The following is a 57,671-nucleotide window of genomic DNA, read 5'->3' as shown; positions in this document are numbered from 1 at the left end:
TGATGTGCGTGGCCTTCCAGGCCTCATGGGCCTGTCGGCCCAGGGCGCGGAGCTCGGCGGCCTCGGCCTTCTTCTTCTCCTTCCAGGCCGTCTTCTCCTTCTCGGAGGCGCCGGAGAAGTCCAGGTCCGCCACGGCGAGGCCGCGCGAGACGAGCTGGCCCTGGGCCCACGCGTCGGCGCCGCCCGCTTCGGTGATGGCCTTCCAGCGGATGAGCAGGGCTTCGTGCGCGGCGCGGCGGGCCTCACGCTGGGCGACCGCGTTGGCGGCGGGGGCCTGGGGCGCGGGCGTGGCAATGACTTGCGGCGCTGCTGCGGGGACGAACGACTCCAGCCTGGCGGTCATTTCAAGAACCTCGAGGGGGCGCGTCGGCGTCGGACGAGGCGGGCAGTCATCGCGAGCAGTCGAGGGAGGCCAGGAAAGCACCACCATCTTACCTGGTGCACGGTAGCCTCACCGGCTCTCCCCTCCTAGTCACTACGGCCGGGGTGGGCAAACGGCGGTCGCGTCGTTGGTTCCGCTGCCCACCCCGGCCGTAGTGACTAGGAGGGAGAGAGCCAAGAACAGGCTACCTTGCGGAGAGTGTCCTGCATTTCAACCGGAGCGGCGCAACGCCGCTCCCGCGCTCGAGGCGCTCAGGCTGATGAATTCCAGACCTCTCTCGGCTGCTCGCGCGTGAAGCGCGTCTCATCGTGTCTTCCGTCGCACCTGCCCTTTCGGCCGCTGCGTGAGCGGCCGAGCCGTGAGTGGGGGTTTACACCAACGCCGATGCCGCGTCGATGTAGCCTTCAGCCGAAAGCTTCTCCAAGCGCGTGAAATATGCAGTCCGCGCCTCCGTGTCCGTGTCGAACCAGAGCCGCTGATGACGCGCCTCGCCAGTGCGAGGGCCCCATTCCACGGCGACGACCTGGCCGTCCAATGACACGCGATACACCATCTCCTGTCCGCTCTCCGCGTCGCGCCGCACATACGAGCGAGTCTCCGCGCGGATGAGCTTGCGACCCTCGGGCGTCTTGCGCAGCGCCTCTTCCTCGGCGCGGCGGCGCGCATAGGCCAGACGCAGCGCGAGCTGATGCTCGCAAGGCCCCTCGCGCATGCCGGAGCGGCGGAAGTGCGGACACCCGCAGGACGCGTCCTTCACGCGGCCTTCCAAATCCAACGTGAAGCTCGGGAAGAAGCTGCGCACCGCCTCTCGGTCCACCACTTCGCCGTGGATGCGGGTGCCCTCTCCGACGAGCTCGTGCACCTTCGTCAGCTTCACCTCGCCCGCGCCCGGGCCGCCGTCACCCAGCAGGCGGTGGGCCCGCGCCTCGCGCTCGCTGCCGAAGCGGATGACGGACTCGTCCACTGGCTTCGCCATCAGCTCGCGGGGACGGTACTGGCCCTTGGCGACGTCGAAGAGGATGCGGCCTCGCAGGCACTCCAGCTGGAGCGCGGCGCGCACGTGCTCCTTCGATGCGCCGTCCGCTCCCGCGACGAGCGTGTCGAAGGGCAGGGGCCCGTCCGCGCGCAGCTTGTTGCGCAGCTTCTCCGCGAGCCCGTCCGGCACCGCGCGGGGCATGAGGACATCGAAGGCCGCCGCGGAGGACCAGCCGCTCTCCGTCCAGCCCGTGAGGCCCAACGTCAGCGTGGCCGCGCCCATGTCGATGACCCAGAACACCGGCAGGCCAGGGCCCATCAACTGGAGACGCACCGACTTCGCGTGCGGCAACAGCCGGGCGAGCGCGACCAGACGCTGACGGCCGAACGTGCGCACCACGGCGGGCGCGGTGCCGTTGTACGTGCCGCCATGGCACTCCAGCACCAGCTCCCACGGCTCCAGCACCAGACGCGGCGCGGCGCCGGGGACCAGCTCGAAGCGCAGCGCGCGCGGGGCCTTCTTCGCCTTGCGGGTGCGCAGCGCGAAGAGGAGGTTGTAGAGGTCGATGGGCGCCAGCACGCAGGAGCTGGCCGGCAGCGTGGCGGCGGACTGCACCTGGAGGAAGCCGCGCAGCCAGGCGTGCGGCACGTCGACATTGCGAGGCTCGCGGGCCGCCTTCGCGGGCAGGGCGACGTGGGCCTCCAGCGACACGGGCAGGTAGGTGCGCAGCCGGTCCATCCTCGTGGAGAGGTTCGCCGGGACGTCCAGGAAGGTGGAGCCGTGCGCGGCCTCGCGGCCCTCGAAGAGGCTGTTGTCGAAGGACAGGCGCGCGTAGGCGCTCTCGTCGCGGGAGAAGACCTCCAGTGAGACGCTGTCCGGGTCCACGGTGAGGACGGGGTCGAGCACCTCGTCCTGCTTCTCCTCACCGTCGAGCGCGTTGTCGAGGAACGCCTTCTGCGCCTCCCAGATTTGCGCGCTCGCCCGCTTCCCCTTGGACATGAGGTAGGCGAGGTACGCGGTGCGGTCCTTGCCCCGGTAGCGCAAGTCGCTGGAGAGGATGCCGAAGGCGGCGGTGAGCGCGTCGCGGAAGAGGGCGGCGTCCTTCAGTCTTCCGCGCACGCCCACGGTGCCGCGCGAGCCCTCCAGGGCCAGCAGCACGCGGGACGCGTCGGACGTGGACTCCACGTCGCTCGCGGTGGCGTAGCGAAGCTCGACGGGGTGCCGGGTGGCGGTCGTCACGACGGGGTTCCTTCCTTCCGGTTCCGCGCACGCTCGACGGCGCGACGTGCACGTTTGTGGGCGCGCCACGCGGCCTTGCGCAGCTCCACGGACTGAGACTTGTCGAAGGCGGCCTCGTGCAGCAGCTTCGCCGCCTCGTCACTCCCGAGCCGACCCAGGCCGGCCCACGCTTCCTGCTTCAACTCCGGCTTCGCATTCTGCGCCAACGCCTTCAGCGGGGCGATGTTTCCGTGGCCCAGCAGCGCGGGCTCGGCGAGGCGACGGCCCTCGGAGGTGACGAGTGCCTCGGCGGGCACCTGCGCGCCCGTGGGGCCCAGGGCCACCGGGTCGAAGGGCTTCACCTCCAGCGCCCACGTCGCGGCCTTCTCCGGCGCCAGTCGCGCCAGCGCATCCGCCGCCGCCGAGCGCACCCGGGCATCCGGGTCCACCAGCGCGCCCTTGAGCGCCTCGGCCGACGCCGCGAGTTCCTTGGTGTTGGTCAGCACGGCGCCTGAGTCCTGGCCCACGAGCTTGAGCGTCGCGCCCGCCGTGCCCAGTCGAGACAGCACTCGCGCCGCCTCCTGACGCACGGTGGCCGGAGACGCCGTCTCGCCGCCCTGGAGGAGGGCTCGCGCGGAGTCCGCCAGGCTGGCCGCGCCCAGTCGTGAGCCCGCCCACAACAGTCGCTCCCACGCGGTGGCCAGCGCCTCGCGCTTCTTGCCCGGAGGTGAAGCCGTCCAGTCGGCCGCCGTCTTCCGCTCGGCCGTCACCAGCGCGCGGGACAGCGCGGCGACGTCCACCTGACCGGCCTGACGCGCCTCACCGGTCCACGTGCCCACCAGCAGCGCGGCTTCCTGCCGTGCCTCCGGCTTGTCGTTGGCGAGCAGGGCCACCGTCTCCGGCACGGGCAGCGCGCCACGGCGGGCGAGTCCCCGGCGCAGTCGCAGCCGCAGCTCCTCGTTGGTCAGCGTGGCCAGACGGGGCACGAGCAGCGCCGGGTCACCCTCGCGCGACAGGTACGCCGCGGCGGGCTCGGAGATGTCCTCGTTGATGCTGGCCACGGCGAGGAACTCGACGCGGGTGCGCTCCTTCGGGAAGAGCGCGTCCAGCGCCTTGCGCGCTTCCTGACGCAGGTCCTCGTCGCCGTCGTCGAGGATGGTGGCCAGCGTGGCCTCCGCCTCCACGTCCTTCAGCTTGCCCAGCTCCTGGGCGATGGTGATGCGCACCTCGTCGCGGGTGCTCGTGTCGAGCAGCAGCGCCTCCAGCTTCACGCGGGCACGCTCTCCGCCGATGGCGCGAAGGCCCTTCACGCCGGCTTCCTGCAGCTCGGAGGTGGAGCCCTCCACCGCGGCGGCCTCCACCTTCTCCTCGACGCGACGGCGCTCCTCGCCCTCGGGCAGGCGGCCCGCGAGGCGACCCAGGCCCTCCAACGCCGCCCACACCATGGACGGCTCGGTGGGAGCCTCGGGCGTACCGCCAGCGGCCACCGTCTCCAGCTCGCTCAGCGCGCGCGGGTCACCCAGCGTGCCCAGGGCGAGCAGGGCGCGCTCGCGCTGCCCATCCTCACCGGCGCGGGAGTACAGCAGCAGGGGCCGCAGCGCGCTGACTCCGCGCAGGTGCGCCACGCCCTCGGCGGCCGGGAGCATCAGCTCGCGCGTCCCGCCGCGCAGCACGTCCTCCAGCGGAGCCACGGGGATGCCGTGCTCGATGACGCGCTTGGAGTACAGCTCCACCGCCGCCGCGCGCACCGCCACGTCCCGGTCCGAGAACAGGCCCACGAGCAGCTCGGCCTGACCGGCCTCCGTGCCGTGCTCCAGCTCCTTCAGGGCCGCCAGCCGCACCGCCACATCGTTGGACTTCACCGGCGAGCGGAGGAAGCGCACCGCGAGCGCCGCGTCCCGCTTCTTCACGTCCGGGGGGCCCGCGATGTTCATCGCGGCGGCCACACACGCGACGCGCACCGAGCTCGTGTCGTCCTCCAGGCTCCGTCGCGCGAGCACATCCAGTGCCTCCGCGCGCTTCGTCTGTCCCAGCGCGGCCACCAGACGCAGCCGCTCGTTCACGTCCGTGGCGACGGCCACGCGCGCGGCCAGGGCGCTCACGGCGGAGGGCGTGCCCAGCCGTGCCAGCGCCTCCGATGCGCGCTTCGCCACGGCCGACGTCTCCGAGCGCAGGAAGGAGGCCAGCACCTCCACCGCGCGGTCATCTCCGCGCCACGCCAACAGCTCCGAGGCGCGCAGGCGCAGGTCCTCGTGCTCGCTGGCCATGGCCCGACCCAGCGCCTCGGTGACACGCGAGTCGTTGGCGCCGGCCAGCCGCTCAATCACCCCGACACGCAGGTCCGCGTGCTCACTGCCCAGCGCGGCCAGCAGCGGCTCCAGGCTTCCGGCCGGGCTGAGCTTCTCCAGCAGCTCGAAGGCGTAGCGACGCACGTCCGGCAGCGGCGAGTTGAGCGCGGCGGTGATGCGCGGCTTCGCGGCGTCACCGCGCTCGGCCAGTTCGTCCAGCGCCGCGCGCGCCACGTCCGGCGCCAGCGAGGCGAGGGCGAGCGACAACGGCTCATCGCTGCCCGCGGGGAACAGCTCCTTGAGCCCCGTGAGCGCCGCCTTGCGCACCAACTGGTGCGGGTCCTCCAGCGCGCGCAGCAGCGCGGCGACGGCGGCGGGAGTCCCGGCGAAGCCCTCCAGCGTGAGCTTCACCACGCGGTCCACGGCGTCGCGGCGGACGCGGTGGCTCTCGTCGTCACCCGCGGACACCTGCCGCAGCAGACCCACGTACGCGCCGAAGGCGAGCCGACGCAGGTGCTGTCGCTCCGCGCTGGCGGCGGCCTCCGGCGAGGCGCCCGGCGTCCCCGGCTTCACCGCCGAGAAGAGCCGACGCAGCCAGCTCTTGCCCTGGGCCTGCACGGGCGAGGTACCAGGGGCCGTCTCCGGCTTCCACGGGGCCTCCAGCGTGCGCGGACGGGCGACCTTCTGGGCCTCGCGGAAGTAGTCGAGCGGCTTGTTGCGCAGCAGCAGCACCTGGGCCGCCGCGTAGCGCTGCTCGGGCTGCTCGCTGGACAGGGCCTCGGCGAGCCCCACCATGCGCTTCGCGCGCTCCTCCTCGGCGGGCCACTCCTTCATGTCGCCGGCCTTCTCCGGGCGCGGCGGCAGCAGTCCCTCGACGAGGTTGGCGCGGTACGCGTCCGTCTCCGTGCGCAGCTCCAGCGCGCGGGCCGCGGCGTAGCGCACCTCCGGCCTGCCGCTGGACAGGGCGCTGGCGAGCAGGTCGGGCGGCTCGCCTCGACGGCTGGCGCGCAAGTCACGGGCGAGGACGATGGCGAACACCATCTCCTGCACCTCGCGGGCGCGGTCCTCCAGGCCATGCAGGAGACCACCGTCGCCCTCGGGGCCCAGGGCCGCGAAGGAGAGGATGGCGCCCAGGCGGATGGGCAGGTGCTCATGGCGCAGGTTGCCGGTGAGCACGGGCAGCGCGCGCGCGTCACCCAGGCGCGACAGGCCATCCGCGCCCCACGAGCGCACCGCCACGTTGGCGTGGCCCAGCGTGTCCAGCAGGAAGCCCTCGTCGCCGCGACGGCCGGCGGTGGCGAGGCCGCGCGCGCCCTGCTCCTGGAGGTCGCCCAGCTCGCTGGGCACCAGCACGGTGGCGAAGAACGTCAGCAGCCGACGCGAGCCCAGCGACGCCAGCGCGCGCGCGGCGCGGATGCGCAGCGGGATGAGGTACGCCGGAGTGTAGAGCCGCTCCAGGTCCTTGTCGGTGATGAGCCCGCGCATCGGCTCGATGATGTCCTCGGCGCCGCGCGGGGCGAGCAGCTCCGCGGCCCGCACGCGCACCTGCAACTCACCGGCGGCGATGCCCGCGAGCAGCGGCCCGTTCTCCCCGGGCACCAGCTTGTCCAGCGCCTCCAGCGCGGCGACGGCGACGACCACCTCTTCGTCCTGCACGCGCTTGAGCAGCGGCGAGCGCAGCGTCTCCACCGGGGCGTGCACGGAGCCCTTGGCACCCAGCACGCGCACCGACGGGTGCGTGGACGCGAGGGCCGCCAGGTGCGGCTCCGGCTTCTCCTTGCCGACCAGCTTCACCCACGCCTCGTACGCGGCGGTGGCCACGCCCGCGTCGCGGTCCTCCACGGTCTTCTTCAGGCGCTCTTGCGCCCAGCCCTCGGTGCCGCGCTGCGAGAGGACTTCCACCGCGCGGCCGCGCAGGTCCGGGAAGCGGCCGGCGAGCGCGCGGTCCAACGCCTTCTCCGGCACCTTCTCGTTCCACGCCCACAGCGTGCGGAAGGCCTCGCCGCGCACCTTGGCGGACTCGTCCTCCAGCGCGTCACCGAGCAGCGGCTCCGCGCCCTGCGTCGCCGCGCCCAGCTTCACCAGTCGGTCCAGGCCGCGCACACGCACGTCCTCGTGGCCGGAGCGCAGCGCCGCCTCGGCGGAGGACAGCGGCGCCTCCACGTCCAGCGTCACCACCGCGTCCAGCGCGGCGGCGCGCACGTCCGCGTCCTCGTCATCCAGCATCCACACCAGCCGCTCGCGAGCGCGGGCGTCCTGGAGCGCCTGGAGGGCGGCGGCGGCCTGACGACGGATGGGGGCTTCCGGCTCACGGGAGAGCTGCAACAGCGCGCCCAGTGCCCGGGCGTCACCCAGCTGCGCGAGGCCGCGAGCACCGCGCACGGCGGTGTCCGGAGTGCGGCAGGCCATGGCGGCGAGCAGCGGCTCCAAATCGCTCTCCGCCAGCGCGCCACCCACAGCGCCCTGCGCGGGCAGGGTGTCGCGAGCGGCCTGCACGTCCGCGTCGGTGATGGTCAGGGCGGCGCCAATCGGGCCGCGCGTGCGAGCGACGAGTCGCCGGGCCACGTCCTTGACGGAGCGGGCGAAGTCCTCGTCGCGGGCTTCCAGCGCGTGGGCCAGGGCCCGGCGCTCCAGCACGCGGATGGTGAAGGCCACGCGGCGCACGTCCGCGTCCGCATCGTCCAGCGCCCGAGCCACCAGCGGCTGCAACTGCGCATGACCCAGGAGGCCCGCTCCCGCGGCGCGGATGAGCACCTCCACGCGAAGCCGCGCGGGCCCGCGCTCGAAGGCGGTGCGCAAAGGCTCGGTGTTGCCGCCCGGCGTCACCTCGGAGAGCGCGTCCAGGGCGGCCAGGCCCACGGCGGCCTCGGTCTCACTCAGCTTGCCGGCGATGAGGCCGGGCACCAGCGGAGACGTGCCTCCCAGCTTCGCGAGCCGATGCAGGCCCGCAACGCGCATGTCCACGAAGCGCGAGTCCAGCGCGGCGCGGGGCGCGGCCAGGGGCGACTCCGTCTCCAGCACGTCGAGCGCCTTGAGGGCCTCTTCACGCACCTGGGGGTGGTCGTCGTTGAGGCGCTCACGCAGCTTGGGGCGCGCGGCGATGCGGCCCCTGGCGCCCAGCTCGCGGGCGGCGAGGCGACGCACCTCCGCCTCCTTGTCCGAGCCGAGCACCTGGAGCACGAACTCCAACGCCTCCGGCTCGTCCAGCGCGGCGGCCTCGCGCACGGCGGCCTCGCGCTTGGGACGGGCCGCCTTCACCGACTCCGTGAGCAGGTCCAGGCCGTGCACCGAGGTGTCCTGGTCATTGCCCGGCTTGCCGTCCGTCTCGATGCCGAAGCGGAGCACGCGCCGGTCGTCGCTCGCGGTGAAGACGGAGCCCAGCGCCGTGCGCGCCGCGCGAGGGTTCGCGGGCGGCATGAAGGCCAGCGCGTTCACAGGCTTGCTGCCGCAGTCGAACGTGCGCGGCTTGCGGCGCTCGTCCACCCGCCACACCTTCACCTTGCCGTCGCTGCCCGCGGACCAGATGCGGTCCGCCGGCTCCTCGTCGTCCTTCGTCGCGGGCGTGGGCGGGAAGAGCAGGGTGAGCACGGAGCCGGCGTGGCCGGAGTCCTTGTCGCCGCGCACCTCGAACTCCACCGCGCCCACCAGGTACCAGAGGCGCAGCTTGCCGTCGTCGCCACCGGAGACGAGCCGACCGTCGCGAGGCGTGAAGGCCAGCGCGCGCACCGCGCCCTCGTGGCCCACCATGTCCCGGCGCTCACCGGAGGCGCGCGTGAAGGAGCGCACCACGCCGTCGTCACCCGAGGTCGCGACATACGTCCCGGACGGGTCCACCGCCACGGCGCGCAGCGGCTGGGGTGACGCCTTCCACTCGTGCAGCTTGCGCGTGGAGTCCCACTCCCAGCCGCGCACGACGCCATCCGCGCCCGCGCTGAAGAGCACCTTGCCGTCCGGGCTGGAGGCGAGCGCGGTGACACCGCCAGGGTGCACGCCCTCGAGCTTCCACTGCACGTTGCCGTCGGCGTGGGTGCCGAAGCGCAGCGTGCCGTCCGCGCAGGCGGCGGCGAAGCGCTCACCCGACAGGGCCAGGGCGTTGACGGCGGAGGGGAGCTCGGTGCTCCACAGCACCTTGTTGGTGCCCGGCTCGAACGCGGTGACGCGACTTGCGGCCGAGGCGCGAGCGCCGCCGAGCAGCAGCACCCGGGGGCTGGCCGCGAGGGCTCGGAGCTTCTCGATGTTGCCGATGGAAAGGACGGACATGGTGTTCTTTCGAAACTCGTTGGAGGCGAGTGACGCGAGGCTCAGAGGCCCCCGAGCTGCGCGCTCGGATGCGCCGTGCGCAACTGGACCAGGGAGGCGAGACAGCTCTGCCACTCACCCTTCGCCATCGAGCCGGTGAACTCCCCCAGCACGGGCGACACGACGCGGGCGAAGTTCTCGTCATCCAGGCCCAGGTCCCTCACCAGCTCAATCACGCGGCGCTTGGCGACGCTGGCCGACAGGCGCTTCTGCACCTCGCCCTCGCGCGCTTCCTTCGCCCGACCCGGGGGCAGGCCGAAGAGCATCTTGCGCAGGAAGTCCCGCAGGGCCGCGACGTCCGCGAAGCGCTCGCCGCCACCCGCCGTCGGAGCCTCCTTCGCGCCCGCCGGCTTCCAGCCCTCCGGCAGGTGCGTGGGACGGTGCTTCTCCCAGAGCAGGCGCACCGCGAACAGGCCCACCTCGCGGTCCGCGCTCTGCATCAGCCACGCGAGCCGCTCCGCGCCACCCAGCCGCGCGTAGTGCCGACGGATGAGCTCCACCGCCACTTCGCGCGTGCTGCGCCTGGTGCTCTCCGTGAGCGAGAAGACCTTCACCGGGTCCAACTCCTCCGGGTGCAGCACGTAGCGGGCATCCGCGCCGTCCTCGCCCGCGCGCAGAAGCGCGTCATAGGCCAGGTTGCGAATCTCCTTCGCCTCGGCCTCGGCCAGTTCGTACACGCGCGTGTGCCAGCCCCAGGCGCGCAGCTCCGCGCGGGTGATGGCCAGGGCGAAGCGGCGCACGTCGTCGCGCGCGTCGAACAGCGCGGGCCACAGCTTCTCCGGCGTGTACGCCTTGCGAGGCGCCTTCGGCTTGAGCTCGTACGACTTCGACTCCGGCTGCTCCGGGCCAATCACGGGGTGGTGGCAGCGCAGGTACGTCTGGGCGAACGTGCGCACGGGCACCGGCTGCTTGGCTCCGAGTGCCAGCTCGAACAGGCGCTCCAGGCCCGCCGCCGCGTCACCCGTGTCGCTGAAGTCCGCCGGCACCACGTACTCCAGCAGGTAGCGGTGGGCGAAGTCGTGCAGCGTCGGGTCCGCCCGGCGCGCGAGCGCCAGCAGCCAGGGCACCGTGAGCTGCCGCGCGGTGAACAGCTTGCGGTTGCCCAGGAGCGCCAGCGCCACTTCCCGGTGCTTCGCGCTGAAGACCAGCCCCTTCACCTTCTCCACGTCCAGCCCGGGCAGGCTGTCCGCGCGCTTCAGCCACGTCGCCATCTGGTCGCCGAACGTCGGGTTCGCCGCCTTGTCCAGCATCCACTCCGGACCGATGACCGCGGGCGTGTAGGCCGACAGCGCCTTCACCACCAGCCCCTCCACCGGGTAGCGCTTCTTCTTCAGGCGCGGGTCCTCGAGCAGCTCCTTCCAGAAGGCCACCGGCATCTCCCCGGCGGCGTACTTGGAGGAGACGAAGCCCTTGACCCAGTTGAGCTGCTCGGAGGTGCCCAGGTACATGTCCCGCAGGAAGCTGGCCGTCAGCTCCGCGCGGTCGAACGACTGCTCCAGCGACCTGGCCGCGAAGGCCGCCGTGGGCTTGTACGACAACAGCCGGCCCAGCAGCTCCAACCCCAGCTCGCGCGGGTTGCGCTTCTCCAGCACCGCCGCGGCGAACGACTTCACGTCGCTCTCGCCCTGGGCCACCAGCTCCGCCAGCCGGTCCGCCGCCAGGTCCTGCGCGTGCGCCCGCGCGTACTCAATCGCGTACGTGCGCGCCTTGCCACTGGGAGACAACAGCAACGCGAGCACCGCTTCGTGCAGGCCGAGCGCGCGCAGCTTGCCCTGGTGGAACTCCGGCGAGCCCTGCAGCGTCTCCACGAGGAAGTCGTGCGCGCTGCCCAGCGGCCTGCGCGCGAGCCTGTCCAGCCACGCGGGCGTCACGTTGCGCAGCGTCTCCGGGAAGTCCTTGCGCAGGCCCTGGATGGCGAAGCGCGCGGCCGGGTCCGACAGACACGTGTCGAGCAGTCGCATCAGCGCGTCCGGCGAGCGCTTCCACGCGTCGGGGAACGCGCGGTGCTTCAGCGTGTCGTTGGGCGGCTGGATGGCGAAGCTGGTGGCGGTGTAGTTGCCAGAGCCGTGGGCCCAGATGTGGTGGGCCACCCAGACGGAGTACCAGGTCGTGTCCTCGTCGTAGTGACGCAGCACCTCGGCGGCGAACTGCGGGTACAGCTCCGGCACCGCGGCGCCCAGGTGACGCAGGTAGCGCCACGCGCGGCGGCGCAGGTACTGGAGCGTGCCACCGGAGACTTCGTGCCGGTACGCCTGCCGACGCTCCACGTCGAAGCGCCACGCGAGCACGCCGAACAGCTCCGCGTCGTGGTTGGCCTCGGCCAGCTTGTAGATGCGCTTGAGGCCGCCCCAGAGGCCGAACCTCAGGTCCGCCTTGCGCGCCAGCTCCAGGATGATGGCGCGGGAGGCGTCGGTGTTCTTCGCGTAGAGCGAGACGAGCAGGTCCGCCAGCGCGAGCCGCGCGGGCTGGGGCATGTCCTTCTGCGCCTGGAAGCGTTGCCACGCTTCGGCGGAGGCCTCGCGGCGGCTCGCGGAGTTGTAGCGGGCCTGCGCCTGGGTGAGCGAGCGCAGCAGCTTCTCGAAGGTGAAGGCATCCTTGGGCAGGGCCTTGCCTTCCTCCGGCTCAGGCTCCGACTGCTCGAGGAGGGCGAGCACGGCATCGGCCAGGTCCGGCGACTCCGCCTGGGCCAACCGCTCGAGGTCTGCTGCGTTCAGCGCATCGCTCGTCGACATGGGCCTGGGGACTTACCACAAGCCGCTTGCCTGGACAGCGCTGGAGCGCGGGGGGCCGGGAGTTCTCGGTTTCGGCTGTTCCGCGAGTCCACCGCGCCTGGCGGGCCCGCCGAGCCCTGCGCCTGACTACGAGCCCACGTCCACGCCCCCGCCGGAGCCGCTCTTCCGGTTGTCGAAGTACGTCAGGTCCACGAGCAGCGCGGCGGCCAGCACCATTTGACGCAGCCTGCCGTCGCTGCACGCGGGCTGGAAGTCCAGGCTGAAGTTGTCCGCGTCGCTGAAGGTCTCCTGCAAGAGCCCGCTCCACCTCTTGCGGATGACGGCGACCTCTTCACCTCGTTGGAGGATGCGGAACGTCCAGGGCTTGAAGAAGGGCCCATGCACGGTGGCCATCACCACACCCGCGGGAGAGAGGATGTCGAACCGGCGGGTGAAGAAGCGGAAGCGCTGGACGATGGTGCCCATGAGCCGGCCGTCCCACGCCGACACCTCCGCGCGCGCGAAGAAGAGGTGCCAGGGCAGCTCCACCGCCAGGGCCAGCGTGCCGCCCACCGTCATGCACTCCAGCCGCGCGCGGTAGAAGGGCCAGAAGTTGCGCAGGAGCTGTGACGCGAAGCCCTCGCCCGTCTCGCCCACGTACACGGTGTCGCGGCCCTCCGCGTCGCAGACCTCGTAGCGGTTCTTCCCCTCCCAGCCGATGAGGATTTCGAGCGCCTCCCGGAACTGACGCATGCGCACCTGGGCCGCCGTCAGCACGGCCTCCAGCGACAGGCGCAGCTCCACGCTCATGTAGCGCGGGTCTCCCGGCGGGCCCTTGCCGGCGAGCATCTCCTCGGGCGGCTCTTCTTGGGGCACTCCTGGCTCATCCGCCCTGGGCCGCGGCGCACGCGCGCCCCAGTCCAGCTCCAGCGTCGTGTCGTCCCCGGCCCATGGCTTGTTGCCCATGTCGCGGAGCCTTAAGCGGCACCCCCGCGGGACGCAAACGGGGCGCTTCGGACCTCAGTCGTCATTCGACAGCGAGACCCAGGCGGGAGGGATGTCCACCGTGATGGTGCCTTGTGCGGGCAGGTCCACCTCGCCTCGGTGGAGGGCCCAGTGCTGGGTCAGGTGATTCCTGCCCATCAGGACGTAGGTGTAGTGGCCCGGGGGCAGTTGGTCGAACTGGGAGTCGGACTCCGAAGAGGGTGCGATTCCCAGCGTCTCCGAGAAGTGTTCCAGCTCCTCCCGGTCCTTCGGCACCGGCACGGTGCCGGCGAACAGGTGGTAGCCCACGACCATCACCGAGGAGGTCGGGTTCATGACGGCGAAGGGCGGCGGGCGCAGCTTCAGCGTGGTGCCTCCGCTCAGCTCCTGGAGGTTGAGCTCCTTGCGCTCGCCAGCGGTCAGCTTCACGCGCTGGGGCATGAAGCGGATGGAGTCTCTTCGGGACGTCGTCGCCGCCTTGGCGACGAGGGTGTACTCCCCGGGCGCCAGGCCCGTCGCGTGGAAGCTGCCGCTGTCCTCCTCCATCGTGATGGACTCCGCGCCGACCGGGGACAGGGGGCGCAGGGAGAGGAAGGTGCTCACGAGCCGCCCCTCGCGGTCCTTCACCGTGCCCTCCAGCCTGGCACCCGTGAGCAGGCGCAGCTCCAGCGTCGTCTCGCCCGGTGCCATCTGCTGGCTCAGCGGCAGGTAGTCCGGATGGGAGAGCTCCAGACGCAAGGCCGCGCCCGATTCCAGGGGAGGCAGCACGAAGGCGCCATCGGCGGTGGTGCGCGCATGCGCCAGCGACTGCGCCTCCGGCTCCTCGTCCCCTGGTGACGCGGGGACGACGAGGTTCGCCTGCACTTCCACTCCGACGACCGGCGTGGACGTCACCGCGTCCAGCACCCGGCCGCGCAGCCGACGCCCGGCCTTGAGGACCACGTCACCCAGGTCCGTGTCCCGCCCCACCTCCACCTCGACCTCCCGCATGACGCGCGTGAGGCCCGGCGCCTCCATCGTCACCCACGTGCGGCCCGGCTCGTCCACGGTGATGTGGAAGACGCCGTCAGGCTCGCGAAAGGACTCCTCGTTGACGTCGAAGCGGGTGATGGGCGTGCGGTCCTCGCGCACCAGCCGGCCCCGGATGCCTCCCTGATAACGCACCACCAGCTTCACGTTCGTCGACCCGGCCGCCACGAGGACCTGGGGGGTTCGTGAGCGGGCCCCCTCTTCTTCCTGAAGCGGCTCCGCCACCAACTCGAAGCCCTCCGCCCTGACGCTGAGCTTGCACGGGCCCGGCGACAGGTGGTCGAACGTGAAGCGCCCCTGCTCATCCGTGGTGACGCTGGAGCCATCATGGAAGGGATATCGCCCGTGGTGGAGGAACCTCGGACGAGGGCTCTCCTCGCTCAAGACGTAGGCGTGCACGTCGGCGTCGGCCACCGGCTTGCCGGCTTCGTCCACGACGAGGCCCGACAGCGACAGCCCCGGCTCCAGTCGCAGCGTCACCGTCTTCGTCTCCGCGCCCTGGAGCACGACGGGGAGCTGCGCTCGAGGCGGGCCGCCCCGGGTGCGGTGGGCTCGCAGGGAGTACCGGCCCGGAGAGAGGCCCCGCAGGATGAAGCGGCCTTCCGCGTCGCTGATGATTTCGGAGGTGGCGGAGTCCTGGCCGTCCTCCCAGAGGGAGACTGAAAGCCCCGCCAGCGGAGCGCCGCTGGTGCTCACCACGGTGCCCTCCACGCTCGCGCCCCGGCGCATGACCAGGCGCACGTCCCGGGAGGGCGCCTGTACCTCCCTCCACTCCGTCTCCAGGAAGCCCGGGGCCCGCGCCTTGAGTCGATGGAGCCCTGGCTCGCTCAGGTTGAGCACGAAGCGCCCCTCCTCTTCGGTCGAGGTGTAGGCCGTCTCCGCGTCGTTGGAGACGTCGTCCAGGTCCTCGTCGGAGGCCGGGGTGCCGTCGGGCCGGAGCCCCGGCTCGCGCCGCCACTTCATGGCGATGACCTCCGCCTCCGTCAGCGGGTTGCCCTCCGTGTCGGTGACGACGCCTGCCAGCACGAACGCGCGCTTCAGGGTGAAGTCCAGCGGCGCCGGCTTCCGCGTCACCACCACGTCGCTCACCGAGAGGTGCTGATAGCCCACGGCGAACACCGAGAAGTCGTTGTGGCCCAGCGTCGCGGAGTGGAACACGAAGCGCCCATCCGCGCCGGTGTCGACGACGGTGCTCATGGACACGTCCCCGTGGGTGTCCAGCGTCACCTTCGCGTCGGCGACAGGCTGCCCCGCCTCATCGCGCACCAGGCCCTCCACCTTGACGACGGTGCCCAGGTGCAGCGTCACCTCCGCCTCGGCCTGCTCCTCCGCGAGCGTGGTCTCCGTCTCTCCCTGGTGGTCGCCTTGCGCCGCCCGCAGCACGTAGTCGCCCGGCGACACGTCCTCCAGGACGAAGCGCCCCTGGGCGTCCGTGACGCCGGTGAAGGGGGCCTCGCCGTCGGTCTCTGGTTCGTACTCGGAATCGTGGGCTCGCACCCGCACCCCCGCGACGGGGCGCTCGTCCAGCAGCACCTGTCCCACGATTCGCCGGGGCCGGTGCAGCACCAGGTCCTCGGCCGAGAGGTCCTCCGCGACGATGTCCGTCAGGTGCGCCGTCAAGAACCCCGGACTGGAGACGACCAGCGCGTAGTCGCCAGGAGGAAGGGGCCCCACGCGGAAGCGGCCCTCCGCGTCGGTGCGGGTCTCGAAGTAGCGCGAGTGCTCGGCGTGGAAGAGCGTCACGCTGGCGTCCGCCACGGGCCGCACGGCCTCGTCCACCACGCGGGTGGTGAACACGTCGCTCGGCTGGAGGATGAGCTCCACGGCCTGTGAGCTCGTCGCCACGTCGAGCTCCAGCGCGGAGCCCTGGGCTCCCACGGCCCACAGCGCGACGCTGCCCTCGGGCAGGCCTTCCAGCATGAAGCTGCCGTCCTCCGCCGTGGTGGCGCGCGTCAGCAGGGGCGCTGTGCCGCGCCCTTCGTCGATGAGGCCGCGCAGCGCGAGCAGGGACTGGGTGTCCAGACAGGACGAGGAGGACATGGGCGTCTCGGCGTCCTGGCCGCAGGGGAGCGCGGACAGCGATTCACCGGGCAGGGCTCGCGACGCGGAGACCTCCACGCCCCGGGCGGGCGCCCCTTTGTCGGTGAGCACGCGGCCCCGGAGGGACAGCGCGCCGCGCGGCGGAGGCGAGGGCTCGCTGGGGCCGGGCAGCTCCTGGGAGGCGGGCCTGGAGGTGGAGGGCGCGGTGTCGCCGTCGGAGGGCTCGCGGAAGGTGATGACGGCGATGACCGAGCTCAGGCCAATCACCCCGAGCATGAGCCCCACCATGGCTGGCCTTCGCATGGACCCCTCCCGTTGGCCCCCCAGGCTAGCAGGGCGCTCGGGACGAAGTCGCCGGGGGGCTCAGGCGCGAGCGGGGAGCGACTCCAGGCGGGCCTTCTCGGCGGCGATGAGGTCCCGGACGTGCTCGCGCAGGACGGTGACGTCGTCGAAGCCGCTGACGTCCACTGGAGGCATGACCTGGACGTGGCAGTGGGCGGAGGTCTGCATCACCAGTCCATGCTTGGGAAGGACTCGCGCCGTGCCGGTGAGGACGACGGGGATGATGGGGCAGCGCATCTTCAGGGCCAGCGCGAAGGCGCCGTCCTTGAAGGGCTTGAGCTGGCCGTCCGCGGAGCGCGTGCCCTCCGGGAACATGAGGATGGGGACGCCGCGCTCGAGCCAGCGCTCACTCAACTGCATCATCTTGATGATGCTCGGCTTGTCGCCGCGCACCAGGGGCACGTAGCGGTTGAGCCTCATGTTCCAGCCGATGAGCGGCAGCCGGAAGTTGGCCTGCTTGGAGACCCACTTGAAGGGGCTGTACAGGCCGAAGAGGACGAGGATATCGCCGAGCGACTCGTGGTTGGCCACGAGCACCGCGGGCCCGTGCCAGGGCAGGTGCTCGCGGCCGTCCACCCGCAGGTGCCACAGCGGGTTGACGTAGAAATACAGCTGCGCCCAGAAGCACGAGTACAGGTGCAGGACCCGGCCGTTGCGGTCGAAGGGCGTGGTGACGGCCCACACCACGATGGCGCCCAGGAAGAGCACCACGCTGGAGAGCGCGAAGAACGCCCAGAAGAAGATGGAGAACAGGAGTCGAATAGGGCGCGCAGTCTGCCACAGGGTTGCGAGTGGAGGGGAAGGGAGTTGTCACGCCCGCGCGTGGAGAAGGTTCGCGGGAGGTCTTGCCCGAGGGAGTGTCAGGTCCACGGCGAGCTGGAGCTCCGGTGACGCCAGCCGAGGCAACACGACGAGCCGCGTGGCCTCCATGGTGACGACGGGGAGCGGACGCTCCACCTCCAGGAGCAGGGCCCCGCGCGCCGTCAGCCGGGGCGAGGCGTGCGCCAGCTCCACCGCGCCCAGCACCATGAACAGATGGGAGCCCGGCTCCAGCAGCAGCTCCTTCCTGGGCGCGAGCACGTGCCCCTGTCCACGCAGCAGCCAGGCGCGCCGCTCCTTGCGGCCCAGGTGGGCATAGCGGTTGCGGCCACGGACCAGGTCGTCGAAGCGCCGCTCCGCGAAGGTGCCCCAGACCTGACGGCTCAGGTCCGCGTCCGACTCCAGCAGCTCGCGCAGCGCGGCGCCCGGAATCCGCACCACGGTGGAGGCCGACGCCGTGCGCACCGAGGCGGAGCGCCGGCCGCCCGCGAGCGTGGACTGCTCTCCGAACACCGTGCCGCTGCCGAGCTGGTTCACCAGGTCCTCGTCGGCGCCGTGCGTCGCGAGCACGTAGGCGGCGCCGCGCGCGAGCAGGTACAGCTCATCGCTCATGTCGCCCTGGCGGAAGACGAAGTGGCCCGCGGGCAGCTCCTGCACCTGGGCGCGCGCGGCGAGTGACTCCAGCGCGCGCGTGTCGACGTGGGCGAACAGCGGGGAGGAGCGCAGCTGGCGGGCCACCGTCGAGCGCAGCAGGCGCGAGCCTCCTGGCAGCCGGTACGCGAGCTTCATGGCCGGCTCCACGGGCTTGCGCAGGACGCGCCCGCTCATGACGCGCAGGACGCTGAGGACGTTGCCCATCGTCACCGGCGCGAGCGTCAGCAGCCCATGGCCCAGCGTGTAGCCCGGGTTGGTTTCGAGGAAGTAGCGCGCGGACCGCTTCTCGCACTGTTGCCAGTAGTCCTGCTCCACCTCGGACTCGCGGGTGCGCCAGCCCACGTGGCGCAGCAGGGGATTGCGCGCGTCGACAGGGGCCAGTCCGAACTCGGTGCCCAGCTCCGCCAGGAAGTCGCGCAGCCCGGGAGGCACGGGCTGCTCGTGACGCGGCCACAACTCGTCGCAGTACTTCGCGAGCAGGGCATAGCTGGACGGGTGCACCAGCGCGCCCAGGTAGTACGCGGGCCGGCCCGGGTGGCGGAGCAGGTATCTGAGGATGAGCGACAATCCGAAGCGGGTGTTGGTGTTGCCACCCCGGTAGGCGCGCAGCGAGCCGGCCTCCGCGCGGAACACGGCCGTCGTCACGCCGTTCAACTGTTTCTCGAAGACATGCAGTGCGAAGTAGCCGACGAGCGCGCCCGCTTCGTTGCGGTGGAGCTGAATCCAGGTGTGCTCGGCGGTGGACTCCACCACGTACTTCGCGAAGCCCTCGCGCTCGACTCCCTCGAAGATTTCCTGATGCACGGCGTAGAGCACGTCCGTCAGGCGTCGCCGCTGCTCGGTGGACAGAGACTGGGGGATGACGACCTCGGTGCTCGCGATACGGGACATGGTGGGGTGGCTCTCCGTTCTTCTGGCGGCGGACCAGTGCGGCTCCGTTGCCAAGTAAGTCCGGACACGCCGAGCGACGGCGCTCCCGAGCCTGGATGCCGAGTCCTCAACGTCGACCGCGTTTCAGGGCCTCCGCGCGCGTTCGAAGATGATGCGAGCCCTTGTACGAAGGTCTGGTTGTACGAAGGTCTCGCTCACTCCCTGTCCCTGTTGAGTGGAACGCGGGGCGGACGAGCGGGGCTCACTGCCTGACGGCCTGCCATTTCGGCGTCACGTCGCGCACCACGGTGCCTGTCTCGGGGATGTCGATGAGCTCGCGATGGCTGCCCCGCCAGTCGTTGGTGATGAGGAAGAGCGTCAGCTTTCCGGCGGGGAGGTTGCGGAAGGTCATCGTTCCCTCCTTGCCGACGTCATGTGGAAGGGAGCGTTCGCGCAGTGACGAGAGGTCGTAGCCCTGTTTGGGCCAGGGGTCTTCACCGGAGACGAGCGCCAGGGTGAAGAGCAGGGGGCTGTTCACGCGCAGCTCCAGGGTGGCGCCTTCGGACCGCGCCTTCACCGTGATGGAGACTCCACCGCTCGCGGGAATCTGGATGCGCTGCGACTGGTAGCTCTCCAGACCCCCTTCGCCAGCGGAGGCATTCACCCGGTAGGTGCCTGGCGCGAGGTCTCGCACGACGAAGGGGCCCTCAGCGGGGACCTCGATGCTGTAGGGGAACGACTCCGCTCCTTCGCGGTCCAGGAAGACGGTCGCGCTCGTGGGCCGACCCTTCGCGTCCAGGACGGAGAGCTCCACCCGCGCGCCCTTCTCCATGCGCACCGTGAGGTCCTCCTGGGAACCTGGAGCCAGGGTCAACTTCTTGGAGAGATAGCCATGGGCCCGGATGTTCAGCGTGGCGGAGTGCTCGTCCACGCGAGCGATGATGAAGCGCCCATCCTTGTTGGTGTACGCCTGCGTCCAGGTTGTGTAGGGGTGGAGCCTCACGCTGTCGGAGTGTTCCAGGTCGGGGACGAGCAGGGCGCTCTCCACGGGGGCAGAGGTCTCCGCGTCCAGCACGCGCCCGGCCACCTTGCGTCCCGCGCTCATCCGAACCTCGCCCAGGTCCACCACCTCCGTGTCGTGAGGCACCTCGACCTGACGGAACACCGGCGCCAGGTCCTCCGCCTGGAAGATGACGGGCCGCGCGCCCGCGGCCACCACGTCCAACGAGAACTCACCTCGGGGATGCTCCACGACCTCCCGCATGACCCGGAAGCGCGTGAGGGGCTTGCCGTCCGGGCCCACCACGCGCCCGTGGATGCGCGCCTGTCGCGACATGACGAAGCGGACAGGGGGGCCGCCTTCATGGGCATGCAGTGAGTCGAGCCCGATTTCGCCGCCGGTGGACAGGTGGGGGGCGAGGCGGAAGGACTGCTTCTTCACGCGCAGCTCCACGTCCCGGCTCGACAGGTTGCGCAGCGTGAAGCGCCCGTCCTCCCGGGTCCGCGTGAGGAGCTCCACGGTGTGGTGGCGATAGCCCACGCGCCACTTGGGAGTGGAGTCCGGCGGAGGCTCGATGAAGATGTCAGCTCCGGAGAGCGGTTGTCCCTGGGTGTCCACCACGATGCCCGACAGCGTCCAGCCCGCTTCGAGGCGCAGGTCCACGTGGGCCTCCTGCCGCTCGCTCAGCTCCAGGTGTCGGGTGGCGAAGCGCTCTACGGCGCCGGAATCGTGGAGGGCCTCGAGCACGTACTGTCCTGGCTTCATGCCCCCGAACGCGTAGTGGCCCTGTGCGTCCGTCCAGGTCTCGCTCAGCACCCCCTGCTCGGGGCTGTTCGTCGTGCCTTCTTCGGGAGGTTCGGTCGACAGGCGCACGCGGAGCCCGGACAGGGGCGTGTCCAGCTCGTCGAAGACCCCGCCGGAGACAGCGGCTCCTCGCTTCAGGACCCAGCGGACCTGTGTGTCGGGGGCCTGGATTTGAAGCTCCTCCATGCGGAAGCGAGGCTCGTCGAGGAGCTTCAGGAGGAAGGGCCCGGGCGTGGGGAAGTTCAGGTGGAACCGACCCTGCTCATCCGACACGGCTTCATAGGGCGCGAGGAGGAGCGTGTCGTCGGTGTCCTCGGAGGGAGGATTGTCGACGGTGATGTGCATGTCCGGGACGGGGCTGCCTGCTTCATCGACGAGGACCCCGTCGACCCAGAGCGGGGTGCGCAGCGTGAAGTCGAGCCGCTTCGTGCCAGGGCTCAGCTCCGCGACGGATTCGCTGGTGGGAAAGTGTCGCGGAGAGGTGAGCTCCAGCTCGTGGGGCGCGAGGGCGAGCGGGCCTAGGCGATAGTGGCCCGTGGCATCCGTGGTGGTCTTCACGTACCGCGGCTTGAGTCCGCGCTCCTGGAGTTGGACGAGTGCGCCCTCGATGGCGGCTCCGGCTTCGTCCTTCACGGTGCCTTCCAGCATGGCCCCGGGGCTCAGGCTCAGGAGGACCTCCTGCTTGGAATCATGGGTCCACATGGGGACCTCGGCCCTGCCGTGATGCTCGCCCTGGGTGGCCTCGAGCCGGAACAGACGCAAGGAGAGCGCCTCGAAGGTGAAGCGCCCCTGGGCGTCCGTGGTCTCCTGCTTCGAGGACAGCAGGGGAGGAGCGATGCCGCGCTCGTTGAAGGTGATGTCTCTCAGTTGGACTGTCGCGTGGGGGACGGGGGTGCCCTGTCGCATCACTCGACCGACGATGCGATGGGGGCGCAGGAGCTTCACGGGCTCGGCGAACACGGAGTCCTTGAGGTCGGGAATCCAGCCGTCCTTGGTGAAGGCGAGGGCGTAGTCTCCGACGGGCAGCGGGCCGATGCGATAGCGCCCGTCCGCGTCCGTCTCCACGTCGAAGAAGCGGGTGAAGCCTTGATGCACGGCCATCACCTGGACCTGGGGCAGGGCCGCGAGGTCCTCGTCGATGACCGTGCCTTCCAGGAACACGCCCTCTTCGAGTCGGAGTTGGAGTCCCTGCGTTCCCGCGACGACTCCCGGTTGCAGCCGCGCGCCTCGCGGGCCGAGGGCCCAGAGGGTGAAGGGTCCTTCGGGGAGCTGTTCGAGGGTGAAGCGGCCGTGCTCGTCCGTGATGGCCTCCGCGTACAGCGGGGCTTCGCCCTGACGGGAGAGGAGCAGCTCCAGCGTGGTGGCGGGTTCCGTGAAGAAGCAATCCGCGAAGTCGTGACGATCTCCCCGGCGGTGGGGCAGCACCTCCTCGCACGTCAGCTCGGAGAGCGTCTGATGTGCTTCGGAGCGGGTGGCGGAGATGCGGACTCCCGCGAGGGGGCCCTGGTCTCCGTGCACGATGCCTTGGATGCGCAGGGAGCCTTCGGCCCGTGGCGCGGGCGGGGGCAGGACGAGGCCCGTGCTTTTTCGAGGCGTGGAGGTTCTGCGCGGGGTGGGCGCATCCTCGGACTTCAGGAAGTAGGGCACCGCCAGCGTGCCCAGCAGTGTGAGCACTCCGAGGATGAGTGCCGACCGTCGCCACTTGTGCATGTCTCGTCCACTCGCCACGTCCGTGAGCGTAGCAGTGGAGGACCCCGGGCGCTGAGCCCTGGGGGCTCGATTCAGACGGCTCGGAGCGTGGCGGCGGAGTCTCTGGACTCCAGTGTTTGCGTCTGTGCGCCCTCTGCCTCGAACAGCTCGCGCAGCCAGGGGTGGCAGGTGAAGGCAATCACCTGTTGGTGTTCGGCGAGCTGGGCCAGGAGTTGGATGGCGCTCCGGGCCCGGCCGGGGTCGAAGTTCACCAGCACGTCGTCCACGATGAGCGGCAGCGCGCTCCGCGTCTCTCCGAAGTCGCGCACCACCGCGAGGCGGAAGGCGAGGTAGAGCTGCTCGCGGGTTCCTCGTGAGAGCTGGGCCGCGCTCCAGTCCCGCTCGCCGTCGCTCACGCGCAGCTCTCGCTCGTCACCGGCGGGGATGAACACGCGGCGGTAGCGCCCTTCTGTCAGCAGGGCGAAGTGCTCCGAGGCGAGCTGCACCACGCGCGGCTGCTGCTCCTCCTCGAAGCGCCGACGCGCGCGTCCCAGCAAGGCCAGCGCCAGCTTGTCCTCCGCGTAGCGCGTGGCGAGCTCCGCCACCTTCGCGCGCAGGGTCTCCTCCTGGATGCGCAGGCGCGCGAGCAGGTCGTCGTTCTCCCACTGCTCGAGCTGGTTCCGCGTGGCGCCCTGCTCGGTGAGCACCTCCTTCGATTTCTCCTGGGCCTCCGCATGGCGCGCGCGCACCTGGCTCAACACCGTGCGCAGACCTTCTTCTCCGCCCAGGGCGCGCAGGGCCTCGCGAGCCTCGGTGTCGGACAGGCCCGTGCGAGCCTCGATGCGGTGGGCCAGTTCGCGCGCTCGGTGGGTGAGCTCCGCGTATCGGTGTGCCTGCACGGCGCGTCGACGGAAGGTCTCCTCGTCACCACCACCGCCCTCGGCGAGCAACGCGGAGAGTGAGGCCTCCTCCGTGCGACACAGCTCGTCGAGGCGGGCCTTCTCCTCGCGCAGCTCGCGACGACGCTCCTCCGCCGCACGTCGCTCTGTCTCCTGCTCGCGTGCTGTTTCCAGCGCCGCGTTCACTCTCATGACCACCAGGTCCATGGATTCCGATGACGCCGTGCTGCTCTCCTTCGATGAGGCGTTCGCGGAGCCACGCTCGTGTTCCATGCGCGGGAGGTTCGAGTCCTCGGACAGGCGCGTTGCTCCTGGCGCCACGTCCGTCGCCAGCGCTCGCAGTCGAGAGACCACGTCCGCGCAGGCCGCTTCATCGGCGGACAACGCCGCTTCGTCCGCGACCAGGTCCTGCCACCGTTGCCGCAGCGCCGAGGCATCGCGCCACAGGGCTAGCGCCGCCTGCGCGGGCAGCCCCACCGGAAAGCATCTCGCCGACAGACACGCGGTCAGCTCCGTGCTCAGTGACGCATGTCGCGCCTCGTGCCCGCGCAGCAGTTCATCCGCCTGTCGTTCATCACGCAGGGCCAGGTCATGCGTGGAGCGCAGTGTGTCCCGCTCGCGTGACAGCGACTCGCGCCGTCCCGCCTGCTCCAGTGCCTCCGCCAGCGCGCTCTCGCGTGCCGCCATGTCCGAGGACGTCGCCGCCGGGGACAGCCCTGCCTCCGTCGCGGAGGCGAGCAGCTCCCGTCGCGCCAGCTCCTCGCGAGCCACGTACCCAGCGAGCTCGACACGCAGCCGTTCCTCTTCCTGCTTCCGCGACTGCTGCTGAGCCTCCCATGCTCCACGCTCCGCATCACGCGCGGACTCCACCTTCCGCCGGGCGAACTCCAGCAGGCCCGTCAGCACCAGCCCACCCACGAGCCCGAGCACGCCCACCACCGTGCCCCCGAGCAACCACGCCGCCACCGCGAGCGTCACCGCCACGGCCGCCGCCACTGGCACCAGCCACACCGGAATCACCGGGCTCGAGGAACTCGGAAGCTCCGTCACCGGCCCTCGCAGGCCGTCAATCCGCCGCCGAGCCTCCATCTTCTGCTCACCCAGCCGCTCCAGGTCCGCGCGAGCGACGCGCATCCGCGCCAGCCCCGCCTGCTGCTGTCGCACCTGCGCCGGCCGGACGTCCGGAAGCTCCGCGAGCTCCAACTCCGTGCGCGCCAGCACGCCCTCCACCCGCTCCCGCTCCGAGCGAGCCCGAGCCAGCGCCCCACCCACCTCGCGCCGCCCCGTCTCCTCCACGTCCAGCCGGGACGACAGCGCCTCCAACCCCGCGCGAGCCCCCGCGCTCAAATCCAGCGCCACCAGCCCCGGCCCATCCACGCCGAGTCCCAGCTCCTCCAGCGCCGACTCCACCTGTCGCCGCTTCATCCCCAGCGCCGCGCGTCGCGCCGGCAGCGCCCGCACCAGCTCCGAGCGCTCCGAGTACGCCGCCACCGCGGCCCGCAGCGCCTCCTCCCGTCCTCGCACCGGCGACGGAGCGGACAGCCGCTCCAGCTCCGCCTCCGTGAAGCTCAACTGCTCCGCGAGCCGAGCCACGTTCCCGCGATGGGTCCTGCTCCGCTGGAGCGCATCCTCCAGGCGCGCCTCACCGCCCTCGGGGAACGTCTTCAACGAAGGAAGGGACTCCAGCTCCGCCCGGGTCGTCGCCAGCGAGGAGACATCCCCCAGCGCCGACTCCAGCCGGGCCAGTCGCTCCAGCTCGAGGCCGTCCTCGCGCAAGCGCGAATCCAATCCCCCCAGCTCCACGCCGAGCGACTCCAGCCGCTCCCGCTTCGAGAAGTAGAGCGCGGGCCGGTTGCCCACCTCGCGAAGCTGCGCCTGCACCTCCTCCAACTCACGCAGCTTCACGTTCAGCTCGGGGTTCGAGCCGTTCGGCTTGTAGAGCTGCTCCGCGTTCTTGCGCAGCGACGACATCGCCTCCGGCAGGCGCCGAGCCCCCCGCATGCTCGCGGCGACCAGGGCCTCGGAGGCGCCGCGCTCCTCGGTGAGCTGCTCGAACCCCGCCAGCTCCTCCAGCCGGAAGGCGAAGACATCGAAGAACAGCTCGCGCGTGACATGGCCTCGCGCATCCTTCAGGCGCTCCTCGGACACGGCATCGCCGTTCGGCCCGAGCACCGTCAGCGTCTCCGACTTCCTTCCCTTGGGCGCCGCCATGCGCCGCACGAGCAGTGGTCCCATGCCCGTGGAGAGTCGAAGCTCTCCGCCGAAGGGAGCATCGTCCTCTGGAGGCGCGTAGCGCTCCGGACTCCCGCGCTTCTCGAAGCCGAACAACACTGCGCGCAGGAAGGCGAGCAGCGTGCTCTTGCCCGCCTCATTGGGTCCGTAGAGCAGATGCAGCCCGGGCCCCAGCTCCAACGTCAGGTCCGAGAAGTGCCCAAAGCGCCGCACTCGCAGCGTGTCGATGCGCAACCCTGGCTTCATGCCCCCTCCTCCTCTTCGTGAAGCGCCTCCACCCCCAGCAGGCTCGCGCGGGAGACCCACTCCATTCGGGGCACCTCCAGCACATCCACCCCCAGGCGCTTCAGCCGCTGGCCCAGACTGCCCAGCGCTTCCTGCTCCCACAGTCGCGCCAGCGCGACCGGGTCTTCCTTCAGCGAACGTGCTTCTTCCAACAACGTGCGCGCGAAGCCGCCCTCCGCCTGGAGCGCTTCCCAGTCCAGCTCCGGACGACTTCCATCCCGCAGCGACTCCAGCAGCACCGGCGGATGTCCCTGTGCCAGCCGAGCGCGCAGGTCCGCCTCCAACTGCACCAGCGCTCCGGGCCGCGCCAGCTCGCGATGCAGCGGCCCGCGTCCCGTCAGCACCAGTCGCACCGCGTGGCCATCCAGCTCCCGCGCGCACGCCACGTCCACCACTTCTCCCACCGCGCCCAGCAGCGCGTCCAGTGTGGCCACGCCCGTCAGCGACACCTCCAGCCGATGCCAGCGCACCGTGTCCACCGGCACGAAGCGCCGCCGCATGCCGCCGTCCTCCACCTCCACCAGCACGCAGCCCCGCTCGCCTGTCTCCAGCGCATGCCTCCCCTGCGGATTGCCCGGGTACACCGCGACGCCGCCACCGGGCAGCATCAGCTCGCTGCGCGTGTGCACGTGCCCCAGCGCCCAGTAGTCCAGCCCGCGCGAGCCCAGGCCCGCGGGTGTGCAGGGCGCGTAGTTCGCGTGGCCCTCCGCGCCGCCCAGGTTCGCGTGCAGCAGGCCCACGCTGAAGCCGTCCCCGGTGCGACGGAAGCGCGCGGACAGGTCGTCGCGCACCTCCACGTCCGGATAGGAGATGCCCTGCACACGGCACAGCCGACGTCCCTCGCGCCGCACCTCCGCCTCCTCCCAATCCGGACCGAACACCTTCACGGAGGACGGCAACCCCAGCGTCCCGGTGTCGCCGCTGAGCGGATCATGATTGCCGTGGACGATGAAGGATTCGATGCCCGCGTCATGCAGCCGGCCCAGCTCGCGCCGCAGCACCAGCCGCGCGCGCACCGAGCGGTCCTTCACCTCGAACAAGTCTCCCGCCAGGAGGAGGAAGGCGACGCGCTCACGCAGGCACAGGTCGACGATGCGCGACAGCGCGCGGAAGGTGGACTCCTGGAAGCGCCCCAACAGAGGGCCTTGAGCGGCCACGCCACGGAAGGGAGTGTCCAGGTGCAGGTCGGCGGCGTGGACGAACTTGAAGTGCATGTCGAGCCCCGCACCGTATCCGAAGCACGGCGAGGAGCCTGCTTTCCACCCCGCAGCTCCCGCGTGCTGTCAGGCAGGCAAGAGGCGCTCACTTCGACGCGACGTCGAGCCTCCTCCAGGACGGCTGTAGGGTGAGTGACATCGTCCCTCCCGCCGGGATGTCCAGCTCCTCGGTGTGGAAGCGACCGGGCATGGCGGACGTGTGGAAGAAGACGGTGACCCTGCCCTCGGGGACATGGGTGAAGGTGACCTCCGGGTCGTCCTCGTTGTACGTCCAGGGGACGCCCTGGAAGATGAGGTGGCGCAGCGCCGGGAGGGTGCTGGGAGGCGGCACGCTGCCGGGCACCAGCCCCAGGCCCACCCCCTCTTGCGAGGGCAGGCGCAGCTTCACCGTGGCACCGCCCGTCGCGGGCAGGAAGGCCACCGACAGCGCTCCGCGCTCGGGCAGGTCCACGCTCATCGGCTGGAAGTCCGGGAGTGGCTCATTGCGCTGCCGCGCCGTCAGCCGGAGCGCGTAGCGGCCGGGCTCCAGGCCGCGCAACTCAGCCATGCCCTTGCCCAGCTCGAACAGGCCTTCAGCGCCGCCGGGCCCCTGATAGCTGATGAACCCGTCCACCGGACGGCCCTGTCGGTTCCGCGCCGTCACCTTCACCCGAGCGCCGGACTCCATCCGCGCCGTCACCTTCTCCTGCGTGGCGGCCACCGGAACGAGCAGCTCGCGGTAGTGGCCTTCGTGGCTCATCCGGAGCGTGTGGGGGCCGGAGGCCACCTTGTCGAGAGAGAACTCGCCATCGTCGTTCGTGCGCGCGCCGGCGAGCTGGCCACGCTGACCGTCCTCGTCAGGCTCGGCGTCGAGGCGGACCGTGACGCCCTTCACCGGCGCGCCTGTCTCCGCGTCGAGCACCAGGCCCTGGACGTAGCGCCCCTCCTCCAGCCGTAGCTCTCCCAGGTCGACATCCGCCACGTCCACGCCGCCCTTCACCGCGCGCGTCACCTTGGGCTGCTCGTGGACGCTGAAGAGGTACTGACGGGTGATGGGCTGCTCGTGGAGGGGGACGGTGAAGGTTCCGTCCTCGCTCTTGATTCGCGTGTCCCCGACGGAGAAGTCGCGCTGGGGCGCGCCGTCCGCTCCGAGCAACCGTCCCCGGATGTGGGGGCGGCGACGGAACACCAGCCGCACCTGCTTCGTGTCTGCAGTGACGTGGACCTCTTCGTCTCCAGGCACGATTCCCGAGCAACGCTCCGGCAGCAGCTCATGGCCTGGCTTGATGGCGCGCAAGGAATGGTCGACGGGGCCCAGGCCGCGAAGGACGAAGCGCCCCTCCTCATCCGTGAGGACACCGAACGGTGTCTCGTTCCTGTCCTCACCCATCTCGATGAACTTGGGACCGTCGTCCCTGACGAGAGAGCGGGCTCGCACGGTGAGGCCCTGGACCGGCCGGCCCGTGGTGTCGACGGCGATGCCCTCCAGTGAGTGCTCCTCCTGGAGCCGCAGCTCCACCTTCGTCACCGTGTCGGCCAGCAGCTCCACGTCGGCCCAGGCCCTCCGGTCCACGCTGGAGGACTTCTGTTTCGCCTCCACGCGATAGCGCCCCGGATGGATGCCCTTGCGGCGGAAGTGGCCCTGGTCATCGGTGCCCTGCGTCTCCAGGAAGCGCTCCTCCTCGTCGTCATGGTCTCTCGGGAGCACGTTCACGATGAACCGCGACAGCGGCAGACCCCGCGCGTCCGTCACCGTGCCCTCCACCGTCGCGCCCGCGCTCAAGGTGAGCGTCACCTCGCGGCCAGGGGCCTTCACCACCACGGTCTCCTCGACGTAGTCCTCGCTTCGCGCCGTGATTTTGTAGGAGCCCGCTCGGGTGGCATCCATCACGAAGAAACCGTCCCGGTCCGAGAAGGCCGACTCCTGCGGCTCGTAGTCCAGGGGGCCCTCGATTCCCACCGGCTCCATCGCCAGGGGCACGCCCGATATCGGCTGGCCCGCGCTGTCCACGACGCGACCGGTGATGGTCTGCGTGCGCTTCAGCGTGAAGTCCCGAGGGCCCATGCCGACGCTCAGCTCGTGCTCCTGGCCCATCGTCAAATCCACATGTCCGCGAGCCTCGACGGTGAACTCCCAGTGGCCCGGCTCCACCGGGCCCAGCCGGTAGTGGCCGTCCGCCTCCGTGACGGTCTCCAGCTCCTCTCGTCCTCCTCGCGAGAAGCGCGCCTTCACGCGCGCCCCCTCCACCCGCCCGCGCGCGTCGTCGAACACCGTGCCTTCGACGTGGAGCGCCTCGCCCAGCTTCAGCACCATCTCGCGCGGAGCGTCCGAGTGCAGCTCCACCCGCGCGAAGGCATACCGTCCATCGTGCGCCACGGTGAGTGCGTACGCGCCCGTGCTCAGGTCGAGCGCGAAGCGTCCCTCCTCGTCCGTCTTCGTTCGGGGAACCGGGGCCCCGTCGTACATGGCGGCGCGCGATGCCCGGACCTCCACGCCCGGCACGGGGGCTCCATCGGACAGCACCCAGCCATGAATCACGCGGGGCCGATACAGCATCACCTCGCGAGGGTCGTCGGCGTACCGGTCCGGCTCGAGCGAAGCCAGCCAGCCCTCCTTCGTCGCGAGCACGTGGTAGCTCTGGCGGGGCAGGGGGCCCACCTTGAAGTGGCCCTGTTCATCCGTGCTCGTGTCGAAGAAGCGGGTGTGGTGCATGCTGACCGCCGTCACCGAGGCGCCCGCCAGCGGCTTGCCGTCCCCGAGGACGCGGCCCGTCAAGAACCACGGCTGCGCCAGGGTCAGCTCCACGTCCTGGCTGCCGGAGGGCACGGCGGGGCGCAGCGCGGCGCCCTTCTCGGAGAGCGCGAGGAGGGTTTGAGGACCCTCGGGAAGTCCCTCCAGCACGAAGACGCCGTCGTCGCCCGACGTGGCCTCCGCGTGGATGGGGGCCTCGCCCTGTCGAGCCACCAGCAGCGCGGTGAGGGTGTCCTCCACCTGCGGCAGACACGAGGGGAGCTTGCGCTGCCGCTCGGGCGCATCGTCCAGGTTCTCCCAATAGGGGAGGAACTCCTCCGGACAAGGGAGCTCCGACAGCGTCTCGCCCGCCTCGGGCCACGACGCGGAGACGCGGGCGCCCGTCACGGGACGACCCAGCGAGTCCACCACGGTGCCGCGAATGGACCGTCCCGCTCCCCGCGTCGCGTGCGTGGCCGCGGACGTGCGCGGAAGCGAGTCCTCCGGTGCACGTCGGGGCGCTGAAGTGACTTCAGGCACAGGGGCCGGACGTTCGGTGCTTCCGAGCAACCACCACCCCAGGAGCGCGAGCATCCCCGCGATGATGCTCCCCCACATCCACCCGCGCATGATGTGCTCCGGCTGTCCGACGTCGAGTCGTCAGGATAACAGCCGGAGCCCACCTGTCGCGGCGAGGGCTACCGCATGGTGCCCGCGTCCGTGCCCTGCATCTGCGGCTGGCCGGAGCCGCCGGTGCCCTGGTGCTGCAGGGCGTCCTTGTTATTGCCGGAGCCGCCCATGGCCCCCGAGTTGTCCTCCCGGCTCCGCTCCCGGCACCCCGTCATCGTCAAGGCCGCCGCCACCGCCACCACCGTCATCCATCGCGTGAAAGTCCTCATCGCGCGTACCTCCCCTTTTGAAGACTCGCCCAAGGCTGAGGACGCGCCGCGTGCATCGCACGTGTCCGGGCGTGCTTGCCTTCTCGTCAGCCCCTGGCCGGAGGACAGGCGCGGTGTCGACTCGCGGCCGTCAGTCCTCGCGACGCAGCACGAGCAGCGCGTACTCCAGTCCGCCATCCATCAACGCCTGCTGGAGTCGCAGGTGCTCGCGGCGGGACTCGCCGCGTGCGAGGACGCGTGACGGAGGCTGGCCAGGGGCCGCGAAGCGCTCGTGCGCGAGCAACTCCAGCGTGAGGGACCAGAAGCCCACCACGCGCGCGGACACGTCGTCGCGGACCTCCAGCTCCAGGCCCGCGGCGTGCGCGGTGGACAGGTACTCGTCCAGGGTTCCGATGCGCGTGCGCCAGTACCGGTCGAAGGGCGCGGCCAGCTCGGGGCGGCCGAGGAAGCAGTCGGCGATGGCCACCACGCCTCCGGGCCGCAAGAGCCCGCGCACCCGGCGGAACCACTCCGCGCGCGGCAGGTAGCTGCTGCTCTCCACCGCGACGACGGCGTCGAAACAGGCGCGGCCCGGCACCGCGAGCGCGTCACAGTGCAGGGCCTTCACGCGCGCGCCCACGCCCTCGATTTCGGCGAACGTCCGCACCAGCTCCACGTGCGTGGCCACGTTCGTCACCGCCGTCACCCACGCCTGGTGCTCGGCGGCCCAGTACAGCGCGCCGCCGCCCAGGCCACAGCCCACGTCCAGCACGTCGCCCCCGTTCGGGAAGCGGCCCACCGCGCGCGCCAGCTCCGCGAGCAGCGCTTCCTGCGAGGCATGGACGCGCTCGCGCACGAGTGGCTCCGGCTCGCCCGGGGGAGGCACGTCGTCCACCAGCCCCGCGTGGAAGTGGATGCGGGGCCCCGGCCCGTAGCGACGGAGGATGCGCTCCGTCTTCTCCTCGTAGTAGGCGGCCACCGCGTCATGACGGGCCTCGCTCCGCGTGGGTTCCGCCCTCATGACTCCACCTCCGGAAGTATCGGTTCGATGCGGCGCAGCGCCGCGTCCAGGCAGCGCAGGTCCTCGGCGCGAAGTGCCTCCGCGGCCTGCCTGCCCCACGCCACCACCGTGAGCCTGTCGGCCGCGGGCATGGAGGTGAAGCGCGTGTCGCGGGAGCGGATGTCCTCCGCCACGTGCGCGGCCATGCCCAGGCTCATGCCCACCGACACCGCGCGCTCCTCCAGCCGCGTCCCCGCCCAGAGCACGCGCAGGTACGCGGCCCACTGCCGCCCGGCGATGCCCTCCGCCACGCGGCGGAACAAGGGCGCGTTCCACTCCCGGGCCCGCACCTCCATCGCCTGCGGTCCCGCCGCCTGGGCCAGCAGGCGCGCGCTCTCCTCCAGCGCGTTCAAGGACACGAGCGCGCGAGGCTCGGCCAGCGTGGCCCAGGCCAGGTTCTGCAGGAGGAACTGCGTGCACGGGGCCACGCGCACGGGCGTGTCGTAGTAGGTGCAGTCGCCGTCGATGAGGTCGTCGGCGAGGTTGCCCGCGCAGAAGCTGAAGAAGAGGCCCACGCCGCGCGCCGTCAGCACGGGGCGCTCCAGTCCTGCCTCCGCGCCGGCCTCGTAGAACAGGGGCAGCGGGCCTGGCTGGGCGGCCTCCAGCGCGGCGAGCGCGTCGTGCTCAGACTCCTCGGGCAGCTCCAGTCGCCGCAGCACCCGCAGGGCCTCTTGATAAAGGGCTCCTCCGCTCATCGGTACTCCCTGGGCAGGAACAGGCGCAGCAGGGCTCCGCCGTCCGGGGCGTTGCGTCGGTACAGCATTCCGCCGCTGGCGCGCAGCAGGCACTCACTGGTGTACAGGCCCAGGCCGGTGCCCTCGGGCTTGGACGTGTAGAGCTCCTCGGCGGGGACGTTGAGCAGCGCGGCGGGGAAGCCCGGGCCGTCGTCCGCGATGACCACCTCCAGCCGGCCACTGAGCGGCTCCACGCGGGCCTGGATGCGCACGCGCGAGGCGCCCTGCTTGCCGTCCCCCTCGCAGGCGTTGAGCACCAGGTTCTCCACCACCCGCCGCAGCGTGGTGGCCCCGCCGCGCATCAAGGCGCGCATCGGCTGCCCCGGCTCCACCGCCACTTCGATATCCACGTCCGGGAAGCGCAGGCCCATGCTGGTGCGCACGCCCTCCAGCAGCGGCGTCAGCTCCACCGGCTCCGGCTCCGAGCCGACGTAGCGCCGGCCCTTCGCGCGAATCTCGGAGACCATGTCGCGAATCTGCGTGAGGCTGTCGTTGAGCGTCTTGACCAGGTCCTCGAAGTCCCCCCGAGCCAGCGCGTTGCGCTGCACGCCCAGCACGGCCAGCATGTCCGCCGCGGTGCCCGCCGACATGAGCGCGCTGTCCAGCTCGTGGTGGTAGCCGAGGATTTCCCCCAGCGCGCGCGACAGCCGCCCCACGTCCTGCTCCTGCTGCTCCAACAACTGTGCCTGCACCGCGGCGCGCAGGCGTGCCGCCTCCGCGCGGGCCTTGTCGTGCTGCACGGCGAAGGTGCCCAGGTACAGCTCCGCGGTGAGCGCCGCGGGGCCGATGACGCCGAACAACACCAGGTGCTCGCTGCTCTCCATGAGGGGCAGCGCCGTCACCAGCGCCAGCGCCGTGCCCAGGGCCACGAAGGGCTGCTTCGGTGTGACCCGGTGCAGCCGGCCGTGGAACGCGGTGGTGAAGAGGAAGAGGGAGGTGATGACGGTGGCGCCCTGCAGCTCCGACATCGCCATCAGCGCGGCGAGGAAGAAGTGCAGCGACGTGACGCCGAGCAGCAGCCACAACCAACCCCACGTCTCGATGTGACGCCGCTTCCGGTGCACCGAGGAGAAGAGCAGCCCGCTGACGAGCATGGGCGATGCGCACAAGAGGCCGTCGAAGAAGGAGATGCCGAAGAGCGTGCTCGCGCCAGGGGCCCACGCGACGGCGGCGAGCACCGCGAGCACCACGGTGGTGAGCGCCCACCAGGCGCCCACGCTCGCGGCGGAGAGCACCTCGGCGCTGTCCTGGGCGCGCGTCCAGTGTCGGAAGGAGGCCGTGATGGCGGCGGCGCCCGCCGCGCGTGGACTCATACGGTGGTGGACAGGGTGCAACCCGCCACTCGCTGGAGCTCGTTCACCTCGCGCGTGGCGTCGTCGACGCGCTGACGCAGCTCCTGGACCAGCCGGGGGTGGCCTCGCCGCGTGACGCGGACCTCCACCTCGCCACCGGCCAGCAGGTGGTGCAGCGCCTCCATCACCGGCTCCAGCGCGGGGTTGAGTCCCACCGCGCCACCCGGGCCCTCCACGGCGCCCAGGTCCTGGATGCGCTGGAGGTAGTCGCTCACCGCGCCGACGAGGGGGACGCTGACGAGTCGTGGTCCCCAGGTGTCGTTGTCGCTGCTCATGTCGTCTCCCCCGGGCGCCGCATGGCGTCCTCTTGGCGATGGTGGCGCGCGGGGCGGGTCGCCCGTGGGGAGCTGCTTCGAAGTGGCCGTCTACGAGACAGGTGTCGAAGCCACATGCTGGTTGCCCCCCGCGAACCAGGCAGGCGCGACTCCTTCGTCGCGCGAGAGGAAGCAAAGCGAGCCGTCAAGGACGGAGTCAAACGGACCTCGGCCCGAGTGTTCTTTAGTGTCCGGCGGCACCTCCCTCCAGGGGGGCGAGGTGGTGGGGAGCCGACGCCAGGCCCGCGCGGAGCCTGCCCTGGGAGCGGGGACTTCCGGGCGGCCGGGCCGCGCGGGGAGGTGTCCACGCCGCCGCGCCGTTCCCACCGTTGCCGGGGGTGCCGGCATGGCCAGGGTGAGACAGGTGAGCGAGCACGGGGCGGAGGGCGGTGTCGAGCGCGTCTACCACGAGCTGCGGCAGACGCTGCGCGTGACGGGCGTGGACGTGTCCTTGCGCACGTGGGCGGCGTACCCGCGCTTCTTCGTGGCGATGTGGGAGGCGATGGGGCCGAACGTGGAGACGCGCGCCTTCGAGGAGGCGGCGCTGGGGTTGTGGCAGGAGGTCCTGGACTCGACGGTGCAGTGGGAGGTGCTGGGCGCGTGGAACGCGGCGAAGCTGGGCAAAAGCCAGCGCTTCCATGCGCGCGGCGCGCTGGAGCTGTGCGAGGCGATGCATCCCCGCGTGCTGCTGATGGTGTCCGCGGTGCGGATGGCGCTGGAGGGGCAATTGGTGGGGCAGGCGGACGCCCTGGGCACGTCGGAGCGACTGGAGCGCGGCATCCCCTCGCGCATGGCGGCGATGGAGTGGGTGGTGGAGAAGCCCGCGGACCCGGCGCTGCGCTCGCTGTTCGCGGACATCGTGAAGACGGTGGGGCCGCCGGGCGTGCCGGGCGAGTACCGCGCGCTGGCGTGCTGGCCCTCGTACCTGGAGACGGCGTGGCGCCGGCTGAAGCCGCGCATGAAGGACGAGGACTTCCAGCAGGCGGCCGACAGGTTGTTGGAGTCCGCGCGGCAACGGGCTCGGGGGCTGCCGTACCCGGTGGCGCTGAGCCGCGAGCGGGTGGCGGCGCTGGGGGAGAACGCGGACGCGGTGCTGAAGGTGACGCAGGCGCTGGAGCGTCGCTCACCGGCGTTGTTGTTGAACCTGTCGCGGATGGTGCAGGACGTGCCGGACATGTTGCGGCAGCCGATGCCGGGCGCGTCGCGGCTGGTGCCGGACTGGGTGGCGGCGGAGGAGCTGCGATGAACTGGCGCGAGTGGCAGGGGCGACAAGAGGTGGCGGAGCTGGGCAACCGGTTCCTGAGCTACGTGGACTGGGGCTCCGGGCCGCCGGTGGTGTTGCTGCATGGCATGCCCACGTGGAGCTATCTGTGGAGTGGGATTGCGCAGGGGCTGGCGGTGTCGAACCGGGTGCTGGCGCCGGACCTCTTGGGCTACGGGTTCTCCGACAAGCGGGACAGGTTCGACCGCTCGATAGCGCGACAGGCGGAGGCGGTGGAGGCGTGGCTGGACCGCCTGGGCGTGGTGGACGCGACGGTGGTGGGGCACGACGTGGGCGGCGGCGTGGCGCTGCAGCTCGCGGTGCGCTTCCCCCGGCGGGTGGCGCGGCTGTGTCTGATGGACAGCGTCTGCTACGACGCGTGGCCCAAGGGGCTGATGGCGCAGCTGGGCACGCCGGGGATGGCGCGCAGGCTGACGCCGGAGCGGCTGACGCGCTTCCTGACGCCGGCGCTCAAGCGCAAGGGCTTCGCGACGCCGCAGACGGCGGAGCTGCTGGAGGGGTTGCTGGCGCCGTATGCGACGGAGGTGGGGATGGTGTCGCTGTCACGCGACGCGGTGTCGCTGAACACCAACCACACGCTGGAGCTGGCGTCGAAGCTGAGTCACCTGGCCGTGCCGACGCTGGTGTTGTGGGGCGAGAAGGACGGCCTCTTGCCCGCGAAGTTCGGCGAGCGCCTGGCGTGGGACATTCCCGGCGCGCGGTGGATGAAGGTGCCGCGAGCGGGGCACTTCGTCATGTGGGACGCGCCGCACGCGGTGGCGATGGAGTTGTTCGGCTTCCTGGAAGGGGCGTCGCCGGTGAGCCATGTGACGCGGCGCTCGGTGGCGGAGGAGGTCTGGGGCTCGGCGGCGCCTGTCTGACGGAGGAAGTTGGCGCTCGCTCCCGGGCCGTCGTCGCGCTAGAGGCGCGGGATGCGTGACCGAATCCAGGCGGTGCTCCGCCAGCTGGCCCAGGCGCCCGAGCTCGAGGCTCGCTGGCTGCACACCCTGTCCCTCATGGAGTTCATCGGAGCGCGGAAGATTTCGCGCACGGTGGCGGACCGTCATCCCTCGCTGGAGGTGCTCGGGCACCTGTCCGACGAGACGCGCCACGCGTTCGCCTTCAAGCGCCTGTCGGCCGAGGTGGCCGGCGGTGAAATCACCACGTTCCTCTGTCCGGAGGCGGCGGGGCGCTACTTCCAGGCGCTGGACCACGAGCTGGCGACGTGGGCCACCGCGCACACCGGCAAGGCCGACGTGTACCTGCACTACCTGCTCACCACGACGACGATTGAGCGCCGCGCCATGGTGCTCTACCCGCTCTACAAGGCGGCCTCGCGCAACGCGAGCGTCCGCGAGGAGCTGGGGCGCGTCGTCACCGAGGAGCAGGGCCACCGCCGCACCATCGAGGACGCGTGCGTGGAGCGCCTCTCCGCGGTGGGGGCCTCGCTGGACGAGGCGCTGGCCCTGGAGGAGCGCCTCTTCGGAGCGTTCATCTCCGAGCTGGAGCCGGTGGTGGCGCGGGAGCTGGCGATGCTCCAGGTCCCCTCGGTCCTCGCGTCTCCCGAGGGCGCGGTGCGGGCGCCTTCCGTCGTGAAGTAGGCTTTCGCGCGGTCGTGAGCTGGAAGGGCCAGACGCTGGTCGAGGAGGAGAAGCGCCTGGAGAAGCGGGACGTGGACTACGACAAGGACTGCGCCGAGGAGTCGCTCGTCACCAGCACGAGCTTCCCCTCGCGCCACTCCGCTCGCAGGTTGCGGGCCTTGCGCGCGCGCTTGCGGCTCAGCTCCACGCCCACCGCGTCCAGGCCCATGGCGTTGGCCACGGCCAGCGCGGTGCCGTGGCCGCAGAAGGGGTCCACCACGGTGCGCGTGGAGGTGTTCTCCAGGATGAAGCGACAGGCGAGCTGACACGCGTCCACGCCCATGCCGCGCGTCCACGTCACCTCGCCCGCGTCCGCGAGGACATCCGCGGTGGACTTCGCCAAATCGGGCCGCACGCCGCGCGAGAAGCACAGGAAGTGGGAGTACGCGGGCCGGCCATACGTCACGGTGCCGGGAGTCCGGCGACAGACGACCTTGTGCCAGAGCAGGCCCAGGCCCGTCTCTTCCGCGGCGCGCGAGACGAGGTAACCCTTGTCGACCCAGAGGCCTTCGTCCTTCACGTCCGTCTGGTAGAAGATGGCCACGCCGTCGTCGGGCACGCGCGTCATCACCAGCGCCGCCGCGCGGATGAACCACGCCTTCCACTCGGGCAGGGACAGCGAGGGGAACTCTGACGCGTCGGGCAGGGACGCCACCGCCGAGCACCCCGCGAGCACCGGCTGGGCCGAAAGCCACGTCAGCGCGTCCTCGCAGTGCACCGTGCGCTGGGCCTCGTGTCGAGTGCCGCCCGTCCCGTCCCGTTCATCCGCCATGAGGCGGCGGACTCTGCCAGAGCGGGGCGCTGTTACGTGAGGGACGCTCCCCGCGCCAACCCCACTCATACCCACCGCGAACTCCTACATGGGCCCCTGGAACTCTCCGGAGTGTCATGGCTTGCTTTCGCTCCTGCACATTTCTTCAATACTGCTTTATCCTTTTCGTCTGAGGAGACGACATGAGCACGACTTCCGCATCTGACGGGACTTCGCTTCACTATCGCGTCGTAGGCGAGGGACCGCGCACGGTGGTGTTGGTGCATGGGTGGATGGTGTCGGGTGCGGTGTGGGACTCGATGGTGGAGCGGCTGGACGTGGCGGGGCTGCGGCTGGTGATTCCGGACGCGCGCGGCACGGGGCAGTCGGGGAAGTCGGCGGACGGGCACTCGGTGGAGGGGTTGGCGAAGGACGTGCTGGCGGTGGTGGAGGCGGTGGGGGCCCAGCGCTTCACGGTGGTGGGGCACAGCATGGGTGGGCAGGTAGCTCAGTGGATTGCGTCGCACGTGCCGGAGCGGGTGGAGGGGTTGCTGCTGCTCAACACGGTGCCCGCATCGGGGCTGCCGTTGCCGCCGGAGGCCGCGGGGCTGTTCCGGACGTCGGCGGGAGACCGCGAGAAGCAGAAGATGATTCTCGGCCTGGCCTGCAAGAAGCTGTCGCCGGAGGCGTTGGAGTCCCTGTTGAAGGACGCGGGGGCGGTGGACGCGGCGTCGATTGAGCAGGCGTTCGACGCGTGGACGGCGGGAGGCTTCGCGGACCGGCTGGCGAAAATCGTGGCGCCGACGTTGGTGGTGTCGACGGACGACAACTTCCTGCCGCCGGCCTTCTTGCGCCAGGCGGTGGTGGCGCCCATCAAGCGCGCGCGCATGGCGCACATTCCGGGCCCTGGACACTATCCACACGTGGAGCACCCCCAGGAGACCGCGGCGGTGTTGTCCGCGTTCCTGGCGGGCTCCGCGCCCGCCTGATTCCGGCTTGGAGGGAGGCAGCACGATGGCCTGGAACATGTCCTTCGAGTACGACGCGGAGAACGACGTCGTGACGGCGTACTTCACCGATTGCATCCTGGTGAATGAGGAGGACGTCCTGCGGTGGCGGCGGGAGGTGGAGGTGCACCTGTCGCGCTATGCGGGGTCGGGCAAGGTGGACCTGCTCATCAACCTGGATGGGTTGGTGGTGAAGTTCACGGCGGGGCGCGTGTTCGGCAAGGAGCGGCGTGAGGTGCTGGAGCGCTTCACGCATCGCTCGTTCCGGTTTGGTGGGGACGACATGACGCAGATGTTCGTGCTCACCAGCGGGGCCATCAACGGCGCGGCGGTGAATCACTACGCCACGCGCGACGCGGCCCTGGCCGCGCTGAAGGCAGAGCGCGAGGCCCTGCGTCAACGCGGGTCGTCTCCGTTCGGCGGAGGCTTCGTCGGCAGCAAGGCGTGAGGGAGGAACGCGTGGCGGCTATACGCCCGCGTACCACTCGTAGCCGCGCTCCTCCCAGTAGCCGCCGGTGGGCTCGGGGAGGAAGTTCACCTCGGTGAGGTACTTCACCATCTTGTAGCCGAGCTTCACCGCCGAGTAGAGGCGCAGCGGCGCGCCGTGCGCCGGTGACAACGGCTGCCCGTTCATCCCGTAGGCGAGAATCGTCTGCGCGTGGAAGGCGCTCGGCCTGTCCCACGAGGACCAGTAGCCCGAGTCGAACGAGCGCAGCTCCACGTAGCCTGCCTTCGGGTCCGCACCCACGTACCTGGCGATGTCACTCACGCGCACGCCGTGCCATGACGCCACCGCGCTCCAGCCCTCCACGCAGTGATGACGGACGCGGAACTCCGTGCGTGGCAGCCGTCGCAGGTCTTCCAGTGACAGCACCGAAGGTCGCTCGACGAGCCCGCCCACCTTGAGCGCCCAGCCTCCTGGCGCGAGCGGCATGGACTCGGAGACGAAGTACTGGGGGAAGTCCCCGGGCGGGGTGGCGTCCTCGGGCGGCAGCTCCGGCGCCAGCTGGTCCTCGTCGAAGAGGGCCTCTTGAAGCCGCTGGTTGACGCGCTCCATGGTGCCGAGGAAGCCCGCGCGAGGACGGGCGCTGTCGCAAGCGGACGCGGTGAGTGCCGCGGCGCCGAGCAGCGCCGAGCGCCGCGTGAGGAGCACCGGACGTCGCGAGGGAACGAAGAGCCTACGCATCTGGCTTCCTCCCGCCCGTCACCATCTCCCCGAGCGTGCGCGGATGCAGCAGCACCATGACCACGTGGCCCACGGTGAAGAGCACGAACGACGCGAGCACGAGCAGATGGATGGCGCGCGCGGTGTCATAGCCGCCGAGCAGCGTGGCCATCGCACCGAGCTGCACGGGCTTGTAGAGCACGAGCCCGGAGAGCACGGCGAGGATTCCCAGCACCAGCGCGCCCGTGTACGCCAGCCGCTGCAGGCCGTTGTACAACTCCTGCGCCGGTGGCTCCTTGCGCAGGCGCAGGTAGAACGCGAGCGTGCTCACTGCATTGCGCGTGTCGCGGCGAGGGAAGAAGAGGCGACGTCGCCACTCGCCGCTGAAGGCCAGATAGAGCAGGTACGCGAAGCCGTTGAGCGCGAGGAACCCGCCGAAGGCGAAGTGCCAGCCTCGTGCACCCGCGAGCCAGTCACCGAGCCGGGCCCACGGGGGAGGAGGGATTCCCTGGAAGGGATACCAGGCATACGGACGGCCCTGCGCGCCGAGCATGGGATACGCCGCGAGAATCTGCAGCCCGCTGCCCGCCATGATGACGAGCAGCGGCACGTTGACCCAGTGGGCCACGCGGATGGGCCAGGGCTGTGGGCGGCGTGACTCGGGGTTTCGCACGATGCGGCAGGAGAACACCGCGCGTCCTCTTCGTACCGACACTCTCGACGCATTGCCCGTTACCCGACCGCGCTGCTCGCACGGTGTCGTCCGCACGACGCGGAGCTGCCTTACGGGGTGGCGCGGTCAGGCGTACAGCCGGGACTGTCTGGCCGGTTGCTTGGGGGCGTGGCGGCTTGCCGCTATCGTGAGACACCTGACATCGCCGAGAGGACGTCACCATGAACCGAGCGAACGCACTGCGTCTGGCCCTGCTCGCCAGTGCCCTGGTGACGGCCACGGGGTGTCACCAGGAAGACCCGCCAGATGCGCAGGAGGAGCCCGCGGGCTCGGTGCGCGTGGTGGCGGTGCTGCCGCGCTCCCTCCCACTCGATGCCGTGGCGCGCGTGGACGTGTCAGCGACACCAACTCGGGCCACGGCCGTCAACGCGTCCCTGGCCAGCTCCGAGTCCCTGCCGTGGCAGGGACTGCTGCGAGGCCTGCTCTCGGGCGCGGGAACCACGGTGGGCGCCCGGGTGCTCGATGCGACGGGAGCGGTGCTGGCGCGGGTGGAAGTCCCGGCCGTGGAGTTGCCGAGACACCATGCCGCGCTCGTCGTGCTGGTGCCGCGCGAGACAGATTCAGCGGCGGCCAGCACGGCACCCATCATCGATGCGGTGGTGGCCTCGCGAGCGTCGGTGTCTCCAGGCGCCGCGCTGAAGCTCCGTGCGCTGGCGCGGTCCGCCGATGCGTCGGAGTCGCTGACCTACGCCTGGCGCGCGAGCTCCGGCACCTTCGCGGATGCGACGGTTGTCGACGCGGAGTGGACGGCACCGCTGCGACGTGGCGCGGTGTACCTCACGCTGGAGGTGACGAACGCGCGAGGAGCGGTGAGCACGCTGCGCTTCTCGGTGGACGTGGAGCTGGCGGGAGGCGGAGACCTGGAGCACGCGGCCTCGCTCAATCACACACCCGTCCTGACGGAGCTGGGCGCGAGCCCCGTGTCCCAGGCGCGCGTGGGAGTCCCGGTGTCGCTCCAGGCGGTGGGCGTGGATGACGACGGAGATGCCCTGACCTTCGCGTGGACCTCGACGTGCGAGGGGACCTTTGAGCGCACGGATGCAGCGGTGACGCGCTTCACCCCGAGCGTCGCGCCTGCCGCCGCGTGTGACAACTGTCGGCTGACGTTGCGAGTGAGCGACGACTTCGGCGCGCAGCGCGAGCGCTCGCTGGATTTGTGCGTGACGAATCCCTTGCCGCCCTCCATCACCGACGCTTCGCAATCAGAGGAGGATGCGACAGCGGGGCGTCCGGTGCGACTGTCCGCGACGGCGACGGACCCACAGGGAGAGCCGCTCACCTTCGCGTGGACGACGAACGCGGGCCTGGTGGGGAACGCGGCGCGCGCGGGGGCCTCGGGCTCGGCGGACTGGGTGGCGTTGTCGTGCCTCCCCGCGGACGCGGCTCCCCTCATCACGTTGACCGTCACCAACGCCTCGGGCCTGCGCGCGACGCGGGAGTTCGCGGTGGCGTGGGGTGACTCACTGTGTGGCGAGCACCCGCCGTGCGCCGCGACGCTGGGCGACTCAGCAGTGGTGACGCTGACGGCCGACTGCACCACGGAGCAGACGGTGTGGATTCCGGACGGGCACACGTTCGACGGCGCGGGGCATGTGCTCACGGCGGTGGACGCGCGTGAACGAGGCTTCCGGGGCGCGGTGCTGAGCAGCCTGGGAACGACGGCGCACGTGCGAGCGGTGACAGTGGAGGCGCGGGGCCTGTCGGAACTGGTGTGTGACGGTGGCTCGGCGCGACTGCGCGGCATCCTGTTCGAGGGGGCGAGCGGCTCCATCGTCGACAGCGAGGTGCTGGACGTGAATCAAAAGGGGGGCGAGGGCGGCTGCCAGGAGGGCGTGGGTATCGAGGTGCGCAACGCACGGAGTGCGGAGTCGGTGACGAAGGTGGAGGTGCTGCGCAACCGCGTGGAGCGCTACCAGAAGGCGGGCATCGTCGGCACGGGGAAGGTGGAGCTGAACGCGGAGGACAACCGGGTGGACGGTGGCGGCCCGGTGCCGTTCATCGCGCGCAATGGCATCCAGCTCAGCGACGGCGCGACGGGGCGGGTGGTGGGGAACCGGGTGACGCGGAATGCATACTCGGGAGTCACCACGACGGGTTCAGGCATCCTCATCGCGGGTGGCGACTACTACGGGATGGCGCTGTGCGAGGACGTCGTCATCTTCGAGAACACGCTGGAGGACAACGACGTGGGCATCAACCTGTCCCAGGCGGAGGCGGACGGTGGACCGCTGCCCGCGTCGACGCGGCTCCAGGTGACGCGCAACACGGTGACGCATGCGGGACCGGTGACGAACGGGTATCCGTATCAGGCGGGCATCTCCGACCTGGGTGGTGCCAACCTCATCAGCCAGAATCACGTGGATGGGCCGGGGTATGCGCGAGAGACGCAGCCTGGGGCGACGTTCGACGTGGACGTGGTGGCGGGGGCGGCGGCGCGGCTGGGCTTCCTGACGCCGGTGCGTGAGGCGCCGGTGGGGCAGTGCTCGGAGGCGGTGGTGGTGCAGAGCCAGGACGCGCTGGGCAACCTGTCCGCGCTGACGGCGCCGTCCGTGGTGCTGGAGGCGACGGGCACGGCGGCGCTGGGGGTGGGGCTGTACGCGGATTCAGCGTGCACCGAAGCGCTGGCCTCCTCGGGCGCGGGCTGGGCCCTGACGCTGACGGGTGCGCAGCAGGAGGCGACGCTGTACTTCCATGCGACGCAGGCGGGAGCGCTGACGCTCACCGCCACGGGCGACGGCGCGAGCGGGACGCAGGCTCACACCGTTCGCTGAAGCTCCGCGTCACGCTCGTGACATGACAGGAGCGCGGCTCAAGCGGGGCGCCGCGGCCCCGACGCCGTCACCTGTCGCATGCCCCATCGCAGGGGGATGGTGCCGTCGGTGCGTCGCAGGGGCTCCACGGCGTGGAGAAAGGCCTGCTGGAGCGTGGCCTTCGCCGACTCCGAGAGCCGGTCCGCGTCATACGTCGTGCTGAGCGACTCCCACGCCTGCTCCGGAGTCCCATCCGCCTGGACCTCCAGCCGGCGAATCTCCACGTCCGTGAAGCCGCCAAACAACTCCGTCAGTCCCTCCAAGGAACGGAACCGCGCATCCCCCAGCGGCGATGGCGGCCGCGCCTCCCGCGCCAGCATCGGCTTGAGCAGGCCCAGATACACCTCGAACGCCTCGCCCTTCACCAGCTCACCTCCAACGACCACGGACACCCGCCCCGTCGGCTTCAGCACCCGACGAAGCTCCGCGAGCACTCGCTCCACGTCATCCATCAACATCAGCGCCAGATGACTCAGCACCACGTCGACGCTCGCGTCCTCGAACGGCAGTGACTGCGCCCGCCCCTGATGCAGCGTCGCCGCGCCCTTCAACCGTGATTGCGCCGCCAGCAGCTCGTGCTCGCTCATGTCGAGCCCCAGCAACGTGAGCCCGCCCTCGCTCCTCCGCGCCAGCAACTCCAGCAGGAACCCATCCCCACAGGCCAGGTCGAGCACCACCCGTGGCGAATCCCCTCGCGGCACCGCCGCCTCCAGGAGCGCATAGGTGGAGGAAAACACCTCCCCGTCGCGCAGCACCGGAGCGCCTCCGAACTCACGCGAGGTCACCCCGGCGAGACGGCGGTGGAAGTCGAGCAGATAGGACTCGGCGGGAGAGGGCGCTGTCATGCCGGAATCAACCCACGTTCAGCGTGCCCGCGCCACCTTCCGCAACTTTCTGGGAGAACTCGTGTTGCTGTCCGCATGCCCCTGAGAGCCCTGTTCCTTTCCCTTGGCTGCGCCGCCGTCCTGGCCTGTGCTCCCCCCGCTCCAGAAGAAGGAGCCGCCGAGGAGACACCCGCTCCTCAATCCGGAGCCACCGAGGAGCCCCCCGCCCCTCAGGTCGAACCCGACGTGGCGCCCCCCGCCCCTCAGGTCGAACCCGACGTGGCGCCCCCCCACGACGTGTTCGCGCCCATCGTCTTCCCCACGACTGACGCGAGCTGGCCCACGGTGAACCCGGCCACCGTGGGCTGGGACGTGGCGAAGCTCAATGTCGCGCTCGACTTCGCGGGCTCCCGCGACACCCGCGCCATCGTCATCCTCCAGGATGGGAAGATCCTGGCCGAGCGCTACTGGACGGTGAACTCGAACTTCATGCGCGACATCGCTTCCGCGCAGAAGAGCGTCGTCTCCGTGCTCATCGGCATCGCGGTGGACAAGCAACTGCTCTCGCTTGACGAGCGCGTCTCCACCATTCTCGGCGCCGGCTGGTCCAACACGACCGCTCTGAACGAGGCCCGCATCACCGTGCGCCACCTGCTGACGATGACGAGCGGACTGAACACGTCGCTCGGACTCCAGACGACCCCTGGGACGACGTGGCTGTACAACAACGACGCCTACCACCGGCTTCGCATGATTCTGGAGCAGCGCTCGGGCCTGGGCATCCAGGCGCTCTCCGATGCCTGGCTGTTCAATCCGCTCGGCGCGACGCGCAGCGAGTGGGTGCAGCGCCCGGAGACGGACAGCAAGGGCATGCCCCTGTGGGGCCTGACGATGAGCGCGCGGGATTTGGCGCGCTTCGGCCTGCTGCTGCACGCGAACGGCATGTGGGCGGGAACCCGCATCGTGTCCGCGGCGTACCTCTCCACCGCGACGCAGTCCTCGCAGACGCTCAACCCCGCCTATGGCCACCTGTTCTGGCTCAACGGCAAGGCCTTCACCCTGATACCGCCCCTGAGCGCGCGCATCGACGGCCCGCTCATCCCCAGCGCGCCGCAGGACGTGTTCGCGGGACTCGGCAAGGACGACCAGAAGGTCTACGTCAGCCGCTCGCTGGGCCTCGTGGTGACGCGACTGGGCCAGCAGGCCGGGACTCGCTCGGCGGAGACGCTGTCCGACTTCGACGAGGAGCTGTGGGCCCGAATCATGGCAGCGCGGCTCTGAGTCGCGAGCCGAGGTGGGCCGCGAGCCGGTCGAAGTTCTGTTCGTTCGCGGCCTCGACGAACCCTCGTACCTTCTCGACTTCGTCCTTCGACTCGAACCGCATGCGCCAGGTGAGCCGCGTCCCTTCACCTTCGTCCGCGAAGTCCAACCGCATCACGAAGTGATGCGTCCGCTGGTGGTGCTGGATGACGACACTCCGCTCCGGCACCACCTCGATGAACTCCTTGTCCATCGCGTAGCGGGCCCCCTCCGCGCTCTGCATCGTGAAGCGCCACTTGCCGCCGGGGCGCAGCTCGAACTGCTCGAACGTATTCGTCGAGCCTTGGGGCCCCCACCACAAGGTCAGTTGCTCCGGGTCGCTGAATGCCTCGTAGACCCGTGCGCGGGGTGCATCGAACGCCCGGGACGAGACGATGTCGTGCGAAGCCTCCAGCACGAGCGCCAGCCGGTCGAAGTGCACGGCCGTCCCCTCCTCGCGAGAGCGGGTGCCATCTTCACCGTCGAGGAACGCGGCCTGCTCGGTGAAGACCATCCGCGTGCCACCCTCCTTCGTGGCGTGCAGCTCCACCGTGGCGAGTGACACGGAGAGGTGCTTGTCACCCACGTGCATGTCGTAGGCGTAGACCATCCGCTCGTTCGGGAGGATGTCGTGATAGCGCGCGGTGAAGACAGTCGAGTGCTTGCCGCCGAACTGCCCGTGCAACTGCTCCTGTCCCCCCACGCGGAAGTCCAGCTCACGCTTCACGAGCGTCCAGCGGTCCGGTGGACCGAGAAACCACTGTGCCTTCGTCTCCAGGTCCGACCACGCGGCGTAGACGCGCGCGGGAGAAGCCTTGTAGGTGCGCTCGATGGTGAACGAGCCATGAACGACGGGAGGTGTCTTCATGTTCTGGCCTTTCTTCGAGAGGGAATGGGTCCGTCGAGCAGCTCGCCGAGCCGGTCGAAGCGGCGCTCCCACAGCCCGCGCCGGTTCGCGAGCCAGTCCTCCGCCACGCGCAGTCCTTCTGGATGGAGCTGACACGAGCGGACGCGCCCGAGTTTCTCGGTGCGCACCAGCCCGCTCTCCTCGAGGACCTGGAGGTGCTGCACGACAGCGGCGAGCGTGATGTCGAGCGGCTTCGCCAGGGCGCTGACCGACAGCGCACCCCGACTCAGTCGCTCGACGATGGCGCGCCGGTTGGAATCACCCAGGGCGTGGAAGATACGGTCGACGGCACCATTGTTAAGCATGGACTTGAGTATCGGCAAGGGCACCCGACAGTCAAGCCGTGACTTGAGTATGGGTCCGAATTGAGTCCGGGTCGCGGGGGGCCCGGTTATGGTGTCCGGGTGAGCCACCTGTTGAAGGAGTTGCTGGGACGCGCGGAGGAGGCGCTCGCTCGACGGGAGGACGATGCGGCCCTCACGCTCCTGTTGGAAGCGTGGAAGGAGTGTCGAGCCGAGCCCGTCATCGCGCTCATCGAGCGGCTCTCGGACCACCTCGCCACGGGGCTCCCCTTCTTCCAGGTGCCCGTCCGCTGGCTCCTCGAGGATGTCCGCAGGCATCCCACGGACCTTCCCCGCGTGCTGGGAGAGTTGAGGGCGCGCGCGGCGAGTCTTTCGCGCTGTGCGTTCTCCACGGACCTCGACCGGCTGCGACGATGGTGGCCCGCGGACCCGCGCATCATTCCGCTCCTGCTCACGCTCGTCCGTCTTCCGGGAGCCGAGACGCCGGCGGAGCTGAAGATGCTCTGCAGCCTCTTCATGTACGTGGGGGCGCCCTATGACCTGGAGCCCCTTCACGAGCTGAAGGCTCGGCTCCCCTCGGCACACGGGGAGGAGGTCGAGCGGTTCGACCTCGTCATCCGGCTGGGGGCTCGTTGGGTTCCTCCCGTGCTCGATGCGCGAACCCTGGCGCGGTGTGACGCGCTGAAGGAGGTCATCGAGGCCCGGGTGGAGCGCGCACGCCACGATGCGGCGACTCGGGAGGCGCTGTTCGCCCGCGTCCATGAGGCGCCGGAGGATGACTCCGCCCGGTTGGTGTTGGCCGACCAGCTGCTCGAGCAGGGCGACCCCCTGGGGGAGTTCATCGCGCTCCAGTATGCGGAGGCGCCGGATGAGGAGCGCATGGCTCGATTGCTCGCGGCGAACCGGGAGCGGTGGGAGGCGCCGTTGGGGCCCTACATCGAGCGAGGCTACACCCGCTTCGAGCGGGGCTTTCCCGTCGCGGTCCGCCCGATGAAGGGAGACCACTTCCCCAAGACCTTCCCCAAGCCGGAGCCCGGTTGGAGCACGGTGGAGGAGATCAGCTGGAGTCCGGAGCACCCCGGCGACGGCAATGACGTCTCACAGTGGGGGCGCCTGCTCCGGCATCCCGCGTTGCGCCGCGTAACGAGGCTGCTGAATGTTCCGGGCGAGATGGCGTGCCTGCTGTCCGCGAACAGCTCCGTGAGGCGGCTGGAGTTGAAGAGTTCGTTCGAGAGAGGCCTGGCCGATGCGCTGACGGCCCTGCCCCACCTGACGTGGCTGACAATTCCCCATGCCTCGACGGACCTCTTCATCCGGTGTGCCCACTCCCGTCTGGCTTCCCAGTTGGAGTCCTTCAAGGCCTCCGCGGAAGATGGGTCCTGGAGGCTCGAGGTGACCCGAGGCGCGGAGGTCCCCATCCGGGCCACCGTCAGGGGACCGCGTGTGCGGGAGTTCGCGCCCGTCCTCCTCGCCGCCGCGAGGTTCAGCTCCCAGGGACTCCGGATTGAATTTCGAGACGGAGCCGAGGAGGAGGGCAGAGCGCCGCTGCGCGAGGCGCTTGCCGCCTACTCACAGGTCATCCGGGAGTAAGAGGAGGACTCCCGCGTGCGCTCAGAGCCTGAAGTTCGCGGCGACGAGCAGCAGGGTCTGCTCGCGGCGTGAGTCCACGGTGAAGCCCTCGGTGGGGCCGCCCTGGAAGCCGTCTTCCGACGTGGTGCCGCCGCGCGCATGGTGATGACGTGGGCTCGGGTCCAACGTGGGCCCGGGACATGTCGCCTGAGTGACAAGGCGCTCAACGTGCACGACGCAGAGGGGCCTGTCGTGCAGGTTGCAATCCGCTCCCGTCGGAGCTGTCCGCAACCCCCTGGAACCTCTAGGGTCCTCGAAGGAGTGGATTGGTACGAGCGGTGCTCTAGGGGGGCACACCTCTATGTGGCCTCTCACCACGCCTCCCGTTTTGCTCTCCCTGCTGCTCCAGCAGGCCGACGCCTCCTCGCCACCTCATCAAGGACCCACGGATACCGGGGCCGAAGCAGAGGCCCCTGGCTTCTTCTCCCGGCTCAAGCCCGAGGGAGGCGTCGACGTGTACTTCGGCCACGACTTCAACCGGCCCGCGAACTCGGCGAACTTCATCCCCGGCACCGGCACCACCGCGAAGCGCGACAGCGAGGTGGCCATCAACCTGGCCTCCATCGGCGTGAGCGTGGCGCCAGAGCCCGTGGGCTTCAAGGTGCTGCTGGGCTTCGGCACCGGCGCGGAGGTGGTCCACGCGGCCGAGCCCGAGGGAGTCGCCACGGGCCCAGACGTGTGGCGCTATGTGCAGCAGGCCTCCCTGTCCTTCGCCACCGGGCCGCTGACGCTGGAGGCCGGGCTCTATCCGAGCCACATCGGGCTGGAATCCTTCCAATCGCAGCTCAACTGGACGTACACGCGCTCATGGATGGGCGAGCTGTCGCCCTACTACCAGACGGGCCTCAAGGGCACCTGGGCACTGGACGACGCGTGGAGCGTGCAGCTCCAACTCCTCAATGGCTGGCAGACCATCGGTGACAACAACCGGGGCCTCGCGATGGGCACGCAAGTGGCCTACTCGGGCGACCGGTTGTCCGCGTCCTTCAACACCTTCATCGGCAGCGAAGGCCCCGAGGGTGACGACGGCTTGAGGCTCTTCGCGGACGCGGTGGCGACGTATGCCGTGACGGAGTCCTTCAAGCTCGCGGCCACCGTGGACGCGGGCACCCAGCGGATTCCCGGCGCGGACCGCGCGGTCTGGTACGCGGCGGGCCTCAACGCTCGCGTCCAGCTCACCAGGCCCGTGGCGCTGGCCGCGCGAGTGGAGGCGTATCGCGACGCCGACGGGCTGATGACGGGCGTGGAGCAGACGCTGTCGGGCGCCACGCTCACCCTCGAGGTGAAGCCCGTGGAGCACCTCACCCTCAAACTGGAGGCGCGGCATGACCGCTCGACGGCGGACGTCTTCGCCAGCCGCGCCACCACCGACGAAGGCACGCCCGTTCTGAAGGACTCCGAGACGCTCATCGTCCTCGGAGCCACCGCGTACTTCTGAGTCCGGAGCCCATTCATGGATGTCGTCCTCCTCTTCGTCACCCTTGGTTTCTTCGCGCTCGCGTGGGGCTACGCCCACGGCTGCGAGCACCTGTGAGGTCCCCCCGATGACTTTCGAATACGCCGCTGGCGCCGTGCTCGCCGTGCTGCTCACCGCCTACCTCGTCTACGCCCTGCTCCGTCCCGAGCGCTTCTAGGGACTCCGCCATGACCCTCATCGGTTGGTCGCAGATTGTGTTGTTCTTCGCCCTGCTGCTCGCGCTGACGAAGCCGCTGGGCCTCTATCTCTTCCGTGTCTTCGAAGGGGACACGCAGCCGTTGCCGCGTGTGCTCGGCCCCGTGGAGCGCGTGCTCCTGCGGCTGACGGGCGCTGGCGCCCGGCGTGAGCAGACGTGGGTGGAGTACTGCGGCGCGCTGCTCGCCTTCAGCGTGCTGGGCGTGCTCATCCTCTATGGACTCCAGCGCGCGCAGCACGTGCTGCCGCTCAACCCCCAGGGCCAGGGCGCGGTGGGGCCGGAGCTGTCGTTCAACACGGCGGCCAGCTTCGTCACCAACACCAACTGGCAGGCGTACGCCGGTGAGTCCACCCTGAGCTACCTCACGCAGATGGCGGGGCTGGCGTGGCAGAACTTCGTCTCCGCGGCGGCCGGGCTCGGCGTGGCGCTGGCGCTGGCGCGAGGCTTCACCCGGCGCGCGGGGCCCGAGGGCGCCAGGACGCTGGGCAACTTCTGGGTGGATGTGGTGCGCGGCACGCTCTACGTGCTCTTGCCGCTGTGCTTCGTCGTCGCCCTGTTCTTCGTCTCGCAGGGTGTCCTGCAGAACTTCTCGGCGTACCCCGCGCTGACGACGCTGGAGGGCGCGAAGCAGACGCTCGCCATGGGTCCGGTGGCCTCGCAGGAGGCCATCAAGATGCTGGGCACCAACGGCGGTGGCTTCTTCAACGCCAACAGCGCGCACCCCTTCGAGAACCCGACGCCGCTCACCAACCTGGTGCAGATGCTGCTCATCTTCTGCATCCCCTCCGCGCTGACGTACACGTACGGGAAGATGACGGGGGACACCAGGCAGGGCTGGGCCCTCTTCGCGGCCATGTCCGTGCTCTTCCTCGCGGGTGTCACCGCCGCGTACGCCGCCGAGTCCCAGCCCAACGCCGCCGTGGCCTCCGCGCACGTGGCGCAGGTGGGCAACCTGGAGGGCAAGGAGGTGCGCTACGGCGTCACCGCGTCCGCCCTCTTCGCCACCGTCACCACGGATGCGTCGTGCGGCGCCGTCAACTCCATGCACGACAGCTTCAACCCGCTGGGCGGGCTGGTGCCGCTGGTCAACATGCAGTTGGGCGAGGTCATCTTCGGCGGAGTGGGGGCGGGCCTCTACGGCATCCTCATCATGGTGGTGCTGTCCGTCTTCATCGCCGGACTGATGGTGGGCCGCACGCCCGAGTACCTGGGCAAGAAGATTGAAGCGAAGGAGATGAAGCTCGCGATGCTCTACGTGCTCATCTTCCCGGTGTTCATCCTGGGGATGTCCGGAGTGGCGGCGGTGCTCCCGCAGGGGGTGTCCTCGCTCAACAACGCGGGGCCGCACGGCCTGACGGAGATTCTCTACGCGTTCACCAGCGGCACGGCGAACAATGGCAGCGCGTTCGCGGGCTTGAATGCGAACACGCCGTTCTGGAACCTCTCGTTGGGGCTGGCCATGCTCGGCGGGCGCTTCCTGATGATTATCCCCGCGCTGGCCATCGCCGGCTCCATGGTGGGCAAGAAGGTGGTGCCGGCCGGACCGGGCACCTTCCCGACGAATGGCGCCCTGTTCACCGGCCTGCTGGTGAGCATCGTCGTCATTGTCGGTGCGCTCACCTTCTTCCCCGCGCTCTCCCTCAGCCCCATCGTCGAGCACTTCCTCGCCGGGGCCGGAAAGGTCTACTGAGCCATGAGCTCCGCATCTTCCAAACCGGCGTCACTCCTCGACGCGTCCCTGTTGAAGCCCGCGCTGCTGGACAGTCTGAAGAAGCTCCACCCGCGCGACGTGGCGCGCAACCCCGTCATGTTCGTGGTGTGGGCGGGCAGCCTGCTCACCACGGTGTTCGTGGTGAAGGACCTCGTCTCGCCGCACACCGATGGCGCGCCGCTGTGGTTCACCGTGGCGGTGGCGCTGTGGCTGTGGTTCACCGTGTTGTTCGCCAACTTCGCGGAGGCCGTGGCGGAGGGCCGTGGCAAGGCCCAGGCCGGTGCGCTGCGCAAGATGCGCAAGGACACCACCGCGCGGAAACTGACGGAAGGTCGCGAGGAGCGGGTGCCCGCGTCTGACCTGCGCAAGGGTGACCTGGTGGTCTGCGAGGCGAGCGACCTCATCCCCGGTGATGGTGAAGTGGTGGAGGGCATCGCCAGCGTGGACGAGTCCGCGATTACGGGCGAGTCCGCGCCGGTGATTCGCGAGTCCGGTGGAGACCGCTCGGCGGTGACGGGTGGCACCAAGGTGCTGTCGGACCGAATCGTCGTGCGCATCGCCGTCAACCCGGGCGAGTCCTTCCTGGACCGGATGATTGGACTGGTGGAGGGCGCGGCGCGGCAGAAGACGCCGAACGAGATTGCGCTGCACATCCTGCTGGTGGGCCTGACGGTGGTGTTCCTGCTGGCGTGTGTGTCGCTGGTGCCGCTGGCGCTCTACTCCGGGGTGCCGCTGTCGGGCACGGCCGTGGTGGCGCTCCTGGTGTGCCTCATCCCCACGACGATTGGCGGCCTGTTGAGCGCCATCGGCATCGCCGGCATGGACCGGCTGTTGCGCAAGAACGTGCTGGCCATGAGTGGCCGCGCGGTGGAGGCGGCGGGAGACGTGGACACGCTGCTGCTCGACAAGACGGGCACGATTACGCTGGGCAACCGCATGGCGACGGAGCTGTTGCCGATGCCGGGCGTGCGCATGGAGGACCTGGCGGAGGCAGCGCAGCTCGCGAGCCTGGCGGACGAGACGCCCGAGGGGCGCTCCATCGTCACGCTGGTGAAGGACACGTACAAGATGCGTCCGCGCGAGCTGCTGGCGCATCAGGCGACGTTCGTCCCGTTCACCGCGCAGACGCGCATGAGCGGATGCGACCTGGTGGACCCGAAGCCCCGGAGCATCCGCAAGGGCGCGGTGGATGCCATCGTCAAACACGTGCAGGCGCAGGGTGGCGCGGTGCCGGAGGACCTCGCCGTGGCGTCGGGTCGCATCGGTGACGCGGGTGGGACTCCGCTGGCGGTGGCGGAGGGGGCGCGGCTGCTCGGCATCGTCCATCTGAAGGACGTGGTGAAGGGCGGCATCAAGGAGCGCTTCGACCGCTTCCGGGCCATGGGCATCCGCACGGTGATGATTACCGGCGACAACCCGCGCACGGCGGCGGCGATCGCGCGCGAGGCGGGGGTGGATGACTTCCTCGCGGAGGCGACGCCCGAGGCCAAGCTGGCGCTCATCCGCACCGAGCAGGGCAAGGGCAAGCTGGTGGCGATGACGGGCGACGGCACCAACGACGCGCCCGCGCTGGCCCAGGCCGACGTCGGCGTGGCGATGAACACCGGCACGCAGGCGGCGAAGGAGGCGGGGAACATGGTGGACCTCGACTCCAACCCCACCAAGCTGCTGGAGGTGGTGGAGGTGGGCAAGCAGCTCCTGATGACGCGCGGCACGTTGACGACGTTCTCCATCGCCAACGACGTGGCGAAGTACTTCGCCATCCTCCCCGCGTTGTTCATGGGGGTCTTCCCCCAGATTGCGCCGCTCAATGTGATGGGCTTGTCGTCGCCCTACAGCGCGATTCTGGCGGCGGTCATCTTCAACGCGCTCATCATCATCGCGCTGATTCCCCTGGCGTTGCGCGGCGTGCGCTACCGCCCGCTCGGCGCGGCGGCCCTGTTGCGGCGCAGCCTGCTCATCTACGGGCTGGGCGGCGTCATCGTTCCCTTTGTCGGCATCAAGGCCCTGGACGTGTTGCTCACGGCCGTGGGCCTGTCCTGAACGTGAAAGGACTTCACATCATGGTCTCCACTCTTCTCACCGCCCTGCGCGCCTGCGTCGTCACGCTGGTGCTCACCGGCGTGCTGTACCCGCTCGCCGTCACCGGCGTGGCGCAGCTCCTGTTTCCCTCCGAGGCCCAGGGCTCGCTCGTGAAGGACGAGCAGGGCCGCGTGGTGGGCAGCGCCCTGATTGGTCAGGGCTTCACGCAGGGCGGCTACTTCCAGCCGCGTCCCTCGGCGGCGGGGGCGGGCTACGACGCGGCGGCGTCCTCGGGCAGCAACCTGGGGCCGACGTCGCGCAAGCTCCAGGAGCGCGTCACGGCGGACGTCGAGCGCCTGCGCCGGGAGAATCCGGACGCGCCAGGGCTCGTGCCCGGGGAACTGGTCACCACGTCGGCATCGGGGTTGGACCCGCACCTGTCACCGGAGGCGGTGCGCTGGCAGGCGCCGCGCGTGGCGAAGGCTCGCGGTGTGGCTCCGGAGCGGGTGCTCGCGGTGGTGGCCTCGCACGTGGAGGGACGGACGCTCGGCGTGCTGGGTGAGCCTCGAGTCAACGTGCTGCTGCTGAACCTGGCGATGGACCGGCAGTTCGGCCGGCTCGCGTCGGAGCCCTCGCAGCCGATGGGCGCGGTGGCTCCCGAGTGACGCGGTCCATTCTCCTCATGCATTCGTGGGGAGGCGCGGGCATTGTCGCTCGCGCCTCCACGGTGGAGGTCCGAGGGTGACGATGACGCGACGCTCGCGCGCGGAGGACTTCCTGGAATTGGTGGAGCGGGGCCGGCGCGGTCGGCTCAAGCTCTACATCGGCTTCGCGGCCGGCGTGGGGAAGACGTACCGCATGCTGGAGGAAGCTCACGCGCTGAAGCGGCGGGGCGTGGACGTGGTGCTCGGCTTCGTGGAGACGCACGGCCGCAAGGAGACCGAGGCCCTCGTCGCCGGGCTGGAGGTGGTGCCTCGCAAGGCGCACACGTACCGCGACGTCACCGTGGAGGAGATGGACCTGGACGCGGTGTTGGCGCGCAAGCCCCAGGTGGCGGTGGTGGACGAGCTGGCCCACACCAACCTGCCGGTGTGCCGGCACCGCAAGCGCTACCAGGACGTGCAGGAGCTGCTCGACGCGGGCATCAACGTCATCGGCGCCTTCAACGTGCAACACCTGGAGAGCCTCAATGACCTGGTGGAGCGCACCACCGGCGTCACTGTGCGCGAGACGCTCCCGGACAGCTTCCTGAAGGGCGCTGACCAGGTGGTGAATCTGGACCTGGCGGTGGAGGACCTGCACGAGCGCTTGAAGGCGGGGAAGATCTACGCGGAGGACAAGGTGCCGCACGCCCTGGAGCGCTTCTTCAAGGAGGAGAACCTGTCCACGCTGCGCGAGCTGGCGCTGCGCGAGGTGGCGGAGAGCCTGGACCGGGCGACTTCGGGGCTCCCCTCGCGAACGGGGGATGAGGGCTCGCAGAAGGGCGCGGCGTGGGGACGGGTGCTGGTGGCGCTGTCGAGCTACCCGCCGCGCGCGGCGACGCTGCTTCGCCGGGGCTCGCGCATGGCGGGCCGGCTGAACACGGACTGGTTCGTGGTGTACGTGGAAACGCCGCGCGAGGCGCCGCACCTCATCGACGCGGAGGCGCAGCGGCACCTGCTCGCGAACATCGAGAAGGCGAAGGAGCTGGGCGCGGAGGTGGTGCGGCTGCGCTCGAGGGACCCGGTGGAGGCGATTCTCGACTTCGCGCGCTCGCATGGCGTGGGCCACATCATGGTGGGCCGCTCGCATCAGCCGTGGTGGAAGCGGGCGCTGGGACGAGCGTCGGACGTGAGGCTGCTGCGCGAGGGCGAGGGCTTCGACATCCACGTCGTGTCCTTCGACGCCGCGCATGAGGAGAAGCGCTGATGACGCTGCGGCTGAGATTGCTGTTGGCCCAGGCTCCGCTGGCGCTCGCGCTGGTGCTGGTGGGGGTGATGGCCGTCATCACGCTGGCGCGACTGGGGCGCTCCGGGCAGCGCATCCTCCAGGACAACTATCGCAGCGTGCTCGCCGCGCAGCGGATGACCGAGCAACTGGAGCGGATGGACAGCGCCGCCCTCTTCATCGTCGCGGGCGAACTGGAGCGGGGACAGGCGCAGCAGGCCGCACAGCGTCAGGGGCTGGAGTCGGAGCTGCGCCTTCAAGAAAGCAACGTCACCGAGCCAGGCGAGGCCGAGTCCACCCATCGGCTGCGCGTGGGTTGGGAGCGCTATCAGACGGCGTATGACGGGTTCCTCACGCAGTCGTCGGAGGTGGAGCGCAAGGCGGTGTACTTCCGGAGCATCGAGCCCGCCTTCCGCGAGGTGAAGGACGCGGCGTCCGCCGTGCTGGCGCTCAACCAGGACGCGATGGTGCACAAGAGCGAGGAGCTTCGGCGGCAGAGCGACAGGGTCAACACGCTGATGGTGCTGGCGGTGCTCGCGGCGTTCGGCGTGGGGTTGTTCGCCTCCACGACCCTCACGCATCGCGCGCTGCGGCCGGTGTCGGTGTTGTCGCAGGCGGTGCGGCGACTGGGCCGAGGGGACTACGCGGTGCGCGCGGTGGTGGAGGGGAAGGATGAAATCGCGCAGCTCGGACAGGACTTCAACTCGATGGCGGAGGCGCTCCAGCAGTATCGCCAGAGCAGCCTGGGCGAGCTGCTCCAGGCGCAGGCCGCGTCGCAGGCGACCATCGACAGCCTCCCGGACCCGGTGGTCGTGTTCGGCGCGGATGGGGTGTTGCTCAACGTCAACCGCTCGGCGGAGGACGTGCTGAAGCTGTCGCTGGAGGGAGGCGGGGACGTGCTGGGCCGGGTGGTGCCGGAGGCGCGCGAGGTGGTGGAGCGCGTGCGGGGCCACGTGCTGGGCGGCAAGGGTGCGTATCAGCCTCGGGGTTACGAGGAGGCGGTGCGCGTGGAATTGGCGGAGGGCGACCGGTGGCTCCTGCCTCGTGGGAGTCCGGTGTACGGAGAGACGGGCGAGGTGGTGGGCGCCACGGTGATTCTCCAGGACGTGACGCGGCTGCGGCGCTTCGACGAGCTGAAGAACGATTTGGTGGCCACGGTGGCGCATGAGTTCCGCACGCCGCTGACGTCGCTGCGCATGGCGGTGCATCTGGTGGCCGAGGGCATGGTCGGCGCGGTGACGGAGAAGCAGGCGGACCTGTTGTTCGCGGCGCGCGAGGACTGCGAGCGCTTGCAGGGCATCGTCGACGACCTGCTGGACTTGTCTCGCATCCAGGCGGGGCAGCTCCGGTTGGAGGTGCGGCGGGTGTCCCCGGCGGAACTGGTGGACGCGGCGCTGGACTCGCAGCGCGCGGCGGCGGGGGAGCGCGGGGTGCGACTGGCGAAGCAGGTGGGGATGGACGTGGAGTCGGTGGACGTGGACCCGGACCGGCTGGGGTTGGTGCTGGGAAACCTGGTGGGCAACGGGGTGAAGCACACGCCCGCGGGAGGAGAGGTGGAGGTGCGGGTGGCTCGCGAGGGGACGCGCGTGCGCTTCGAGGTGCGTGACACGGGAGAAGGCATCGCGCCGGAGCAGCAGGGACGCATCTTCGAGAAGTTCTACCGCGCGCCCGGGGCACCCGTGGGGGGCGCGGGGCTGGGGTTGTCCATCGCGAAGGAAGTCGTCCAGGCGCACGGCGGCGAGCTGGGCGTGGTGAGCGCTCCGGGGCGTGGGAGCACGTTCTGGTTCACGCTGCCGCAGCCGACGGTGGTGGAGTCGGCGTGACGCTCCCGCCCGTGCTCCGCGTGGGACGCTCGGGCGGGAGGTCTGCCCGCGGCGTCACACGGAGGCTTCGCCCCAGTCCTTCATCTCCTCACGGCGAATCTTGGAGGCCTCGCGGACGAGGTCCTTGCAGGACATGCCGATCTCCTTCTCGGTGATCTTCTTCGCGACCTGCGGGAGGATGTTCTGCTCCTCGTCGGCGATGTGGCGCTTCACCACTCGCTCCAGCGAGTCGACCTTGGTCTTCATGGCGTTCATGTCGTCGCGCAGGCGGACGATGTCGCCCAGGAGCGTCGTCATCTCCTGATGGTCTTCCTCGGCCTGTTCGATTTTCTCGTCGCCCACGATGCGCGTGGCGTTGGGGTAGACCCAGCGCTCCTCGATGGTGGTGTGCAGCATGAGGGC

The 57,671-nt window shown here is 70.4% G+C and carries 40 protein-coding genes (2 of these 40 cut by a window edge); 15 read left to right on the top strand and 25 right to left on the bottom strand.

The genetic code is table 11. From position 1 onward, the window contains the following. The 17 genes from G4D83_RS27540 to G4D83_RS27460 form a co-directional block, all read right to left on the bottom strand. Positions 1-343 carry the start of a reverse transcriptase family protein gene (locus G4D83_RS27540; protein WP_163867815.1) on the bottom strand. Its footprint begins 1,115 nt before the window's first position, so the window shows 343 of its 1,458 coding nt (coding positions 1-343); it begins with the start codon at positions 341-343; its stop codon lies beyond the left edge, outside the window. Between the two features lie 409 nt (positions 344-752). Beyond that, entirely contained in the window at positions 753-2,597 is a 1,845-nt protein-coding gene (locus tag G4D83_RS27535) for an SWIM zinc finger family protein (protein WP_163867814.1), read from the bottom strand. Then, positions 2,594-9,124: a HEAT repeat domain-containing protein gene (locus G4D83_RS27530; protein WP_163867813.1), complete on the bottom strand. Its 6,531-nt coding sequence runs from the start codon at positions 9,122-9,124 to the stop codon at positions 2,594-2,596. The genes G4D83_RS27535 and G4D83_RS27530 overlap by 4 nt, the downstream gene beginning before the upstream one ends. Before the next feature lie 41 nt (positions 9,125-9,165). After that, positions 9,166-11,895: a hypothetical protein gene (locus tag G4D83_RS27525; protein ID WP_163867812.1), complete on the bottom strand. Its 2,730-nt coding sequence runs from the start codon at positions 11,893-11,895 to the stop codon at positions 9,166-9,168. Positions 11,896-12,021: 126 nt separating this feature from the next. After that, a complete protein-coding gene (locus tag G4D83_RS27520) occupies positions 12,022-12,840 on the bottom strand; it encodes a phospholipid scramblase-related protein (protein WP_163867811.1) in 819 nt (272 codons plus the stop codon). Positions 12,841-12,894: 54 nt separating this feature from the next. After that, a complete protein-coding gene (locus tag G4D83_RS27515) occupies positions 12,895-16,230 on the bottom strand; it encodes a carboxypeptidase-like regulatory domain-containing protein (RefSeq protein ID WP_163867810.1) in 3,336 nt (1,111 codons plus the stop codon). Positions 16,231-16,290: 60 nt separating this feature from the next. Further along, on the bottom strand, positions 16,291-16,977 hold the full coding sequence (locus G4D83_RS27510) for a lysophospholipid acyltransferase family protein (protein WP_240356648.1): 687 nt from the start codon (positions 16,975-16,977) through the stop codon (positions 16,291-16,293). Between the two features lie 102 nt (positions 16,978-17,079). Next, complete coding sequence (locus G4D83_RS27505) at positions 17,080-18,633, bottom strand: cyclic nucleotide-binding domain-containing protein (protein ID WP_163867809.1); 1,554 nt, start codon at positions 18,631-18,633, stop codon at positions 17,080-17,082. A gap of 241 nt (positions 18,634-18,874) precedes the next feature. Next, complete coding sequence (locus G4D83_RS27500; protein WP_163867808.1) at positions 18,875-22,126, bottom strand: carboxypeptidase regulatory-like domain-containing protein; 3,252 nt, start codon at positions 22,124-22,126, stop codon at positions 18,875-18,877. Between the two features lie 71 nt (positions 22,127-22,197). Next, complete coding sequence (locus G4D83_RS27495; protein ID WP_163867807.1) at positions 22,198-25,482, bottom strand: AAA family ATPase; 3,285 nt, start codon at positions 25,480-25,482, stop codon at positions 22,198-22,200. Continuing rightward, a complete protein-coding gene (locus G4D83_RS27490; protein ID WP_163867806.1) occupies positions 25,479-26,735 on the bottom strand; it encodes a metallophosphoesterase family protein in 1,257 nt (418 codons plus the stop codon). The genes G4D83_RS27495 and G4D83_RS27490 overlap by 4 nt, the downstream gene beginning before the upstream one ends. Positions 26,736-26,823: 88 nt before the next feature. Then, positions 26,824-30,078, bottom strand: coding sequence for a carboxypeptidase regulatory-like domain-containing protein (locus G4D83_RS27485; protein ID WP_163867805.1), 3,255 nt, complete (start codon positions 30,076-30,078; stop codon positions 26,824-26,826). Between the two features lie 68 nt (positions 30,079-30,146). Then, the gene (locus G4D83_RS27480; protein WP_163867804.1) at positions 30,147-30,347 is read right to left on the bottom strand and encodes a hypothetical protein; all 201 of its coding nucleotides are present in this window, start codon (positions 30,345-30,347) and stop codon (positions 30,147-30,149) included. A gap of 130 nt (positions 30,348-30,477) precedes the next feature. Then, positions 30,478-31,347, bottom strand: coding sequence for an SAM-dependent methyltransferase (locus tag G4D83_RS27475; RefSeq protein ID WP_163867803.1), 870 nt, complete (start codon positions 31,345-31,347; stop codon positions 30,478-30,480). Further along, complete coding sequence (locus G4D83_RS27470) at positions 31,344-32,081, bottom strand: hypothetical protein (protein WP_163867802.1); 738 nt, start codon at positions 32,079-32,081, stop codon at positions 31,344-31,346. Before G4D83_RS27470 ends, G4D83_RS27475 begins: the two co-directional genes overlap by 4 nt. Next, entirely contained in the window at positions 32,078-33,433 is a 1,356-nt protein-coding gene (locus tag G4D83_RS27465) for a sensor histidine kinase (protein ID WP_163867801.1), read from the bottom strand. Before G4D83_RS27465 ends, G4D83_RS27470 begins: the two co-directional genes overlap by 4 nt. Continuing rightward, positions 33,430-33,747, bottom strand: coding sequence for a hypothetical protein (locus G4D83_RS27460; protein ID WP_217911304.1), 318 nt, complete (start codon positions 33,745-33,747; stop codon positions 33,430-33,432). The genes G4D83_RS27465 and G4D83_RS27460 overlap by 4 nt, the downstream gene beginning before the upstream one ends. 385 nt (positions 33,748-34,132) lie before the next feature. Here G4D83_RS27460 and G4D83_RS27455 point away from each other — a divergent pair, with 385 nt between their 5' ends. From G4D83_RS27455 to G4D83_RS27445, 3 genes are read left to right on the top strand one after another with little or no spacing between them, the layout of a single operon-like run. Then, on the top strand, positions 34,133-35,032 hold the full coding sequence (locus tag G4D83_RS27455; protein WP_163867800.1) for a halocarboxylic acid dehydrogenase DehI family protein: 900 nt from the start codon (positions 34,133-34,135) through the stop codon (positions 35,030-35,032). After that, a complete protein-coding gene (locus G4D83_RS27450) occupies positions 35,029-35,928 on the top strand; it encodes an alpha/beta fold hydrolase (protein ID WP_163867799.1) in 900 nt (299 codons plus the stop codon). Before G4D83_RS27455 ends, G4D83_RS27450 begins: the two co-directional genes overlap by 4 nt. 51 nt (positions 35,929-35,979) lie before the next feature. Then, complete coding sequence (locus G4D83_RS27445; RefSeq protein ID WP_163867798.1) at positions 35,980-36,648, top strand: hypothetical protein; 669 nt, start codon at positions 35,980-35,982, stop codon at positions 36,646-36,648. 76 nt (positions 36,649-36,724) lie between these two features. Here the strand turns inward: G4D83_RS27445 and G4D83_RS27440 are convergent, their stop codons facing one another. After that, positions 36,725-37,459 carry a class I SAM-dependent methyltransferase gene (locus G4D83_RS27440; RefSeq protein WP_163867797.1) on the bottom strand — a complete coding sequence of 245 codons (735 nt, stop codon included), beginning with the start codon at positions 37,457-37,459 and terminating at the stop codon, positions 36,725-36,727. Positions 37,460-37,641: 182 nt separating this feature from the next. On the opposite strand from G4D83_RS27440, the gene G4D83_RS27435 reads away from it, so the two are divergent. After that, positions 37,642-38,427, top strand: a complete 786-nt coding sequence (locus tag G4D83_RS27435; protein WP_163867796.1) for an alpha/beta fold hydrolase — start codon at positions 37,642-37,644, stop codon at positions 38,425-38,427. Positions 38,428-38,452: 25 nt separating this feature from the next. Continuing rightward, on the top strand, positions 38,453-38,893 hold the full coding sequence (locus G4D83_RS27430) for a hypothetical protein (protein WP_163867795.1): 441 nt from the start codon (positions 38,453-38,455) through the stop codon (positions 38,891-38,893). An 18-nt stretch (positions 38,894-38,911) separates the two neighbouring features. Here G4D83_RS27430 and G4D83_RS27425 read toward each other — a convergent pair whose 3' ends face one another. Together G4D83_RS27425 and G4D83_RS27420 are read right to left on the bottom strand one after the other, a co-directional pair. After that, positions 38,912-39,631, bottom strand: a complete 720-nt coding sequence (locus G4D83_RS27425) for a molybdopterin-dependent oxidoreductase (protein WP_163867794.1) — start codon at positions 39,629-39,631, stop codon at positions 38,912-38,914. After that, complete coding sequence (locus G4D83_RS27420; protein WP_163867793.1) at positions 39,624-40,301, bottom strand: cytochrome b/b6 domain-containing protein; 678 nt, start codon at positions 40,299-40,301, stop codon at positions 39,624-39,626. The genes G4D83_RS27425 and G4D83_RS27420 overlap by 8 nt, the downstream gene beginning before the upstream one ends. A 203-nt stretch (positions 40,302-40,504) precedes the next feature. Between G4D83_RS27420 and G4D83_RS27415 the strand changes: the two genes are divergently transcribed. Further along, positions 40,505-43,114, top strand: coding sequence for a right-handed parallel beta-helix repeat-containing protein (locus G4D83_RS27415; RefSeq protein WP_163867792.1), 2,610 nt, complete (start codon positions 40,505-40,507; stop codon positions 43,112-43,114). Positions 43,115-43,152: 38 nt separating this feature from the next. On the opposite strand, the gene G4D83_RS27410 is transcribed toward G4D83_RS27415, so the two are convergent. Beyond that, a complete protein-coding gene (locus G4D83_RS27410; protein ID WP_163867791.1) occupies positions 43,153-43,998 on the bottom strand; it encodes a class I SAM-dependent methyltransferase in 846 nt (281 codons plus the stop codon). A gap of 258 nt (positions 43,999-44,256) precedes the next feature. Between G4D83_RS27410 and G4D83_RS27405 the strand changes: the two genes are divergently transcribed. Next, complete coding sequence (locus G4D83_RS27405) at positions 44,257-45,258, top strand: serine hydrolase domain-containing protein (RefSeq protein ID WP_240356636.1); 1,002 nt, start codon at positions 44,257-44,259, stop codon at positions 45,256-45,258. Here the strand turns inward: G4D83_RS27405 and G4D83_RS27400 are convergent. Both G4D83_RS27400 and G4D83_RS27395 read right to left on the bottom strand, forming a co-directional pair. After that, positions 45,239-46,144 carry an SRPBCC domain-containing protein gene (locus G4D83_RS27400; protein WP_163867789.1) on the bottom strand — a complete coding sequence of 302 codons (906 nt, stop codon included), beginning with the start codon at positions 46,142-46,144 and terminating at the stop codon, positions 45,239-45,241. The genes G4D83_RS27405 and G4D83_RS27400 overlap by 20 nt on opposite strands. After that, a complete protein-coding gene (locus G4D83_RS27395) occupies positions 46,141-46,488 on the bottom strand; it encodes an ArsR/SmtB family transcription factor (protein ID WP_163867788.1) in 348 nt (115 codons plus the stop codon). The genes G4D83_RS27400 and G4D83_RS27395 overlap by 4 nt, the downstream gene beginning before the upstream one ends. A 99-nt stretch (positions 46,489-46,587) precedes the next feature. Between G4D83_RS27395 and G4D83_RS27390 the strand changes: the two genes are divergently transcribed. Beyond that, positions 46,588-48,075 (top strand): TIGR02996 domain-containing protein, encoded by a 1,488-nt coding sequence (locus tag G4D83_RS27390; protein ID WP_163867787.1) that lies wholly within the window; start codon positions 46,588-46,590, stop codon positions 48,073-48,075. 21 nt (positions 48,076-48,096) lie between these two features. Here G4D83_RS27390 and G4D83_RS27385 read toward each other — a convergent pair whose 3' ends face one another. Next, positions 48,097-48,240, bottom strand: coding sequence for a hypothetical protein (locus G4D83_RS27385; RefSeq protein WP_163867786.1), 144 nt, complete (start codon positions 48,238-48,240; stop codon positions 48,097-48,099). Positions 48,241-48,415: 175 nt separating this feature from the next. Here G4D83_RS27385 and G4D83_RS27380 point away from each other — a divergent pair, with 175 nt between their 5' ends. The 7 genes from G4D83_RS27380 to G4D83_RS27350 all read left to right on the top strand — a co-directional run bounded on the left by G4D83_RS27380 (position 48,416) and on the right by G4D83_RS27350 (position 57,269). Next, positions 48,416-49,552: a porin gene (locus G4D83_RS27380; protein WP_163867785.1), complete on the top strand. Its 1,137-nt coding sequence runs from the start codon at positions 48,416-48,418 to the stop codon at positions 49,550-49,552. Positions 49,553-49,658: 106 nt separating this feature from the next. After that, positions 49,659-49,748, top strand: a complete 90-nt coding sequence (kdpF, locus tag G4D83_RS27375) for a K(+)-transporting ATPase subunit F (protein ID WP_141641721.1) — start codon at positions 49,659-49,661, stop codon at positions 49,746-49,748. A gap of 10 nt (positions 49,749-49,758) precedes the next feature. Next, the gene (gene kdpA / locus G4D83_RS27370; protein WP_163867784.1) at positions 49,759-51,477 is read left to right on the top strand and encodes a potassium-transporting ATPase subunit KdpA; all 1,719 of its coding nucleotides are present in this window, start codon (positions 49,759-49,761) and stop codon (positions 51,475-51,477) included. 3 nt (positions 51,478-51,480) lie between these two features. Next, entirely contained in the window at positions 51,481-53,541 is a 2,061-nt protein-coding gene (kdpB, locus tag G4D83_RS27365; RefSeq protein ID WP_163867783.1) for a potassium-transporting ATPase subunit KdpB, read from the top strand. 20 nt (positions 53,542-53,561) lie between these two features. After that, positions 53,562-54,185, top strand: coding sequence for a potassium-transporting ATPase subunit KdpC (kdpC, locus tag G4D83_RS27360; protein ID WP_163867782.1), 624 nt, complete (start codon positions 53,562-53,564; stop codon positions 54,183-54,185). Positions 54,186-54,267: 82 nt separating this feature from the next. After that, complete coding sequence (locus tag G4D83_RS27355) at positions 54,268-55,428, top strand: sensor protein KdpD (RefSeq protein WP_163867836.1); 1,161 nt, start codon at positions 54,268-54,270, stop codon at positions 55,426-55,428. Next, positions 55,428-57,269 carry a HAMP domain-containing sensor histidine kinase gene (locus G4D83_RS27350; RefSeq protein WP_163867781.1) on the top strand — a complete coding sequence of 614 codons (1,842 nt, stop codon included), beginning with the start codon at positions 55,428-55,430 and terminating at the stop codon, positions 57,267-57,269. The genes G4D83_RS27355 and G4D83_RS27350 overlap by 1 nt, the downstream gene beginning before the upstream one ends. A 54-nt stretch (positions 57,270-57,323) precedes the next feature. Here the strand turns inward: G4D83_RS27350 and G4D83_RS27345 are convergent, their stop codons facing one another. Then, positions 57,324-57,671: the 3' portion of a hemerythrin domain-containing protein gene (locus tag G4D83_RS27345; protein WP_163867780.1), read on the bottom strand. The gene runs 117 nt beyond the window's last position; 348 of the gene's 465 nt are visible here — the last part of the coding sequence; its start codon lies off the right edge, out of view; its stop codon occupies positions 57,324-57,326.

The organism is Myxococcus eversor (genome assembly GCF_010894455.1).
GTDB classification, from domain to species: domain Bacteria; phylum Myxococcota; class Myxococcia; order Myxococcales; family Myxococcaceae; genus Myxococcus; species Myxococcus eversor.
This window is presented reverse-complemented; position numbering and strand designations above follow the sequence as displayed.

Excerpts from the sequence above, each read along its gene's own strand:
- G4D83_RS27530 (WP_163867813.1), bottom strand. The coding sequence starts at position 9,124 with ATGTCCGTCCTTTCCATCGGCAACATCGAGAAGCTCCGAGCCCTCGCG.
- G4D83_RS27525 (WP_163867812.1), bottom strand. The coding sequence starts at position 11,895 with ATGTCGACGAGCGATGCGCTGAACGCAGCAGACCTCGAGCGGTTGGCC.
- G4D83_RS27520 (WP_163867811.1), bottom strand. The coding sequence starts at position 12,840 with ATGGGCAACAAGCCATGGGCCGGGGACGACACGACGCTGGAGCTGGAC.
- G4D83_RS27515 (WP_163867810.1), bottom strand. The coding sequence starts at position 16,230 with ATGCGAAGGCCAGCCATGGTGGGGCTCATGCTCGGGGTGATTGGCCTG.
- G4D83_RS27505 (WP_163867809.1), bottom strand. The coding sequence starts at position 18,633 with ATGTCCCGTATCGCGAGCACCGAGGTCGTCATCCCCCAGTCTCTGTCC.
- G4D83_RS27500 (WP_163867808.1), bottom strand. The coding sequence starts at position 22,126 with ATGCACAAGTGGCGACGGTCGGCACTCATCCTCGGAGTGCTCACACTG.
- G4D83_RS27495 (WP_163867807.1), bottom strand. The coding sequence starts at position 25,482 with ATGAAGCCAGGGTTGCGCATCGACACGCTGCGAGTGCGGCGCTTTGGG.
- G4D83_RS27490 (WP_163867806.1), bottom strand. The coding sequence starts at position 26,735 with ATGCACTTCAAGTTCGTCCACGCCGCCGACCTGCACCTGGACACTCCC.
- G4D83_RS27485 (WP_163867805.1), bottom strand. The coding sequence starts at position 30,078 with ATGCGCGGGTGGATGTGGGGGAGCATCATCGCGGGGATGCTCGCGCTC.
- G4D83_RS27480 (WP_163867804.1), bottom strand. The coding sequence starts at position 30,347 with ATGAGGACTTTCACGCGATGGATGACGGTGGTGGCGGTGGCGGCGGCC.
- G4D83_RS27475 (WP_163867803.1), bottom strand. The coding sequence starts at position 31,347 with ATGAGGGCGGAACCCACGCGGAGCGAGGCCCGTCATGACGCGGTGGCC.
- G4D83_RS27470 (WP_163867802.1), bottom strand. The coding sequence starts at position 32,081 with ATGAGCGGAGGAGCCCTTTATCAAGAGGCCCTGCGGGTGCTGCGGCGA.
- G4D83_RS27465 (WP_163867801.1), bottom strand. The coding sequence starts at position 33,433 with ATGAGTCCACGCGCGGCGGGCGCCGCCGCCATCACGGCCTCCTTCCGA.
- G4D83_RS27460 (WP_217911304.1), bottom strand. The coding sequence starts at position 33,747 with ATGAGCAGCGACAACGACACCTGGGGACCACGACTCGTCAGCGTCCCC.
- G4D83_RS27455 (WP_163867800.1), top strand. The coding sequence starts at position 34,133 with ATGGCCAGGGTGAGACAGGTGAGCGAGCACGGGGCGGAGGGCGGTGTC.
- G4D83_RS27450 (WP_163867799.1), top strand. The coding sequence starts at position 35,029 with ATGAACTGGCGCGAGTGGCAGGGGCGACAAGAGGTGGCGGAGCTGGGC.
- G4D83_RS27445 (WP_163867798.1), top strand. The coding sequence starts at position 35,980 with ATGCGTGACCGAATCCAGGCGGTGCTCCGCCAGCTGGCCCAGGCGCCC.
- G4D83_RS27440 (WP_163867797.1), bottom strand. The coding sequence starts at position 37,459 with ATGGCGGATGAACGGGACGGGACGGGCGGCACTCGACACGAGGCCCAG.
- G4D83_RS27435 (WP_163867796.1), top strand. The coding sequence starts at position 37,642 with ATGAGCACGACTTCCGCATCTGACGGGACTTCGCTTCACTATCGCGTC.
- G4D83_RS27430 (WP_163867795.1), top strand. The coding sequence starts at position 38,453 with ATGGCCTGGAACATGTCCTTCGAGTACGACGCGGAGAACGACGTCGTG.
- G4D83_RS27425 (WP_163867794.1), bottom strand. The coding sequence starts at position 39,631 with ATGCGTAGGCTCTTCGTTCCCTCGCGACGTCCGGTGCTCCTCACGCGG.
- G4D83_RS27415 (WP_163867792.1), top strand. The coding sequence starts at position 40,505 with ATGAACCGAGCGAACGCACTGCGTCTGGCCCTGCTCGCCAGTGCCCTG.
- G4D83_RS27410 (WP_163867791.1), bottom strand. The coding sequence starts at position 43,998 with ATGACAGCGCCCTCTCCCGCCGAGTCCTATCTGCTCGACTTCCACCGC.
- G4D83_RS27400 (WP_163867789.1), bottom strand. The coding sequence starts at position 46,144 with ATGAAGACACCTCCCGTCGTTCATGGCTCGTTCACCATCGAGCGCACC.
- G4D83_RS27395 (WP_163867788.1), bottom strand. The coding sequence starts at position 46,488 with ATGCTTAACAATGGTGCCGTCGACCGTATCTTCCACGCCCTGGGTGAT.
- G4D83_RS27380 (WP_163867785.1), top strand. The coding sequence starts at position 48,416 with ATGTGGCCTCTCACCACGCCTCCCGTTTTGCTCTCCCTGCTGCTCCAG.
- kdpF (WP_141641721.1), top strand. The coding sequence starts at position 49,659 with ATGACTTTCGAATACGCCGCTGGCGCCGTGCTCGCCGTGCTGCTCACC.
- kdpA (WP_163867784.1), top strand. The coding sequence starts at position 49,759 with ATGACCCTCATCGGTTGGTCGCAGATTGTGTTGTTCTTCGCCCTGCTG.
- kdpB (WP_163867783.1), top strand. The coding sequence starts at position 51,481 with ATGAGCTCCGCATCTTCCAAACCGGCGTCACTCCTCGACGCGTCCCTG.
- kdpC (WP_163867782.1), top strand. The coding sequence starts at position 53,562 with ATGGTCTCCACTCTTCTCACCGCCCTGCGCGCCTGCGTCGTCACGCTG.
- G4D83_RS27355 (WP_163867836.1), top strand. The coding sequence starts at position 54,268 with ATGACGCGACGCTCGCGCGCGGAGGACTTCCTGGAATTGGTGGAGCGG.
- G4D83_RS27350 (WP_163867781.1), top strand. The coding sequence starts at position 55,428 with ATGACGCTGCGGCTGAGATTGCTGTTGGCCCAGGCTCCGCTGGCGCTC.